This is a genomic window from Saccharopolyspora galaxeae, assembly GCF_016526145.1.
Classification (GTDB): Bacteria; Actinomycetota; Actinomycetes; order Mycobacteriales; family Pseudonocardiaceae; genus Saccharopolyspora_C; species Saccharopolyspora_C galaxeae.
In genome coordinates this window covers 283,690-341,360 of the sequence record NZ_JADDUE010000005.1, presented here as the reverse complement: position 1 = coordinate 341,360, position 57,671 = coordinate 283,690, and the positions used below count along the sequence as shown (strand labels likewise).

At 70.4% G+C, this 57,671-nt stretch carries 49 protein-coding genes (2 of these 49 only partly in view); 25 read left to right on the top strand and 24 right to left on the bottom strand.

Annotated elements, in window-relative coordinates; genetic code table 11:
• A protein-coding gene (gene dnaK, locus INP57_RS14340; RefSeq protein WP_200070686.1) for a molecular chaperone DnaK crosses the window boundary here: on the bottom strand, window positions 1-1,270 show its 5' portion. It extends 608 nt beyond the left edge of the window; only the first 1,270 of its 1,878 coding nucleotides appear in the window; the start codon lies at window positions 1,268-1,270; its stop codon lies beyond the left edge, outside the window.
• Between the two features lie 139 nt (window positions 1,271-1,409).
• Complete coding sequence (locus INP57_RS14335) at window positions 1,410-1,943, bottom strand: DUF1697 domain-containing protein (protein WP_200070685.1); 534 nt, start codon at window positions 1,941-1,943, stop codon at window positions 1,410-1,412.
• A gap of 138 nt (window positions 1,944-2,081) precedes the next feature.
• Between INP57_RS14335 and INP57_RS14330 the strand changes: the two genes are divergently transcribed.
• The 3 genes from INP57_RS14330 to INP57_RS30350 all read left to right on the top strand — a co-directional run bounded on the left by INP57_RS14330 (window position 2,082) and on the right by INP57_RS30350 (window position 4,841).
• On the top strand, window positions 2,082-3,134 hold the full coding sequence (locus tag INP57_RS14330) for an MBL fold metallo-hydrolase (RefSeq protein ID WP_307850078.1): 1,053 nt from the start codon (window positions 2,082-2,084) through the stop codon (window positions 3,132-3,134).
• A gap of 88 nt (window positions 3,135-3,222) precedes the next feature.
• Window positions 3,223-3,987 carry a crotonase/enoyl-CoA hydratase family protein gene (locus INP57_RS14325; protein WP_307850077.1) on the top strand — a complete coding sequence of 255 codons (765 nt, stop codon included), beginning with the start codon at window positions 3,223-3,225 and terminating at the stop codon, window positions 3,985-3,987.
• Window positions 3,984-4,841: a PaaI family thioesterase gene (locus tag INP57_RS30350; protein ID WP_307850076.1), complete on the top strand. Its 858-nt coding sequence runs from the start codon at window positions 3,984-3,986 to the stop codon at window positions 4,839-4,841. The genes INP57_RS14325 and INP57_RS30350 overlap by 4 nt, the downstream gene beginning before the upstream one ends.
• A 123-nt stretch (window positions 4,842-4,964) precedes the next feature.
• On the opposite strand, the gene INP57_RS14315 is transcribed toward INP57_RS30350, so the two are convergent.
• The gene (locus tag INP57_RS14315) at window positions 4,965-6,560 is read right to left on the bottom strand and encodes a long-chain-fatty-acid--CoA ligase (protein WP_200070683.1); all 1,596 of its coding nucleotides are present in this window, start codon (window positions 6,558-6,560) and stop codon (window positions 4,965-4,967) included.
• A gap of 384 nt (window positions 6,561-6,944) precedes the next feature.
• Between INP57_RS14315 and INP57_RS14310 the strand changes: the two genes are divergently transcribed.
• On the top strand, window positions 6,945-7,709 hold the full coding sequence (locus tag INP57_RS14310; RefSeq protein ID WP_200070682.1) for a 3-hydroxyacyl-CoA dehydrogenase: 765 nt from the start codon (window positions 6,945-6,947) through the stop codon (window positions 7,707-7,709).
• A 62-nt stretch (window positions 7,710-7,771) separates the two neighbouring features.
• On the opposite strand, the gene INP57_RS14305 is transcribed toward INP57_RS14310, so the two are convergent.
• Window positions 7,772-8,458, bottom strand: a complete 687-nt coding sequence (locus INP57_RS14305) for a TetR/AcrR family transcriptional regulator (RefSeq protein ID WP_200070681.1) — start codon at window positions 8,456-8,458, stop codon at window positions 7,772-7,774.
• Between the two features lie 128 nt (window positions 8,459-8,586).
• Between INP57_RS14305 and INP57_RS14300 the strand changes: the two genes are divergently transcribed.
• From INP57_RS14300 to INP57_RS14270, 7 genes are all read left to right on the top strand, one after another.
• The gene (locus INP57_RS14300; RefSeq protein ID WP_200070680.1) at window positions 8,587-10,173 is read left to right on the top strand and encodes an acyl-CoA synthetase; all 1,587 of its coding nucleotides are present in this window, start codon (window positions 8,587-8,589) and stop codon (window positions 10,171-10,173) included.
• Window positions 10,158-11,303: a thiolase family protein gene (locus tag INP57_RS14295; RefSeq protein WP_200070679.1), complete on the top strand. Its 1,146-nt coding sequence runs from the start codon at window positions 10,158-10,160 to the stop codon at window positions 11,301-11,303. Before INP57_RS14300 ends, INP57_RS14295 begins: the two co-directional genes overlap by 16 nt.
• Window positions 11,304-11,335: 32 nt before the next feature.
• Window positions 11,336-12,553, top strand: coding sequence for an acyl-CoA dehydrogenase family protein (locus tag INP57_RS14290; RefSeq protein ID WP_200070678.1), 1,218 nt, complete (start codon window positions 11,336-11,338; stop codon window positions 12,551-12,553).
• 42 nt (window positions 12,554-12,595) lie between these two features.
• Window positions 12,596-13,660, top strand: coding sequence for an acyl-CoA dehydrogenase family protein (locus INP57_RS14285; RefSeq protein WP_200070677.1), 1,065 nt, complete (start codon window positions 12,596-12,598; stop codon window positions 13,658-13,660).
• On the top strand, window positions 13,657-14,553 hold the full coding sequence (locus tag INP57_RS14280) for a crotonase/enoyl-CoA hydratase family protein (protein WP_200070676.1): 897 nt from the start codon (window positions 13,657-13,659) through the stop codon (window positions 14,551-14,553). Before INP57_RS14285 ends, INP57_RS14280 begins: the two co-directional genes overlap by 4 nt.
• A 119-nt stretch (window positions 14,554-14,672) precedes the next feature.
• Window positions 14,673-16,322, top strand: coding sequence for a class I adenylate-forming enzyme family protein (locus tag INP57_RS14275; protein ID WP_200070675.1), 1,650 nt, complete (start codon window positions 14,673-14,675; stop codon window positions 16,320-16,322).
• A gap of 75 nt (window positions 16,323-16,397) precedes the next feature.
• Complete coding sequence (locus tag INP57_RS14270; RefSeq protein ID WP_307850075.1) at window positions 16,398-17,447, top strand: MOSC domain-containing protein; 1,050 nt, start codon at window positions 16,398-16,400, stop codon at window positions 17,445-17,447.
• Window positions 17,448-17,495: 48 nt separating this feature from the next.
• Here INP57_RS14270 and INP57_RS30345 read toward each other — a convergent pair whose 3' ends face one another.
• The 8 genes from INP57_RS30345 to INP57_RS14230 form a co-directional block, all read right to left on the bottom strand.
• Window positions 17,496-18,476 carry an acyl-CoA dehydrogenase family protein gene (locus INP57_RS30345; protein ID WP_200070674.1) on the bottom strand — a complete coding sequence of 327 codons (981 nt, stop codon included), beginning with the start codon at window positions 18,474-18,476 and terminating at the stop codon, window positions 17,496-17,498.
• Window positions 18,473-19,567 carry an acyl-CoA dehydrogenase family protein gene (locus INP57_RS14260; protein ID WP_200070673.1) on the bottom strand — a complete coding sequence of 365 codons (1,095 nt, stop codon included), beginning with the start codon at window positions 19,565-19,567 and terminating at the stop codon, window positions 18,473-18,475. The genes INP57_RS30345 and INP57_RS14260 overlap by 4 nt, the downstream gene beginning before the upstream one ends.
• On the bottom strand, window positions 19,564-20,877 hold the full coding sequence (locus INP57_RS14255) for an MFS transporter (protein WP_307850074.1): 1,314 nt from the start codon (window positions 20,875-20,877) through the stop codon (window positions 19,564-19,566). The genes INP57_RS14260 and INP57_RS14255 overlap by 4 nt, the downstream gene beginning before the upstream one ends.
• A 61-nt stretch (window positions 20,878-20,938) precedes the next feature.
• Window positions 20,939-23,035, bottom strand: a complete 2,097-nt coding sequence (locus tag INP57_RS14250) for an acetate--CoA ligase family protein (protein WP_307850073.1) — start codon at window positions 23,033-23,035, stop codon at window positions 20,939-20,941.
• Window positions 23,032-23,814 carry an enoyl-CoA hydratase/isomerase family protein gene (locus INP57_RS14245; RefSeq protein WP_200070670.1) on the bottom strand — a complete coding sequence of 261 codons (783 nt, stop codon included), beginning with the start codon at window positions 23,812-23,814 and terminating at the stop codon, window positions 23,032-23,034. The genes INP57_RS14250 and INP57_RS14245 overlap by 4 nt, the downstream gene beginning before the upstream one ends.
• A 337-nt stretch (window positions 23,815-24,151) precedes the next feature.
• Window positions 24,152-24,829, bottom strand: coding sequence for a GntR family transcriptional regulator (locus INP57_RS30340; protein WP_200070669.1), 678 nt, complete (start codon window positions 24,827-24,829; stop codon window positions 24,152-24,154).
• Between the two features lie 149 nt (window positions 24,830-24,978).
• The gene (gene fdxA, locus INP57_RS14235; protein ID WP_200070668.1) at window positions 24,979-25,299 is read right to left on the bottom strand and encodes a ferredoxin; all 321 of its coding nucleotides are present in this window, start codon (window positions 25,297-25,299) and stop codon (window positions 24,979-24,981) included.
• 126 nt (window positions 25,300-25,425) lie between these two features.
• Window positions 25,426-26,805 (bottom strand): dihydrolipoyl dehydrogenase family protein, encoded by a 1,380-nt coding sequence (locus INP57_RS14230; RefSeq protein ID WP_200070667.1) that lies wholly within the window; start codon window positions 26,803-26,805, stop codon window positions 25,426-25,428.
• 171 nt (window positions 26,806-26,976) lie between these two features.
• Here INP57_RS14230 and INP57_RS14225 point away from each other — a divergent pair, with 171 nt between their 5' ends.
• From INP57_RS14225 to INP57_RS14210, 4 genes are all read left to right on the top strand, one after another.
• A complete protein-coding gene (locus tag INP57_RS14225) occupies window positions 26,977-27,213 on the top strand; it encodes a hypothetical protein (protein ID WP_233627525.1) in 237 nt (78 codons plus the stop codon).
• Window positions 27,214-27,305: 92 nt separating this feature from the next.
• Window positions 27,306-27,725, top strand: a complete 420-nt coding sequence (locus INP57_RS14220) for a CBS domain-containing protein (protein ID WP_200070665.1) — start codon at window positions 27,306-27,308, stop codon at window positions 27,723-27,725.
• A gap of 314 nt (window positions 27,726-28,039) precedes the next feature.
• Window positions 28,040-28,696, top strand: coding sequence for a response regulator (locus INP57_RS14215; RefSeq protein ID WP_200070664.1), 657 nt, complete (start codon window positions 28,040-28,042; stop codon window positions 28,694-28,696).
• Between the two features lies 1 nt (window position 28,697).
• Complete coding sequence (locus INP57_RS14210; protein WP_307850072.1) at window positions 28,698-32,606, top strand: HAMP domain-containing protein; 3,909 nt, start codon at window positions 28,698-28,700, stop codon at window positions 32,604-32,606.
• A gap of 88 nt (window positions 32,607-32,694) precedes the next feature.
• On the opposite strand, the gene INP57_RS14205 is transcribed toward INP57_RS14210, so the two are convergent.
• On the bottom strand, window positions 32,695-32,850 hold the full coding sequence (locus INP57_RS14205; RefSeq protein WP_200070663.1) for a hypothetical protein: 156 nt from the start codon (window positions 32,848-32,850) through the stop codon (window positions 32,695-32,697).
• A gap of 174 nt (window positions 32,851-33,024) precedes the next feature.
• Between INP57_RS14205 and INP57_RS14200 the strand changes: the two genes are divergently transcribed.
• Window positions 33,025-33,222, top strand: coding sequence for a hypothetical protein (locus INP57_RS14200; protein WP_200070662.1), 198 nt, complete (start codon window positions 33,025-33,027; stop codon window positions 33,220-33,222).
• A 42-nt stretch (window positions 33,223-33,264) separates the two neighbouring features.
• On the opposite strand, the gene INP57_RS14195 is transcribed toward INP57_RS14200, so the two are convergent.
• The 6 genes from INP57_RS14195 to INP57_RS14170 form a co-directional block, all read right to left on the bottom strand.
• Window positions 33,265-33,783: a hypothetical protein gene (locus INP57_RS14195; RefSeq protein WP_200070661.1), complete on the bottom strand. Its 519-nt coding sequence runs from the start codon at window positions 33,781-33,783 to the stop codon at window positions 33,265-33,267.
• A gap of 1 nt (window position 33,784) precedes the next feature.
• Complete coding sequence (locus tag INP57_RS14190) at window positions 33,785-35,299, bottom strand: Nramp family divalent metal transporter (RefSeq protein ID WP_233627524.1); 1,515 nt, start codon at window positions 35,297-35,299, stop codon at window positions 33,785-33,787.
• Between the two features lie 41 nt (window positions 35,300-35,340).
• The gene (locus tag INP57_RS14185) at window positions 35,341-37,473 is read right to left on the bottom strand and encodes an acetate--CoA ligase family protein (protein WP_200070660.1); all 2,133 of its coding nucleotides are present in this window, start codon (window positions 37,471-37,473) and stop codon (window positions 35,341-35,343) included.
• The gene (frc, locus tag INP57_RS14180; RefSeq protein WP_200070659.1) at window positions 37,473-38,699 is read right to left on the bottom strand and encodes a formyl-CoA transferase; all 1,227 of its coding nucleotides are present in this window, start codon (window positions 38,697-38,699) and stop codon (window positions 37,473-37,475) included. The genes INP57_RS14185 and frc overlap by 1 nt, the downstream gene beginning before the upstream one ends.
• 145 nt (window positions 38,700-38,844) lie before the next feature.
• The gene (locus INP57_RS14175; protein ID WP_200070658.1) at window positions 38,845-40,545 is read right to left on the bottom strand and encodes a thiamine pyrophosphate-binding protein; all 1,701 of its coding nucleotides are present in this window, start codon (window positions 40,543-40,545) and stop codon (window positions 38,845-38,847) included.
• Window positions 40,546-40,931: 386 nt separating this feature from the next.
• Window positions 40,932-41,645 carry a GntR family transcriptional regulator gene (locus INP57_RS14170; RefSeq protein ID WP_200070657.1) on the bottom strand — a complete coding sequence of 238 codons (714 nt, stop codon included), beginning with the start codon at window positions 41,643-41,645 and terminating at the stop codon, window positions 40,932-40,934.
• Window positions 41,646-41,960: 315 nt separating this feature from the next.
• Here INP57_RS14170 and INP57_RS14165 point away from each other — a divergent pair, with 315 nt between their 5' ends.
• The gene (locus INP57_RS14165; protein ID WP_200070656.1) at window positions 41,961-42,767 is read left to right on the top strand and encodes a hypothetical protein; all 807 of its coding nucleotides are present in this window, start codon (window positions 41,961-41,963) and stop codon (window positions 42,765-42,767) included.
• Here the strand turns inward: INP57_RS14165 and INP57_RS14160 are convergent.
• Window positions 42,748-43,575: a TIGR03620 family F420-dependent LLM class oxidoreductase gene (locus tag INP57_RS14160; protein ID WP_200070655.1), complete on the bottom strand. Its 828-nt coding sequence runs from the start codon at window positions 43,573-43,575 to the stop codon at window positions 42,748-42,750. The genes INP57_RS14165 and INP57_RS14160 overlap by 20 nt on opposite strands.
• A gap of 188 nt (window positions 43,576-43,763) precedes the next feature.
• Between INP57_RS14160 and INP57_RS14155 the strand changes: the two genes are divergently transcribed.
• On the top strand, window positions 43,764-45,626 hold the full coding sequence (locus tag INP57_RS14155) for a cellulase family glycosylhydrolase (RefSeq protein ID WP_200070654.1): 1,863 nt from the start codon (window positions 43,764-43,766) through the stop codon (window positions 45,624-45,626).
• A 44-nt stretch (window positions 45,627-45,670) separates the two neighbouring features.
• Window positions 45,671-46,645: a PHP domain-containing protein gene (locus INP57_RS14150; protein WP_200070653.1), complete on the top strand. Its 975-nt coding sequence runs from the start codon at window positions 45,671-45,673 to the stop codon at window positions 46,643-46,645.
• A 104-nt stretch (window positions 46,646-46,749) separates the two neighbouring features.
• Here INP57_RS14150 and INP57_RS14145 read toward each other — a convergent pair whose 3' ends face one another.
• On the bottom strand, window positions 46,750-47,529 hold the full coding sequence (locus INP57_RS14145) for a dioxygenase family protein (protein WP_200070652.1): 780 nt from the start codon (window positions 47,527-47,529) through the stop codon (window positions 46,750-46,752).
• Window positions 47,530-47,643: 114 nt separating this feature from the next.
• On the opposite strand from INP57_RS14145, the gene INP57_RS14140 reads away from it, so the two are divergent.
• Window positions 47,644-48,135, top strand: a complete 492-nt coding sequence (locus tag INP57_RS14140) for a MarR family winged helix-turn-helix transcriptional regulator (protein ID WP_200070651.1) — start codon at window positions 47,644-47,646, stop codon at window positions 48,133-48,135.
• Between the two features lie 215 nt (window positions 48,136-48,350).
• Here the strand turns inward: INP57_RS14140 and INP57_RS14135 are convergent, their stop codons facing one another.
• Window positions 48,351-50,270, bottom strand: a complete 1,920-nt coding sequence (locus tag INP57_RS14135) for an ABC transporter ATP-binding protein (RefSeq protein ID WP_200070650.1) — start codon at window positions 50,268-50,270, stop codon at window positions 48,351-48,353.
• Window positions 50,271-50,563: 293 nt separating this feature from the next.
• Between INP57_RS14135 and INP57_RS14130 the strand changes: the two genes are divergently transcribed.
• Window positions 50,564-52,039, top strand: coding sequence for an APC family permease (locus INP57_RS14130; RefSeq protein ID WP_200070649.1), 1,476 nt, complete (start codon window positions 50,564-50,566; stop codon window positions 52,037-52,039).
• 39 nt (window positions 52,040-52,078) lie between these two features.
• Here INP57_RS14130 and INP57_RS14125 read toward each other — a convergent pair whose 3' ends face one another.
• Both INP57_RS14125 and INP57_RS14120 read right to left on the bottom strand, forming a co-directional pair.
• Window positions 52,079-52,306 (bottom strand): DUF8847 domain-containing protein, encoded by a 228-nt coding sequence (locus INP57_RS14125; RefSeq protein WP_200070648.1) that lies wholly within the window; start codon window positions 52,304-52,306, stop codon window positions 52,079-52,081.
• A gap of 220 nt (window positions 52,307-52,526) precedes the next feature.
• Complete coding sequence (locus INP57_RS14120; RefSeq protein ID WP_200070647.1) at window positions 52,527-53,267, bottom strand: IclR family transcriptional regulator; 741 nt, start codon at window positions 53,265-53,267, stop codon at window positions 52,527-52,529.
• 112 nt (window positions 53,268-53,379) lie between these two features.
• Here INP57_RS14120 and INP57_RS14115 point away from each other — a divergent pair, with 112 nt between their 5' ends.
• The 4 genes in view from INP57_RS14115 to INP57_RS14100 are tightly spaced (at most 20 nt apart) and all read left to right on the top strand, a layout consistent with a single transcriptional unit that may run on beyond the window.
• A complete protein-coding gene (locus INP57_RS14115) occupies window positions 53,380-54,708 on the top strand; it encodes an MFS transporter (RefSeq protein WP_200070646.1) in 1,329 nt (442 codons plus the stop codon).
• A complete protein-coding gene (locus tag INP57_RS14110; protein WP_200070645.1) occupies window positions 54,705-55,739 on the top strand; it encodes an alcohol dehydrogenase catalytic domain-containing protein in 1,035 nt (344 codons plus the stop codon). Before INP57_RS14115 ends, INP57_RS14110 begins: the two co-directional genes overlap by 4 nt.
• Window positions 55,736-56,950 (top strand): D-mannonate dehydratase ManD, encoded by a 1,215-nt coding sequence (gene manD, locus INP57_RS14105; protein WP_200070644.1) that lies wholly within the window; start codon window positions 55,736-55,738, stop codon window positions 56,948-56,950. Before INP57_RS14110 ends, manD begins: the two co-directional genes overlap by 4 nt.
• 20 nt (window positions 56,951-56,970) lie before the next feature.
• Window positions 56,971-57,671: the 5' end (the start) of a mannitol dehydrogenase family protein gene (locus INP57_RS14100; protein ID WP_200070643.1), read on the top strand. It continues 769 nt past the right edge of the window; only the first 701 of its 1,470 coding nucleotides appear in the window; it begins with the start codon at window positions 56,971-56,973; its stop codon lies off the right edge, out of view.

Genomic DNA, 57,671 nt, shown 5'->3' with positions numbered 1-57,671 from the left:
GCGCGGCGATCTCCCGTTCCCCTTGGAAGACCTGGATCTGCACCGAGGGCTGGTTGTCGTCGGCGGTGGTGAAGGTCTCCGAGCGCTTGGTCGGGATCGTGGTGTTGCGCTCGATGAGCTTGGTCATGATCCCGCCCTTGGTCTCGATGCCCAGGGACAGCGGGGTCACGTCCAGCAGCAGCACGTCCTTGACGTCGCCGCGCAGCACACCGGCCTGCAGCGCGGCACCGACGGCCACGACCTCGTCCGGGTTGACGCCCTTGTGCGGTTCCTTGCCGCCGGTGAGTTCCCGGATCAGCTCGCCGACCGCGGGCATCCGCGTCGCCCCGCCGACCAGCACCACGTGATCGATGTCCTGCACCGAGATCCCGGCGTCGCGCACGGCGGCGTTGAACGGTGTGCGGGTGCGCTCGAGCAGGTCGGAGGTGATCCGCTGGAACTCGGCGCGGGACAGCGTCTCGTCCAGGAACAGCGGATTCTTGTCCGCGTCCACGGTGATGTAGGGCAGGTTGATCGAGGTGGTGGAGGAGCTGGACAGCTCGATCTTGGCCTTCTCCGCGGCTTCCTTGATCCGCTGCAGGGCCATCTTGTCCTTGGTCAGGTCGATGCCGTTCGAGCTCTTGAACTTCTCGACCAGCCAGTCGACGATCCGCTCGTCCCAGTCGTCCCCGCCGAGGTGGGTGTCCCCGGACGTCGCCTTCACCTCGACGAGTCCTTCGCCGACGTCGAGCAGCGACACGTCGAAGGTGCCGCCACCGAGGTCGAAGACCAGGATGGTCTGCTCCTTCTCGCCCTTGTCCAGGCCGTAGGCGAGCGCGGCCGCGGTCGGCTCGTTGATGATGCGCAGCACTTCGAGCCCGGCGATCTGCCCGGCTTCCTTGGTGGTCTGGCGCTGCGCGTCGTCGAAGTAGGCCGGCACGGTCACGACGGCGTCGGTGACCTCTTCGCCGAGGTAGTTCTCGGCGTCGCGCTTGAGCTTCATCAGCACCCGGGCGCTGATCTCCTGCGCGGTGTAGGCCTTGTCGTCGATCGTGGTCTTCCAGTCGGTGCCCATGTGCCGCTTGACCGACCGGATGGTGCGGTCGACGTTGGTCACCGCCTGGTTCTTCGCGGGCTGCCCGGTCAGCAGCTCGCCGCTGCGGGCGAAGGCCACCACCGACGGGGTCGTGCGCGAGCCCTCCGAGTTCGCGATCACCGTCGCGTCGCCGCCTTCGAGCACGGCGACGACCGAGTTCGTCGTGCCCAGATCGATGCCCACCGCTCGGCCCATCTGCGGCCCCCCTCCGGATCGGCTGCGGGCAGCACCGCTGCTCGGCGCCCGCTGGTGGCTCCGCGTCCCAGCCTCGGCGCCCCGCGCGGGTGCCGGATAGGGCAGAACGTCCTGGCACGGTGGGGAAAACGGTTGCGGGTTAACCCTCAGCGATGGCCAGCAGGCGCTCGACCGTGCTCCAGTTGCGGGAGGTCGCGGTAACCCCGAGCCGCCGCTCCAGCCAGGATTGCGAAACGCGCGTGTTGCGCACCCCGTCCGGGCACCACACGAACAGCTCGCGCTCGCCGAACCGCACGAGTTCCGGTTCCGGCGGCTCCAGCGCGGCGAACCGGTCCGGATCGGGTTTCGCGGACAGGAACGTGACGAGGTATTTGGCCGGGTCGGTCGCGATACCGGCCAGTGGATCGGCGGTGATCAGCGCGGCCATTTCGTCGCGGGTGCGCACCAGCACCGGGACCTCGATGCCGAACCGGTTCGCGATGCCCTCCGCGATGACCTGTTCGGCCGCATCCGCGGAGATCGTGGCGGAGAACACAACATTGCCGCTCTGCAGGTGCGTGGCGACCTCGCCGAACCCCAGCGCGGCCATTTCCCCGCGCAGCTCGGCCATCGGCACGCGGTTGTGTTTGCCCAGGTTGACGCCCCGCAGCAGGGCGATCTGACGCTGCCGCACGGAAACCCCCTCGCCGTCCGCGGCCGGCTCGCTCCGGAACGCGCAGTGATGATCGTCGCGGGCAGCATGCCTCCCGCCCCCGACAACGCTCTCTTAAAGTCCGGCGGAGGAACCCGCGATGCAGCGAGGAGGCCGGTCGTGGACAGCGCGGTGCAAGTGACCGGGACGCGGCAGCGCCAGGCGTGGCAGGACGGCGTGCTGCCGCCGGTGGAGAAGGTCCGCGACGGCCTCTGGTCGATCCCGGTGCCGATCCCGGACAACCCGCTGCGCTACACGCTCATCTACGCCTTCGAGCTGCCCGACGGCGTCGCGCTGGTCGACGCCGGGTGGGACGCCGAGGACTCCTGGCTGGCCCTGGTCGCCGGGCTGCGCACCGCCGGTTACGAACCCGCGGACGTGCGGGCGGTGCTGGTCACGCACATGCACCCGGACCACTTCGGGCTGGCCGGGCGGGTGCGGGAGGCATCCGGAGCCTGGATCGGGATGCACGAGGCCGACGCCGCGCAGGTGCGCCCGGACGATGCGCTCACCGACTCGATCACCCGCCGCGCAGCGGCGCAGCTGACCGACGCGGGCGCGCCCCGGGACGTGGTCGGTGAACCGCACGGCCTGTCCCGCGCCCACCTGCTCGAAGACGGCGCGGAAGTGCTCATCGCCGATCACGACCGCATCGAGCTGCCCGGCTGGGACCTGCGCGCGGTGTGGACGCCGGGGCACACGCCCGGGCACCTGTGCTTCCACGAGCGCGAGCACGGGCTGCTGCTGTCCGGTGATCACGTGCTGCCGCGGATCAGCCCGAACATCTCGCTGTACCCGGGCCAGCTCGGCGATCCGCTGGGGCGCTACCTGGACTCGCTGCGCGCGGTCGGCGAGATCGACGCCGACGAGGTGCTGCCCGCGCACGAATACCGCTTCCGCGGCCTGGACGCGCGGGTCGCTTCGCTGCTGGAGCACCACGGCGAGCGGCTCGCGGAGGTCGAACGCGCGGTGGCCGCGAACCCGGGCAGCACCGGCTGGGACGTGACGACCCGGCTGCACTGGTCGCGGCCGTTCGAGACGCTTTCGCAGTTCCTCAAGCGGCACGCGCTGCGCGAGTCGCTGGCGCACCTGGTGCTGCTGGAAACGCACGGGCGGCTGCGGGCCTCGGATGAGAAGATCACCCGATGGTTCGCCGCGAACGGTCGAACTTGACCGTTTTTTCGCGAACGGGTACCACTCGCAGCGGGGTGGTGCATCAGGTGCCGCGCCGACGACGCGGCGGCAACGGAGGGACACGCGCGTGACTGAGAGCGTCCGCACCGATTTCGGCGACGGCATCGCCGTGATCACCATCGACCGGCCGGAGGCGAAGAACGCGGTCGACAAGAGCGTCGCCGAGGGGCTCGCCGCGGCCGTCGACGAATTCGAGGCCCGCAAGGACCTCACCATCGCGATCCTCACCGGCGCGGGCGGCACGTTCTGCGCGGGCATGGACCTGAAGGGCTTCGCCCGCGGCGAGCGGCCCTCCATCCCGGGGCGCGGCTTCGGCGGCGTCACCGAGCGCCCGCCGCAGAAGCCGCTGATCGCCGCGGTCGAGGGCTGGGCGCTGGCGGGCGGCTGCGAGCTGGCGCTGTCGGCCGATTTGATCGTGGCCTCGCGGGAGGCGAAGTTCGGGCTGCCCGAGGTCAAGCGCGGGCTGGTGGCGGCCGCGGGCGGGCTGCTGCGGCTGCCGAAGGCGCTGCCGTACCAGCTGGCGATGGAGGTGGCGCTGACCGGCGACCCGCTCACCGCGGAGAAGGCGCACGCGCACGGGCTGATCAACAGCCTCACCGAGCCCGGTGGTGCGCTGGAAGCGGCCAAGGAACTCGCCGGGCGCGTGGCGGCCAACGGGCCGCTGGCGGTGCGGGCCACCAAGGAGATCGTGTCCGGCGCGCTGCGCTGGACCGATGCCGATGCCTTCCGCGAGCAGGCGGAGATCGTGGGCCCGGTGTTCAACTCCGCCGACGCCCAGGAAGGCGCCCGCGCGTTCGCCGAGAAGCGCGCCCCGGTCTGGCGCGGCGAGTGAGCCCGGTGCACGGCGAGGCGGCGCAGAGCGATCCGGTTCAGGGCGATCCGGTTCAGGGCGACCCGGTCCGGGCCGACGCAGTTCAGGGTGACGCAGCGGACCGGAACGCAGCGCAGAACGACGCCACGCAGAACCCGGGCGCCGAGGAGCCGATGCTCGGCGGCGCCCGCTACCGCCAGTCCGACGCCGAGGTGGAGCCGGAGGGCACCGTCCCGGACCACGACCGGGAGCGCGCCGACGCGGCCCGCGAACTCGGCGCCGCGCTGCGCGAACTCGTCGAGGCCGGCGTCAGCACCGAGACCGACCCGGCCACCATGCGCAAGGTCGCCGATCAAGCTCGGGAGCTGGTGGCACCGCTGACCGCGGCCACCCGCACCCGGCACGTCGCGCCGACGGTGGATCAGGCCAAGCCGGGGCGGCGGATGTACAACCCGACGGTCGGGACGGGCAACCCGATCGCCCCGCCGATGCGGGTGCGGGTCGAAGACGGCGTCGCGATCGGCACCTGCACGCTCGGGCTGGCCTACGAGGGACCGCACAGCTACACCCACGGCGGGGTCAGCGCGATGCTGATCGACCAGATCCTCGGGCACGCCAACGCCGCCGCGGGACGGCCCGGCATGACGGTGAAGCTGCAACTGCGCTACCGGAAACCGGTGCCGTTGCAGACACCGCTGGTGCTGCGGGCATGGGTCGACGACGACGCGGTCAGCGGACGGCGCACGAGTCCGGCGGCCACCATCACCACCGAGGACGACCCGGACACCGTGCTGGTGGAGGCGTTCGGCGTGTTCGTGACGCCGACCGCCGAGCAAGCTCGCCGCATCTTCGGCGACAACCCGCCGCCGGATTAGGCCGGGGAGCCGTCCGGCGGGACAGCCGCCGATGTTCCAGGGGCGATCCCTCGCCCTGCACCGCGACGATTCGCCGCCCCGCGCCTCGCACGGGGCGGCGAATTCGCTTGCACCGCGCGGAATTCAGTCCGAGTCCGGCAGCTTCCCGCCCTCCCGGTCCGAGCGCAGCTGCGTCTTGAGCACCTTGCCGCTGGGGTTGCGCGGCAGTTCCGGCACGACCGAGACGTGCCGCGGCCGCTTGTACCCCGCGAGGTGCTCGCGGCAGTACGACTCGACATCCGCCGCGGTCGGCGGATCCGCCGGATCGCTCGGGACGAGCACCGCCAGCGGGGTTTCGCCCCACCGCTCGTCGGCCACGCCGATCAGCGCCACGTCGGCGACCTTCGGGTGGCCCGACAGCGCGTCCTCCACTTCGGCGCAGTAGATGTTCTCCCCGCCCGAGATGATCATGTCCTTCTTCCGGTCGACCACGTAGTAGTAGCCGTCCTCGTCCTCGCGCACCAGATCGCCGGAGTGGAACCAGCCGCCGCGGAACACCTCGGCGGTCTCGGCCGGTTTGTTCCAGTACTCCCGCATCACCGTCGGGCCGCGGTAGACGATCTCGCCGACTTCGCCGCGCGGCACGTCGTTCATGTCGTCGTCGACCACGCGCACTTCGACGTTGAGCATCGGGGTGCCCACCGAACCGATCTTGCGCAGCGCGTCCTCGCCGCGCAGCAACGTGGTGACCGGGCTGCACTCGGTCTGCCCGAACGAGGTCGTCACCTCTGCCTGCGGGAACGTCTCGATCATCGTGCGCAGCAGCGAGGTCGCCGCGGGCGCGGCGCCCCAGGAGATCCGGTGCAGCGCGGACAGATCGCGTTCGGCGATGCCCGGCACCGCGCAGATCGCCTGCCACTGCGCGGGCACGAAGAAGCAGTCCGAGACCCGTTCCCGCTCCAAGGTGTCCACGATCTCCGCGGGGTCGAACCGTCCGGAGCGGCTGAGCACCGTTTTCCCGCCCAGCAGGATGTTCGGCAGGATCGTGGAGACCCCGGCGATGTGGAACAGCGGCGCCCCGGACATGCCCACGCGCTCGCCCGCCGGGGTGCCGAGGTGGGCCATCATGCTGAAGGCGTGCAACATCAGGTTGTAGTGGCTCAGCACCGCGCCCTTCGGCCGCCCGGTGGTGCCGGAGGTGTACATGATGAACGCGGGGGAGTGCTCGTCGACCGAGATGTCCGGCGCCGTCGCGGCCGCCTCCGCCAGGGCTTGCTCGTAGCGCTGCGCGCCCGGCCCGGCTTCGGTGACGTCGTCGCCGATGACCAGGCAGGTGGCGACTTCAGGAACCTTCTCCCGGGCTTTGCCCATGGCCGGGGCCAGCGCGGCGTCCACGATCGCGGCCACGGAGCCGCTGTCCGAGAGCGCGTAGGCGATCTCGTCGGCGACCAGCCGGAAGTTGATCGGCACGCAGATCGCGCCGAGCCGCCCGCAGGCGAGGTAGGACTCGACTACTTCGATGTCGTTGAGCCCGAGCACGGCCACCCGGTCGCCGGGGCGCGCGCCGCGCTCGATGAGCGCATCGGCCAGCCTGCTCAACCGCTCGTCCAGCTGCCGGTAGGTGAGTCCGCGTTCGCCGGAGCGCAGCGCGACCGCCTCGGGGATCTTGCGCGCGTGCCGGGCGATCTGGTCGCTGCTGGTCATGCCGCGGCCGGTGAGGGCCGGTTCCGGTGTGTGCATCGGCGATCCTCGGCGTCGAAGTGGCGGGGACGCATGAACAACGAGGAACCGGGCGTCCGCGTGGCGCCCGCTTCCCGAAACGGAGGGAACGACGCGCTCGCGAACCCGGCCGGTCCGGCGGTCCGCTCACTCGCTCCGGCTCCACCGGCCGTCACGCCCGCATGCCACTCCTCCGACGCGAGTTTTTCCGAGTGAACGGAACTTTCGTCGCACTAGATTGGTCCGACAGTCCGTTCGCTCCGCCGCCGGTCCGGCGGGATCGGGTGACGGCCGCGCGCGTCGGCACGGCGGTGAGACTGGTCTTGCGGGTGCGTTCGGCGGTGCCGTAGAAACCGGTCATCACTGACTGCGCGGGACGAAGGCGTCCCGGGAGCGGAGGAACGCATGGACATCGCAGGCGGCGTCGCTGTGATCACCGGAGGTGCGTCCGGGCTCGGCCTGGCCACCGCCCGGCGGCTGACCGAAGCGGGCGGTCACGTCGTGCTGCTGGACCTGCCGAGCTCCGACGGCGAGCAGGTCGCGGGCGAACTCGGTGCCACGGCCCGGTTCGTCGCCGCCGACGTCACCGACGAGGACCAGGTCGCCGCCGCGCTGGACGTGGCCGACTCGCTCGGCCCGATCCGCGCCGTGATCAACTGCGCGGGCACCGGCAACGCGCTGCGGGTGGTCAGCCGCAAGCGCGGCGCGTTCCCGCTGGCCGAGTTCCACAAGATCATCAACATCAACCTGGTCGGCACGTTCAACGTGCTGCGGCTGGGCGCCGAGCGGATGCTCGCGCACGAGCCGGTCGGGGAGGAACGCGGCGTCATCGTCAACACCGCGTCGGCAGCGGCCTACGACGGGCAGGTCGGCCAGGCCGCCTACTCCGCGTCCAAGGGCGGCGTCGTGGGCATGACGCTGCCGATCGCCCGCGACCTCGCCGAGCACCAGATCCGAGTGGTCACCATCGCGCCGGGGCTGTTCAACACCCCGCTGTTGGCCGGGGCGTCCGAAGAGGTCAAGAAGTCCCTGGGGGAGCAGGTGCCGCACCCTTCGCGGCTGGGCGAACCGGACGAGTTCGGCACGCTAGCCGCGCACATCGTGGCCAACCCGATGCTCAACGGCGAGGTGATCCGCCTCGACGGTGCCATCCGGATGGCACCGCGCTGAGGTCGTTCTCCGTCCACCGCGGGGAAATCTCCCGCGGTGGACGGCTCATTCCGCCACGCGGATCAGTCTGAAAGGTCCGGGTCGGCCAGCAGCCGGTGCGCGATGGACTTCCACAGCGCCAGGTGCGGATCCGTGGCGGGCGGCCGGTCCTCGAAGGCGTAGGGCATCGCCGCGCCTCGCATGCTGGTGAACAGCAATCCCCGCAGCTGCTCGTAATTCGGGTGCGCGCACACCACCGGACCCCAGATGCCGTCGGTGACTTCGCGGATCGCCGCGCGCAGCCCGCGTTCCTCCGGGCGCAGCGCCGCGGCCAGCGCGGAGTTGGTGCGCGCGGCCGTCCACAGCTCGATCGCGGCCCAGAAGTGCGGTTCCTGGAAGGTTTCCCAGAGCAGTTCGATGCAGCGCTCTACCCGCGCGGGCCCTTCCGGCTCGGCGGCGAGCTTGCTCTCGGCGCGTTCCCGCGTCTGCGCGAGCCGGGTGTTGGCCAGGTGCTGCGCGGCCGCGACCAGCAGCCCGTCCCGGGACGGGAAGTGGTGCAGCAGCCGCCCGCGCGAGACCCCCGCCTTGGCTTGGATCACCAGCGTGGAAGCCCCGGCGTAGCCGTGCTCGATCAGGCAGTCCACGGCGGCGTCGAGGATCAGCGCGCGGCTGTCGGCGCTGCGTTCCCGGCGGGTGCGCGGTGCCGCGCCGTCGGCCTTCGCCGCGGATTCTCCCGCGCCATCGGTGCGCGTCGTCTCGGACTGGACCACTCGCACACCCTACCCGGCCGCCGGCCGGTTCCGCGTCCGCGAACAGTCGGCATTGACCGCTCGTGTGCGGCGGTGCGACTCTCGAAGCGCCTGCGGGTGGATTTTCGCCGGGTTCGAGGAGGAGCCGCATGTTTCCAGGTGCCCATGCCGCGACCGATCCGCAGCGACCTGCGGTGATCATGGCCGGTTCGGGTGCTCGGCTGAGCTACGGCGAGCTGGAGGAGCGCTCGATCCGGCTGGCGCACGTGCTGCGGGAATCCGGGCTGCAGCGCGGTGACGTGGTGGCGCTGCTGACCGACAACGCGCTGCCCGCGTTCGAGGTCTACTGGGCCGCGGTGCGTTCGGGTCTCTACATCACGGCGGTGAACAACCACCTGACCGCGGACGAGATCTCCTACATCGTCAACGATTCCGGCGCGTCCGCGCTGATCGTGTCGGCGGCGCTGGCCGAGATCGCGACCGAGGTCGCCGAGCAGGTTCCCGGGGCCGAGCTGCGGCTCGCCTTCGGTGGCGAGGTCGCCGGCTACGGCGATTACGACACCGCGCTGGCCGGCGCTTCGCCGGAGCCGCCGCAGGACCAGCCGCGCGGCGCGGACATGCTCTACTCGTCCGGAACGACCGGGCGCCCCAAGGGAATCCGGCCGGACCTGCCGGACCGCCAGGTGCACGAGCCGGGCGACATCCTCGCCGACGCGATGGCCGCGCTCTACGGATTCGGCCCGGACACCACGTATCTCTCGCCCGCGCCGATCTACCACGCCGCGCCGCTGCGGTACTCCGTCTCCACGCAGGCGCTCGGCGGAACCGTGGTGATGATGGAGCGCTTCGAACCGGAGCAGGCGCTGCGCGCGATCGAGCGCTACGGCGTCACGCACAGCCAATGGGTTCCGACGATGTTCGTCCGGATGCTCAAACTGCCGCCCGAGGTGCGGGCGCGCCACGACCTCTCCAGCCAGCGGGTCGCGATCCACGCGGCGGCGCCGTGCCCGGTGGAGGTCAAGCAGAAGATGATCGAGTGGTGGGGGCCGGTGCTCTACGAGTACTACTCCTCGACCGAGGGCATCGGCATGACCTTCATCGACTCGCACAACTGGCTGCAGAAACCCGGTTCGGTCGGCGTCGGCGGGCTCGGCACCGTGCGGATCTGCGACGACGAGGGAGCCGAGCTGCCCGCGGGCGAGGTCGGCACCGTCTACTTCGAACGCGACGAGCAGCCGTTCCAGTACCTCGGCGACCCGGCCAAGACCCGCGCGGCGCGGCATCCGCGACACCAGAACTGGGCGACGGTCGGCGATGTGGGCTACGTGGACGAGGACGGTTACCTGTTCCTCACCGACCGGAAAGCCTTCATGATCATCTCCGGTGGGGTGAACATCTACCCGCAGGAGATCGAGGACCTGCTGGCGCTGCACCCGAAGATCGCCGACGTGGCGGTGATCGGCGTGCCGGACCCGGAGATGGGCGAGTCGGTGAAGGCGGTCGTGCAGCCCGCCGCAGACGCCGAACCCGGCCCGGAACTGGAGCGGGAACTGCTGGAGCACGTGCGCTCGCGCATCGCGAACTACAAGGTCCCGCGCAGCGTGGACTTCCTGGACGCGCTGCCGCGGACACCGACCGGCAAGCTCGTCAAAGGCACCCTGAAATCCCGCTATGCGGCCGAAACCGTCTCCAGCGCCGCATTTCGAACCGAGGAGGAACCGTGCGAGACGCGGTGATCGTGGAAGCAGTGCGAACCCCGGTGGGCAAGCGCAACGGGGCGCTTTCGGGCGTGCACCCGGTGGACCTCTCGGCGCGGGTGCTCGGCGCCGTGGCCGAGCGCAGCGGGGTCGACCCGGCCGAGATCGAGGACGTGGTGTGGGGCTGCGTCGGCCAGGCCGGTGAGCAGACCTTGGACATCGGCCGCAACGCGGTGCTCGCGGCCGGTTGGCCGAACTCGGTGACCGGCGTGACGGTGGACCGCCAGTGCGGTTCTTCGCAGCAGTCGGTGCACTTCGCCGCGGCCGGGCTCGTCGCGGGGCACTACGACGTGGTCGTGGCGGGCGGTGTCGAATCGATGAGCCGGGTGCCGATGGGCAGCACCACCCAGGGCGCGGACCCGTTGGGCGAACAGCTCACCGCGCGGCTCGACGGGGTGCGCCCGAACCAGGGCGTCGGTGCCGAGATGATCGCGCGGCGGTGGGGCCTGAGCCGCACCCAGGTCGACGAGTTCAGCATCGCCTCGCACGAAAAGGCCGCCGCAGCGCAGGATTCCGGCGCGTTCGACGAGCAGCTCGTGCCGATCACGCTGCCGGACGGCACCGTCGTCGGTGCGGACGAGGGCGTGCGCCGCGGTGGCACTGTGGACAAGCTCGCCGGGCTGAAGAACGCGTTCGACGAGCACGGTGTGATCACCGCGGGCAACAGCTCGCAGATCAGCGACGGTTCCGCCGCGCTGCTGATGACCACCAGCGAGAAGGCCGCCGAACTCGGTTTGCGGCCGCTGGCGCGGGTGCACACCGCGACGCTGGCGGGCGACGATCCGGTCATCATGCTCACCGCGCCGATCCCGGCGACGAAGAAAGCCTTGCGGCGCAGCGGATTGCCGGTCGACCGGATCGGGGTCTACGAGGTCAACGAGGCGTTCGCGCCCGTTCCGCTGGCGTGGCAGGCCGAGATCGGCGCCGACTGGAAGACGCTCAACCCGCTGGGCGGAGCGATCGCGCTCGGCCACCCGCTCGGTGCCAGCGGGGCGCGGATCATGACCACGCTGGTGCACCACATGCGGGACGCCGGAGTCGAATACGGGTTGCAGACCATGTGCGAAGGCGGCGGACAAGCCAACGCGACCATCCTGGAGCGGTTGTAGGGCGTCGAACGGAGTTCGGAGAGGTGGCGCAGATGGCGGTGTCCGAATCGGACGATGCGGAAATCCGGCGGCGTGCCGAGGACTTCCTGCGAGGCGAAGTTCCCGCGGGATGGCCCGAACTCGCTCCGGACGAGCTGATCCCGGTGGCCAAGCGGTTCCAGGCCGCGCTGCACGACGCGGGCTTGGCGGGCATCACCTGGCCCGCGGAGTACGGCGGGCAGGGCGGAACGGCCGCGCAGGAGCGGGCTTTCCGCGAGCAGACTGCCGGGTACGAGCTGCCCACCGGGCCGTTCGTGATCGGCATGGGCATGTGCGGGCCGACGCTGCTGGACCTGGGCACCGAGGTGCAGAAGAACCGCTACGTCCGCCCGTTGCTGCGCGGCGAGGAGATCTGGTGCCAGCTGTTCTCCGAACCCGGCGCCGGGTCGGACGTGGCGAGCCTGCAGACCAGAGCGGTGCGCGACGGCGGCGAATGGGTCATCAGCGGGCAGAAGGTGTGGACTTCCGGGGCGCAGCACGCGGATTTCGGCGCGGTGCTGGCGAGGACCGATCCGGACGTGCCGAAGCACGCCGGGCTGACCATGTTCGTCATCGACATGCACGCCGCCGGTGTTGCGGTGCGGCCGTTGCGGGACATGACCGGCGGTGCCCCGTTCAACGAGGTCTACTTCGACGAGGTCCGGTTGCCCGCCGATGCGGTGCTGGGAGAGGTGGGCCAGGGCTGGGCCGCTGCGGTGACGATGCTCGGGCACGAGCGGGTGTCGCTGGGCGGCTCGGTCCGCCGCCGGGACGAACCGCTCGGCTCGGCGAACCTCGCCGGAATCGCCCGGGCGAAGGGGATTTCCGCGGACCCGTCGGTCCGCGCCGGGCTCGCCGCGCTGCACGCGAAGGAACGGGCGCTGGCGCTGTTCAACACGCGGCTGAGCCAGGAGGCGGCGGCAGGCGCACCGCCGGGTGCGCGCGGCTCGGTGGCCAAGCTCGCTGGCGCGACCCTGCTGTGGGATGCGCTGCACGCGGCCGGGGAGATCGCCGGAACCGACGCAGTGGCCTGGGATCCGGAGGACGCGGCGGCCGAGGAGCTGAGCACCGCGATCAACTCGGTGCCCGCCTCCAGCATCGCGGGCGGCACCAACCAGGTGCAGCGCAACATCATCGGTGACCGGCTGCTCGGGTTGCCGAAGGAACCGCAGGTGGACAAGGACGTGCCGTTCCGCGAACTCCGCGTCGGAACCCAGCGCGAGACTTCCTGACCACATCGGACCACTTTCAACACACCGCCTAGGAGGGTGGCCGTGGAACTGACGCTCGACAGCCAGCAGCGCGACCTGCGGGACGGGGTCGGGAAGTTCCTCGCCGACCACGCCGGTTCCGCGCAGGTGCGTGCGGCGATGGAGACCGGTGCGGGATTCGACCGGGACCTGTGGCGGCGGATGGGGCGCGATCTGGGGGTGCTCGGCCTGGTCGTCGCCGACGAGCACGGCGGTGCGGGAGCCGGGCACGTGGAGCGGTCCATCGTGTCCGAAGAACTGGGCAGAACGCTGCTGCCGTCGCCGTTCCTGGCTTCGGCGGTGCTCGCGGTCGACGTGCTCGACGCGCTCGATGACCAGCAGGCGCAACGGGAATTGTTGCCGCAACTGGCTTCCGGCGAACTCATCGGAACCGTCGCGGAAGGTGCGCGGGCGGTATCCCGCGACGGCGGATGGGTGCTCGACGGGCGTCTGACCCCCGTGCTGTCCGGCGATGTGGCCGACATCGTGCTGGTGCGCGCCGATTCCGGCTGGTTCTTGGTCCGCACCGCGGATTCCGGAGTGCAGCGCACGACGTTGCGCACGCTCGATCCCACTCGGCGGATGGCGCGGCTGGACCTGCAGGGCGCTCCGGCCCGTGCGCTGTCCACGAAGGACTCTTCTGCGGTCAAGTCGCAGGCGGACGATCTGGCGGCGGTCGCGCTGGCGGCGGAGCAGGTCGGCGGGATGCGCAGCGTGCTGGACATGACCGTGGAGTACGCGAAATCCCGGGTGCAATTCGGGCGGCTCATCGGCTCGTACCAGGCCGTCAAGCACGCCTGCGCGGACATGTACAGCGCGAAGGAGCAGGCGGTGTCCCTGGTCCGGTACGCGGCGTGGGCCGCTGACCACGACCCCGCCGAACTACCGATGGCCGCCGCGCTGGCACAGGTCTATTGCTCGCCCGCCGCTTTCGACGCGGCCGCCAACGGGGTCGTGCTGCACGGCGGGATCGGATATACGTGGGAGCACGACGCGCACCTGTTCTACAAGCGCGCCAAGACATCCGAGGTCCTGTTCGGATCGGACCGCGCCCGGCGGCTGCGGCTGGCCGACCTGATGGGGGCATGAGGCGGGAAGGAATTCCGTTGGAATACCAGCAGATCACGTACCAGGTGGACGAGCGGATCGCCACGATCACGCTCAACCGCCCGGACCGGCTCAACGCGTTCACGGATCGGATGCGCCGGGAACTGATCGACGCGTTCGACCGCACCGATGCCGACGACGACGTGCGGGTCGTGCTGCTCACGGGCGCGGGCCGCGGGTTCTGCGCGGGCGCCGACCTCAGCGAAGGCGCGGACACGTTCAACTACGAAACGGGGTCGCGCAAGGACATCCCGGACATCGACACGATCGACGGCGTTCCCCGCGACGGCGGCGGAACCTGCGCGCTCCGGTTCGCCGCCTCCAAGAAGCCGGTGATCGCCGCGGTCAACGGCGCCGCGGTCGGCGTCGGCTCGACGATGCTGCTGCCAACCGACATCCGCATCGCGGCCACCTCGGCGCGGTTCGGGTTCGTGTTCGCCCGCCGCGGTCTCGTTCCCGAAGCCGGTTCGACCTGGTTCCTGCCGCGGTTGGTCGGGATCTCGCAGGCGATGGAGTGGGTCTCCACCGGCCGGATCTTCGACGCGGCCGAGGCGAAGCAAGGCGGGCTCGTCTCGCGGGTCGTCGAGGACGCCGAATTGCTCAGCACCGCAAGGGGAATCGCGCAGGAGATCGTGGAGAACACCTCCGCCATCTCGGTCGCGGCGTCGCGGCAGATGTTGTGGAGCATGTTGGGCGCGGACAGCCCGATGGAGGCGCACAAGCTGGACTCGCGCGCGATCTACGACCTCGGCAAGAGCCCGGACGCCGCCGAAGGTGTGGCTTCGTTCCTGGAGAAGCGACCGGCCCGGTTCCCCGGCAAAGTGAGCACCGACTACCCGTCGTTCATCCCGCCGTGGCCGGGAAGTCCGGAATGAGCGGTCCGGCGGGCGGAGGTTCGCGCGGCTGCGAGCCGTCGCCCCGCGGGGTGGTCAACCGGCCGGTGATGGGCGCAGACTGAGGCGCGCAGCGCGAACCTTGCGAGAGGAGCCGGGACGTGGCAGATCGGGACCGCCTGCTGGCCGAGTTCACCGCCCCTGACGGGGAGTTCGCGCTCGAAGACCGCGAGGTCCGCGGTGTCCCGATGCGGGTCTTCCGCACCGGCCCGCAGACGCTCCGGGACGTGCTGCTGGCTTCGCGGATGCACGGCGATGCGGAATTCACCGTGTACGGCGGGGATCGGCGTACGTTCGACGAGCACTTCCGCCTCGCCGCGGGGCTCGCGCACCGGCTGCTGGGAGAACTCGGCCTGGCTCCGGGAGATCGTGTCGCGGTGGCGATGCGCAACTATCCCGAGTGGGCACCGATCTTCTGGGCCACCCAAGCCGCCGGGCTGATCGCGGTGCCGCTGAACGCCTGGTGGACCGAGCCGGAACTGCGCTACGGGCTGGAGGATTCGGGCGCCCGGATCCTGTTCGCCGACGAGGAACGAGTCGCCGCGTTAGCCCCTGACTTCGGCGACCGCAGCGTCGTGCAGGTGCGCGGTGGTGCTCCGCCGGAGGGCGTGCGCACTTGGGAGTCACTGATCGCGGAGCTGGATCCGAGTGCGGAACTTCCGGATGTGGCGGTGCATCCGGACGACGACGCGACGATCCTCTACACCTCCGGCACGACCGGGAAACCGAAAGGAGCGGTCGGCAGCCACCGCAACCACTGCACCAACATCTGGAACATGGTGCTGGGCCGGCGGATCGGAGCCGCGCTGACCGGCGAGCAGGAGCAAGCGGCCCGACCAGGGGTGCTGCTGACGTTCCCGATCTTCCACATCGCCGGGCTTTCCGGGCTGTGCTTCGCGACGCTGGCAGGCGCGAAGACCGTCACGATGTACCGCTGGGACGCGGCGGAAGCCGCGCGCTTGGTGCGCGATGAGCAGCTGAACTCGATCGCAGGGGTTCCCACGGTGTTGCGGGACCTGGTGGATTCCGAACCCGGCGAATTGTCCACGTTGGACGGTGCGAGCATGGGTGGTGCGCCGATCCCGCCGGATCTGGTCGGGCGGGTGCACCGGACGCTCGCGGCGAACGTGGCTCCGGCCAACGGTTACGGCCTCACCGAAACCACCTCGGCGGTGGTGAGCAACTCCGGCGACGAGTACGTCGGGCACCCCGACAGCGTCGGTCGCCCGGTTCCGGGCTCGCAATTGCGCATCGTAGATCCCGCGACCGGAGACGATCTCGGTGCCGGTGAGGTCGGGGAATTGTGGTTCCGCGGCCCGCAGATCGTGCGCGGCTACTGGAACAACCCCGGCGCGACCGCGGAGGCGTTCGGCGACGGCTGGTTCCGCACCGGAGACCTGGGCCGGGTCGACGACGGCTGGGTTTACGTGGTGGACCGGATGAAGGACGTCGTGATCCGCGGCGGCGAGAACGTCTACTGCGCCGAAGTGGAAGCGGCGCTGTTCGAGCATCCGGACGTGGCCGACGCCGCCGTGCTCGGCCTGCCGGACGCCGCGCTCGGCGAACGGGTCGCCGCCGTGGTGCGGCTGCACGACGGCGCGTCCGCCGACGCCGAGGACCTGCGCGCGCACGTGCGCGAACGCCTGGCATCGTTCAAGATTCCGGACCACATCGTGTTCCGCACCGAGCTGCTTCCCCGCACCGCCACCGGCAAAGTGCTCAAACGCGACCTCCGCGAGGAACTCGGCTGAGACCGGTGCTTCGATCGCCACGGCACACCGCACGAAACGGGGCGCAATGGTTCGTCGACGGAGTCGCGCTCACCGGTGATCGGCCCGCAAACGTCCTGCAGCGCGTATGCTTTGCCCGGCACGATGACGTGTCGCCGGGTTGAGAAGCGCTGCAACGGATCATGTCCGCCACGCTCAACCGGGAACCGGACGAAAGCGAGATCAGGAAGGGCGCTTCACACGAAGGAGCCTCCTGTGCTTTCCGAATCCTCCGTTGCCGATTCCTCCACCGCGAGCCGGCACGAGCGCCATGACCCGGCGTTTCGGGTGGCGGCGCTGTACTGCTACCCGCTCAAGGGATGCGCCCCGGTCGTGCTGACCGAAGCCGTGCTGACCAGAGCAGGACTCCGCCAGGACCGCAGCTTCATGGTCACCGATGACCGAGGCCGTTGCCGCACGCAGCGCGCGCATCCGCAGCTGGCGCTGATCCAGCCGGAGATCAGCGCCGACGGCACCCGGCTCGTCCTGCACTTCCCGGAATCCGCCTCGATCGACATCGACGTCGACAACACCGGCCCACGCGGGGATGTGAACCTGTTCGGCGCCTCGTACCGGGGCATCGACCAGGGCGACGAGGTGGCGCAGCGGCTGTCGCAGGCGCTGGGAACGGCGAGCAGATTGGTGCGTGTGCCGCCCGAACACCATCGCATCACCGACGGGCACACCCCCGGCACATCCGGCTACGCCGACAGCTGCCCGATACACCTCCTGTCGGAGGCGTCCTTGCAAGGACTCAACCGCACACTGCGCGCCAAGGATTCCCCGGCGCTGCCGATGAGCCGTTTCCGCCCCAACATCGTCATCACCGGCGGGGACGGGCCGCACGCGGAGGACACGCTGCGCCGGATCCGGATCGGCCGGGCCGAGCTCGGATATGCCAAACCGGCGATCCGGTGCGTCGTCACCACAGTCGACCAGGCTCTCGGCGCCAAGTCCGGACCGGAGCCGCTTGCGACGCTGGCCACCTACCGGCGGGCCGCCTGCGGTGGTATCGCGTTCGGCACCAAGTTCGCAGTCACCAGCACCGGGACGCTCGCGATCGGTGACCCGGTGACGGTCGCAGCACGAGGCCCATCGGAGGTGTGATCCCGGCCGCTCGGTCGAAGGACCCCGCGAGCTGGGTTCGCAGGCGGCTCACACTCCGGCGGTCAGATCCGTCCACAGTGCATCTTCGCCGAGCGCGCGGGCTTCCCGCCCGAGCCAGATGGCCCAGCTGCGTTCGCTGCCGTGCTCGTCACGCCACGCCCACAGCTTCCGGGTCACGTGGTGCAATGAGTGCTCCTGCGTCACGCCCATCGCGCCGTGCAGCTGGTGGGCGTTGCGTGCGATGGAGGTCGCCGCGCGTGCGGCACGGATCTTGGCGGTGGCGGTACCGGCCAGCAACGTCTCGGCATCGTCGCGTTCGTGCGCCTCGCGGGCGCGGCCGAGCGCGGCTTCCGCCGAGACCAGATCCGTCCGCATCGTGGCGAGCGCGCTGGCCACCGATTTCACCGCGATCAACGGACGTCCGAACTGGTGGCGCTGCGTGACGTGCGCGCGGGTGATCTCGTGCGCCCCGCGTGCCGCGCCGACGATTCCGGCCGCGTTCAGCAGTGCGGCTCTGGCCAGCATTTCCGGCCGGGAAGGCGCCTGCGGCAATGCGACTCCACCGGACTCGGGAAGGACGACCGTGTCGCGCGGTTCACCGGCCAGGTTCGTGCTGCGTTCGATCCGGGACTCCGCCAGGTCGACGAGCAATGGTGCGCTTTGTTCCCGCCACACCACCAAGTGCTGCGCGTGCCGGGCCCACGGGACATCGTGCAGCGCGCCTTCGGCATCGGCGGACGCGGGCACGACCAGGCCCGCCGGGTCGTGCCCGCTGTCGACGAGTGCCCAGCGGGCGACTGCGGCCTCGGCCAGCGGAAGCGAAATGCCGCTCTCGGCGACCGCGGAGATCAGCGTGAGCAGATCGTCCAAAGTTCCGCCCGCTCCGCCGGAATCCTCGTCGATGGAGACGAGGGGCCAGTCCAGTTCGACCACTGTGGACCAGAGCGCGGGAAGCGCTTCGTCGGCCGGTTCCGGGGAAGCGGACCCGAGAACGTCCGCGGCGACCTCGGCGATCAACGGGTTGTTCACTGCGCCTCCTGCTTGGCGAGAATGGACAGCAGAACCTCGGAGGAGCCACCGCGGATGCTGAAACCGGGCGCGGCCATGATCGCCTCACCGAGCGGGCTGTCCGGTGGCACCACGCCGGAACCCGTTGCCCTGCGGGCGAATTCCAGCACTTCGCGCTCGAAGTCGGTGCCGAGGTACTTCAACGTCGCTGCCGCGCGCATCGGCGCCTCGCCCGCGTCGAGCGCGCCGGCGATCTGTGCGCACAGGCTGCGCAGCGTGGCCAACCGCGACACCAGCTCGCCGAGTTCGGCGAGCAGTCCGTCATCCTGGTCCACGCCGCCGGAAAGCAGCTGCTCCAGCACCGGGTACGTCGACAACACCCGCTCCGGTCCGCCGCGTTCGTAGGCGAGCTGCTCGGTCACCTGCCGCCAGCCGTTGCCCTCCACGCCGATCACCCTGCGCGCGGGCACGAACACGTCATCGAAGACCACCTCGTTGAAGTGGTGCGAACCGGCCATGTCGACGATCGGCGTCACGCTCACGCCGTCGGCGGTCATGTCCACGACGAACTCGGTGAGCCCCTCGTGCTTCTTCTCGGTCTTGTCGGTGCGCGCTAACAGGTAGGAGTGCGTGGCGTGATGCGCGTGGCTGGTCCAGATCTTCCTGCCGTTGACCCGGAAACCGCCGTCGACGCGTTGCGCGGTGGTGCGCACGGCAGCCAGGTCAGAGCCCGCCTCCGGCTCGCTCATGCCCAGGCACAGCACGTGCTCGCCGGAAGCGATCCCCGGCAGGATCTCGTCTTGGAGCTCTGCCGTTCCGTGCCGCAGGATCGACGGTCCGATCTGCCGATCGCCGATCCAGTGCGCGGCTACCGGCGCGCCCGCGCGCAGCAGTTCCTCGGTCACCACCAGCCGGTCCATATTGGACCGCTCGCCGCCGCCGACGCGTTCCGGCCAGGTCATGCCGATCCAGCCGTGCTCGGCCAATTCCTTGCTGAACGCGGGATCGTAGGAGCGCAGCCAGGCGTCCGGGCGCGGCCGGTAGCGCCCGTCGGCACGCCACCGGCGGCACACCTCGCGCACTTCGCGGCGCAGTTCGGCGAGCTCGGTCATGACACCGTTTCCTTTCCCGCACCGGGTTCGCGGCCCGCTTCGGCGACCGCGTCCCGCTCGGAGCGACTGAGGGCGACCGCGCGGGTCTCCGGCATGGCGAGGTAGACGATCAGCGAGAACAACGCGCAACCGGAGACGTAGAAGAAGAAGTAGTGCTCGTGCCCGGCATTGCGGAACGCCAGCGCGATGTATTCCGCGGTGCCGCCGAAGATCGCCTGCGCCAGCGAGTACGGCACGGCGACACCGACCGTGCGGACCGAAGTGGGGAACAACTCCGCTTTCACGCAGGCGTTGACCGACGAATAGCCGCAAACGATGGTCAGCGCCAGCACCGCGAGCGCGAGCGCCGCACCGAACGAGGGCCAGCGCTGGATCGCGGTCATGATCGGGTAGGTGCCCAATGTCGTTCCCACGCCGAAGAACATGAGCACCGGGCGGCGTCCGATGCGGTCCGACAGCGCCCCACCAACTGGCAGCAGCACGGCGAACACGCACAGCGCCAGGAACATCACCGAGGTGGCGGTGCCCTTGCTCAAACCGGCCGAGTTCACCAGGTATTTCGTTAGATACGTGGTGTAGGTGTAGAAGGCGACGCTGCCGCCGATGGTCAGGGCGAACACCAGCAGCGCCGCGCGCCTGTTGCGCCAGACTTCGGCCAGCGTGCCGCGCCGTCCGGAGTCGTTCGCCGTTTCCTCCTGGTACGCCGCGGTTTCCGGCAGCCGGCGCCGCAGGTAGAACACCACCACCGCGGCGATGGCGCCGATGACGAAGGGAATCCGCCAACCCCAAGCGGAAAGCTGCTGCGGAGTCAGCAGGCTCTGCAGCACCATGAGCACGGCCAGCCCGAACAGTTGCCCCAACGTCACCGAGACGTACTGGAAGCTGGACCCGAGTCCGCGGTGCCCGCGCTGGGAAGTCTCGGTCAGGTAGGAAGCGCTGGCCGCGTACTCCCCGCCGACGCTGAGTCCCTGCATGATCCGGGCGACCAGCAGGATCGCCGCGCCGAGGTAGCCGGCCTGGTCGTGGGTCGGAGCCACCGCGATCAACAGCGCGCTGACCGACATCATCGTGACCGACAGCGTGAGCCCGAACTTCCGGCCCCGCCGGTCGGCGACCCGGCCGAGCAGCCAGCCGCCCAGCGGCCGGGCGAGGAAGCCGACCGCGAACACCGCCGCGGTGTTCATCAACTGCGCCGTGGGACTGCCTTCGGGGAAGAACCTTTCCGCGAAGTACAGCGCGAAGCTGGCGTAGACGAACCAGTCGTACCACTCCACGAGGTTGCCGATCGAACCGCCGATGACGGCCCGCACGTACGATCCGCCCCGCTGTTGCGACCGCGCCGTCGACCCGCTGTGCACCGCGATTCTCCGCTCAGTCGCCGGGAACGCCTTTCAGCAGCAGGTCCGCCGCAGTCGCACCGCGGCCTTCCGGATGCACGATCAGCGGGTTCACCTCGAGCTCCACCAGCCGTTCGCCGAGCTGCGCGGCCAGCTGCGACAGCGCGGCGATGGCCTGCGCCGCACCGTCCACATCAGACCGTTCGCTGCCGCGGAATCCGTCCAGCAGCGGCCACCCGCGAAGGCGCCGCAGCATGTCGTGAGCTCCCTTGACGTCCACAGGGGCCAGTTCCGCGACCACATCCCCGTAGATCTCCGTGGTGACTCCGCCCATGCCCACCGTGAGCACCGGCGGGTATCCGTCCCTCGACCCCTGAACGCCCACGAGGAGTTCGACCCCGGCGGGAACGAGTTCCTGCACGAGCACGCCGCTGACCCGCGCGTCGGGAACGTTCTCCTTGACGGCGTCGAGGATTCGCTGCGCCGCGTGGTCCGCGCCGGTCGCTGATACACCGACGTGCACGCCGCCTGCGTCGCTCTTGTGCGGCACGTCCGGCGACTGGATCTTCAACACCAGCTCACCGCCCAGCTCGCGGGCGATGATCCCGGCTTCGGCCGGATCGGCCGCGAGTCGCCCGCGTGGCCGGGCCACGCCGATCGCGTCGAGCACGCCCGCCCCGGCCGACTCCGTGAGCTCACCGGCCGGAACGTCCGGCCACGACAGCTCGGCCACCTCCGCGGCCGGTGCGGGCCGCGCGACCAATCGGGACAGCAGCGTCAGCGCCGCACTCGTCGAAGGCAGCACCGGGATGCCCGCTCGCCGCAGCATCGCGGCCGGTTCCGCGATCTCGGCGTGCGAGTACTGCCAAGCCACCGCATACGGTTTCGCCGTGGCGCGCGAGGCACGCAGCAGCGACTCGGCGATCTGCTCGGCGGTGCGTCCGCCGAGCGTGGTCAGCAGCACCAGCACCGCATCCACGCCGCCGTCTTCGGCCACCGCCTCGCAGACCTGCCCGAGCTGCCCGGCATCGTTGATGACCTGCGCGGTCACGTCGACCGGATTGACCAGGCTGCCGAACGGAGGGATCAGCGGTGCCAGCGCGTCCTGCGTGGCCGGGCCGAGCTCGGGAATGCCCAGCCCGCGCGGCTCGGCCTGATCCGCGGCCAAGCTGCCCGCGCCACCGGAACTGGTGACCACGCCCAGCCGCGCGCCCGCGGGCCGCGGCCCGCCGAGCGCGATCGCGGTGTCGATCAGTTCGTCCACATCGTCCACCAGCACCGCCCCGGACCGCTCGGTGACCAGGTCGAACGCCGCACCGGAGCGCACCAGTGCGCCGGTGTGCGAGGCGGCGGCGCGCCGACCGGTGTCCGACCGCCCGGATCGCAGCACCACGACGTGCTTGCCCAGTTCTGCGGCCCGCGCGGTCAGCCGGGACCACTGCGCACCGCGGGGAAGCTGCTCGAAATAGCAGGCCAGCACGCGGATTTCGGGATCTTCCAACAGCAGCGCGGCGGACTCCGCTGCGGTCAGATCGGCCTGGTTGCCGACGCTGACCCACGCCGTGAGCCCGACGCCCCGGTCGGCGGCCATGCCCAGCACGCTGCCGCCGAGCGCGCCGCTCTGTCCGATGTAGGCGATGCCGCCGGTTTCGCTCGGCGGTGCGGAACCGATTCCCGCGCCGGAGCTGAACGATGCGGTCACCGCCCCCGGCCGGTAGATGAAGCCTTGGCAGTTCGGCCCGAGCACGCGGATTCCGCTGCTGCGGGCCAGTTCGGTCAGCTGCGCCTGCAACGCCGCGCCCGCGTCGTCGACTTCGGCGAACCCCGACGAGAGCACCACAGCCAGGCTCGCGCCCGCATGGGCGGACTGCGCCACCACGTCGAGCACCCGCTCGGCAGGCACCATGACCAGCACCAGGTCGATCGGTCCCGGCAACTGATCCACGGACGGGTAGCAGGGCAGGCCGTGCAGTTCCCGGTACCGCGGGTTCACCGGGTGGACCGTGCCGGTGAACCCGTCGCGCACCAGGAAGTCCGTCAGCCGCGCGGCCATCGCAGAGCGTTCCGAGGCGCCGACCACCGCGACCGCGCGCGGCCGGAACAATGCGTCCACATCGGACACTGTGCTCACCGGCCCTGGAAGTTCGGCCTGCGCTTCTCGCGGAACGCCGCCAGCGCCTCCGCGGAGTCCTCGGTGGACTGCACGATCGCCTGGTGCGAGGAGATCAGGTCCAGCGAGGTCCGCAGGTCGGTGCGCGCCGACTGGTACACCGCGCGCTTGATCGCCCGGATCGCCACCGGTGGCCCTGCGGCCAGCTTGCGGGCGAATTCGTAGGTCTTCTCGGAGAGTTCGTCGTCGGGATGGCGGTAGCTGGCGATGCCGAGCTCGACCGCCGTGGCGGAGTCGATGAAGTCACCGGTCCACAGCAGCTCCAGCGCCTTGGCCGTACCGACCAGCCGTGGCAGGAAGTAGCAACCGCCGTCGCCGGGCACCAGCCCCACCCGCACGTAGCCCTCGGAGAACCGCGCGGACTCGCCGACCAGCCGGATGTCGCACATCAGCGCCATGTCCATGCCCGCGCCCACGGCCACGCCGTTGACCGCGGCGATCACCGGTTTGTCCATGTCCTCCAGGGCGAGCGCGACCTGGTGCACCCGGTCGGTGAGCACGGTCTTGTCCTGCAGCACGGACTTGTCCTCGCCGGTGAAGTCGTCCAGGTCGACCCCGGAGCAGAACGCGTCCCCGGCGCCGGTGACGACCAGGACGCGCACCTGCGGGTCGGCCTGCGCCCGGCGGATCGCCGCGGCCCACTCGTCGACCATGTCCAGGGTGAACGCGTTCTTCTTGGCCGGGCGGTTGAGCAGGATCGTGCCCACGCCTTCGGAGACTCGGTACTCCAGGTCCGCCATGCTGTGCGCCTCCCTGCCGCTGCGCCGCGTTGCGCACCCGGGAGTAAAGCACCTCACAGCGGGGGAAGTCCATGCAAAATTGAATGCAATCCAGCCTCGCTCGCCGCTGCCCGAACCGGAGCGCAGCACCCCGCCCGACACGCCCGACCGTCACCGCCCCCAGCGATCTCGGAGAGGAGTGAACGGCCTGTTCGTCCCACTAGATTGGTCAAACGGTCCGTTCGCTCGAGAGTCGGGAAGCACGTGCGCGCGCCGCCAGCTCTGGGGACTCACGACGGAGCGAACAGGTGGTCCCGCCAGACGGGACGAAAGGACCGCTGGTGGCGGAAGTCGGCTGTCAGGACCGCGGCGCGGGGGACAAGGCCGGGCCCAGGTGGGTGCGGGTGGCCTCCCGATGGGCGTCCATCAGCTCGATGGCGCGTTCATTGTTGCCGCGGCGCAGCGCGGTGATCAGCTGCCGGTGCTCGCGGACGATGCGCCGCCGCGCCGCCTCGTCGTAGACGTAGACGGTGCGGTACGCCTCGGTGCGCTTCCAGACCCGCTCGATCTCGTCGACGACCAGGTCCAGCCCGGAGCAGCGGAACACCGCGAAGTGGAACTCGTGGTTGAGCTCCATGATCCGCGGCACGTCCGGACCCGCTCCCGCCTCGGCGATCCGGTCGTTGATCTCGGAGAGCCGGGCGAGCTGCTCGGCGCCGAGCCGGGGCAGTTCCCGCAACACCACCGCCTCCAACGCAGCGCGCATCAGGTACGCCTGGCGCAGCTCCTCGGCGGAAAGGCGGGTCACCGTGTAGCCGACGTTGCGCTCGTGCCGCAGCACGCCTTCGGCCTCCAGCGCCTGCAACGCTTCGCGCACCGGTACGCGGCTGACACCGAGGCGTTCGGCCAACGCCTCCTGCCGCAACGCCTGGCCGGGCAGCAGTTCCTGGTCGCGCAGCATCCGGCGGATCTCGTCGACCGCGCGGTGCACCGAACTCCGCGCCCGCGCGGAGCCGTCACTCGCCGAATCGCTCACTGACCCCGTCGTGCCCACTGCGCCCACTGTTCCCGCTCGCCTGACCACGGGCCGGCCCGGCCCGATCCGCGCGCATCATCGTACGGGGCTCGACCGCGCACTCCGGTGCAACCGAGCGCGGACCGGGCGGGCGTGACCGGGCCGCCGGCTCACTCGGCCTGCGGCGGCAGTTCGGTGACCGGCGGGACGTCGCGGTCGACCTTGCCGACCTCGGCAGCGCCGCCGGGGGAGCCGAGTTCGCTGAAGAACTCGGCGTTCGCCTGCGTGTACGGCTCGTACTCGGTGGGCACGTCGTCTTCGAAGTAGATCGCGTCCACCGGGCACACCGGCTCGCACGCCGCGCAGTCGATGCATTCGTCGGGGTGGATGTAGAGCATCCGCCCGCCTTCGTAGATGCAATCCACCGGGCACTCGTCCACGCACGCGCGGTCGAGCACGTCCACGCAGGGCTCGGTGATCACGTAGGTCACGGTGCCCTCCTAGTCGCATGTGGTCGGCGCGGCGCACCGCGAACGGCCTCCGCCGCGCACGCAGCAATCAGTTCGGAGCCCGGGACTTCCCAGCAGCAGGCGGAGCCGAAACGAGCCGGTGACGCCTCACACCTCAAGCTCCTCCAGCGCGGCGCTGATCGCGCGGTGGAAAGTGGGGTAGCCGTAGATCATCCGCCGCAGGCTCGCCACCGGCACTTCCGCGTGCACCGCCACGGCGAGCGCGCCGACCACCTCGCCGCCGTAGGGCGCGACCACGGTCGCACCGACCAGCACCCCGCGGTCGGCGTCGGCGACGAGCTTGATCAGGCCCTCGTTGCCCTCCTTGTGGATCCAGCCGCGCGGCGACGACGGGATCTCGGTGCTGGCAGTGCGCACCCGGACGCCCTGTTCGGCGGCGGCGGACTCGGTCCGCCCGACGGTGGCGACCTCCGGGTCGGTGAACGTGACCGCCGGAACCGCCCGGTAGTCCGCGGGCGAACCGTCCTGCCCCAGGATGTCCGCCGCGGCGATCGGAGCCTGGTACACCGAAGTGTGCGTGAACGCGCCGTGCCCGGTCACGTCCCCGATCGCCCACACCCCGTCCGCGGCCCGCAGCCGCTCGTCGACGGGGATCGTGCGCGCCCGCTCGTCGAGGCCGACCGCGCCGACGCCCAGACCGGCCAGGTCGGTGCGGCGGCCGGTCGCCACCAGCAGGCGCTGCACCCGCAGTTGCGCACCGGAATCGAGCTCGGCGTGGAACACCGAACCGTCATGCGACACCCGGCTCAAGCCGGTGCCGGTGCGCACGTCGATCCCTTCGCCGCGCAGCACGCCCTCCAGGCTCCGGGAAGCCTCGGGTTCGCCGGAAGCGAGGATGCGCTCACCGGCCTCGGCCACCGTCACCGCGCTGCCGAACCGGGCGAAGACCTGCGCGAACTCCAGCCCGACCGGGCCGGCGCCGAGCACCAGCACCGACTCCGGCGCCTCCCGGGCCTGCACCGCGTCGCGGTTGGTCCAGTACGGCGTGTCCGCCAGGCCGTCGATCGGCGGCACCGCGGGCTCGGTGCCCGGATTGAGCACGATCGCGCGGCGGGCACGCAGCACTCGCTGACCACCGCCGGTGAGCGACACGGTCACCTCACCGGGGCCGGTGATCCGGCCGCGGCCGCGGATCAGCTTGCCGCCGGTGGACTCGAAGCGCTTCACGGCCGGTCCGTCGTCCCAGCCGGAGGTGGCCTCGTCGCGGATGCGGTCGGCGACCTCGGTGTAGTCCGGGCGCACCTGCGACGAGCCCGCCAGCGCGGGCACCCGGCGGGCCTCGGCCAGCGATTCGGCCGCGCGCACCATCATCTTCGTCGGGATGCAGGCGTAGTACGGGCATTCCCCGCCGACCAGCCGCTCCTCGACCGCGACCACGTCCAGCCCGGCGGCGGCCAGCCTGCCCGCCGCGTCCTCCCCGCCGGGGCCCATGCCGATCACGACCGCGTCGACGTCTTCCGCTGCCATTCGCGCTCCTCGCTCGCTGCTGGACTTCGGCCAAGGGGTGCCCGCGCGCGGCGGGCGTCCACACCTGACCCGTGCACAACCTCTGATCCTCGACGTTCCCGCAGCAACATCGGCGCACCCCTGTCACCGCGAGTGCTGCGGCCCACCGGACGAGTGACTACAACTGGAAGCATGTCCGATACCGACACTTCCGCACTCGTACCGGGGCAGAGCACGGCGCGGGACAACGGTGAGCGGATCGGCCGTTCGCAGGCCGGGCACCTGGTGCTGATGCGCCGCCGGGTCGTCGAACCGGGTTTCGTCGTCACCGTGGACTCCCCGCAGCGCCCGGAGCTGCCCAGCGAGGTGATCACCACCGGCTGGGCGCACGCCAACGCCGCTTTCGACCGCCTGATGCGGGAGGGCTGATCCCGCGCGGGTGGTCGCGGCAGACCGGGAGGACCAGCGGACAGGCGCCCCGGCCCGTAAGGGAGAAGGCCGGGGCCCGAAGGGAGAAGGCCATGACCACCGCACGCGAGATCATGCACAGCGGAGCCCGCTGCGTCGGCGAGGACGAGACCTTGCAGACCGCCGCGCAGATGATGCGGGACCTGCGGGTCGGTTCGCTGCCGATCTGCGGCCGCGACGACCGCCTGCACGGGATGCTCACCGACCGCGACATCGTGCTGCACTGCTGCGCCGAAGGCCGCGACGCCGCCGAGGTCACCGCAGGCGAGGTGGCCGCGGGCACGCCGCACTGGGTCGCCGCCGACGCCGACATGTCCGAGGTGCTGGCGCTGATGGAGCGCTACCAGATCCGGCGCATCCCGGTCATCCACGACCACCGGCTGGCCGGGATGATCAGCGAGGCCGATCTGGCCCGCGGCATCACCGACGAGCAACTGGCGCACTTCGTGGAGCGGGTTTACCAGATGAGCTGAGCCGCAACCCTGATGCAACGCGGGCGATGTGCAATGGCGGGCGCCGCTGTCGAACGACACGCAAAGGCGGTGTCGGCCATGCCGATCTGCGCGAGTTGCCGTCAACCGATCCCACCGGCCGGACCTTCCGAGGACTTCTGCGGCGAGCAGTGCCAGCGGTACTGGCACTCCCGGAGGGTCAACACCGACGCGGGGCGCCGCGAAGACGACCGCCCGCTGCCCGCCCGCCGCCACCGCGCCGCCAGCGCATAACCCGTTGGGGTGTTTATGCTCGTCAGTGCCTTGTCTTCCAGCTTGCAGGGGGCCGGCGAGCGATGGCGACACGAGTGTTCGTGGTCGACGACCACGAGGTGATCCGGCGCGGCGTGGCCGTGCTGATGAAGTCCGATCCCGAACTGGACCTGGTCGGTGAGGCCGCCTCGTTCGCCGAGGCGGTCGCCCTGGCCCAGCGGGCCGAACCGGACGTGGCCGTGCTGGACGTGCGGCTGCCCGACGGCAACGGGGTCGAGTTGTGCCGCGAGCTGCGGTCGCAGCACCCGCAGCTGCGGTGCCTGATGCTGACGTCCTTCGACGACCACGAGGCGTTGATGGACGCGATCCTGGCCGGTGCTTCCGGCTTCGTGCTCAAAGGCGTGGTCAGCGAGGAGCTGCTCAGCGCGTTGCGCACGGTCGGCGCGGGCAAGTCGCTGCTGAGCCCGCGCAAGACCGAGGCGATGCTGGCCTGGCTGCGCAAGGAGCAGGAACGCGCCGATCCGCTGCGGGAGCTGACGGCGCGCGAGCGCGAGGTGCTGGAGCTGATCGGGGAGGGGCTGACCAACCGCGAGATCTCCGGGCGGATGTACCTCGCCGAGAAGACGATCAAGAACTACGTCTCGCAGCTGCTGGCGAAGCTGGCCATGCGGCACCGCAGCGAGGCCGCGGTGCTGGCCACCGAGCTGCGCCTGGACCGGGGCGGCCGGAGCAAGGACTGACGTGGCCGCCGAGGACCCCGGGCGGGCGCGGCTGCTCGCCGGGTTGCGGGACCTGCGCGACGGCAACTTCCGCCGCAGGTTGCCGGTGGCCGGGCCGGACGCCGAAATCGCCGCGGTGTGCAACGAGCTCGCCGAGCGGGACCAGCGCTTGGTCGCCGAGTTGTCCCGGCTGACCGAGCAGGCCGTGCGCGGCGAGTGGCCGGTCGATCCTGCCGAGGTCGGCGGCGGGGGCGGCTGGCAGCAGGCCGAGCGGGCGATGAACGAGCTGACCGACGCGTTGCTGCGACCGGCCGGCGAGCTCGTGCGGGTGCTCGGCGCGGTCGCCGAGGGCGACCTGACGCAACGGATGTCCCGGCGGGCCGGTGATCGCGCCCCTGGCAGGCTCGGCGACCTCGCCGGCACCGTGAACAACCTGCTCGACCAGCTCTCGATGTTCGCCTCCGAGGTCGGCAGGCTGGCCGCGGAGATCGGCACCGAAGGCAGGCTGGGCGGGCAGGCGCAGGTGCCCGGCCTGCTCGGGACCTGGCGGGACCTTTCCGACTCGGTGAACCGGATGGCGGCCGACCTCACCGGCCAGGTGCGGGACATCTCGCAGGTCGCCGCCGCGGTCGCCCGCGGGGACCTGAGCCGCCGCATCGTGGTGCCGGTCTCCGGGGAGATGGGCGAGCTCAAGAGCACCATCAACACGATGGTCGATCAGCTCTCGGAGTTCGCCGACGAGGTCACGCGGGTGGCCCGCGAGGTCGGCAGCGAGGGCAGGCTGGGCGGGCAGGCGCAGGTGCCGGGAGCCGCCGGGACCTGGCGCGGGCTGACCGACTCGGTGAACCTGATGGCCGACAACCTCACGGCGCAGGTCCGCAACATCTCGCAGATCGCCACCGCCGTGGCTCGCGGCGACCTGAGCCGCAAGATCGACGTGGACGCCCGCGGCGAGATCCTGGCGTTGAAGGACACGTTGAACACGATGGTCGATCAGCTCTCCGCGTTCGCCGACGAGGTCACGCGGGTGGCCCGCGAGGTCGGCACCGAGGGCAAGCTGGGCGGGCAGGCGCGGGCCGCCGGGGTCGCGGGAACCTGGAAGGACCTCACCGACAACGTGAACCTGATGGCCGACAACCTGACCGCGCAGGTGCGCAACATTTCCGCGGTCGCCGCGGCGGTCGCGGGCGGCGACCTGACCAAGAAGATCACCGTGGAGACCAAGGGCGAGGTCGCGGAGCTGGCCGCGACCATCAACGGGATGGTCGAGACGCTCGGCGCGTTCGCGGACCAGGTCACCGTGGTCGCCCGCGAGGTCGGCACCGAAGGCATCCTCGGCGGGCAGGCGCGGGTTCCGGGCGTGGCCGGGACCTGGAAGGACCTCACCGACAACGTGAACCTGATGGCGCGCAACCTCACCAACCAGGTGCGCAACATCGCCCAGGTGACGACCGCGGTCGCCGAGGGCGACCTGTCCAAGAAGATCGACGCGGCCGCGCAGGGCGAGATCCTGGAGCTCAAGACCACCATCAACACCATGGTCGACCGGCTGTCCGGGTTCGCCGCCGAGGTGACGCGGGTGGCCCGCGAGGTCGGTACCGAGGGCAGGCTCGGCGGCCAGGCCGAGGTCACCGACGTCTCCGGCACCTGGCAGCAGCTCACCGACAGCGTCAACCGGCTCGCGGGGAACCTGACCACCCAGGTGCGCGCGATCGCGTCGGTGGCCAACGCGGTCACCACCGGCGACCTGACGCGGCAGATCACCTTGGAAGCCCGCGGGGAGGTCGCCGAGCTCACCGAGGACGTCAACGCGATGATCTCGAACCTGGCGGCCACCACCCGCGCCAACGAGGACACCGACTGGCTCAAGACGCACCTGGCGCGGATGTCCGGGCTGGTGCGCGGGCTGGGTGAGCTCTCCGCGCTGGCCTCGCTGACCATGCGCGAGCTGGTGCCGCTGGTTTCCGCGCAGTGCGGCGCGTTCTACCTGGCCCGGACCGGCGACGACGTGCCCGGTGGGGTGGTGCTGGAGCGCGCCGGTTCCTACGGCTTGCCGTCCGATGGTGTGCCGGAGCGGTTCGAGCTGGGCGAGTCGCTGGTGGGCCAGGCGGCGATCGATGGCCGCACGATCGTGGTGCGCGGCGCGCCGCCGGAGTACCTGCGGATCAGCTCCGGGCTCGGCGAGGCCGCGCCCGCGGCGGTGGCCGTGGTGCCGGTGCTGTTCGAGAACCAGGTGCTCGCGGTGCTGGAACTGGCCTCGGTGCACGAGTTCAGCGAACTGCACCTGGATCTGTTGCAGCGGTTGCAGGAGACGCTGGGCGTCGAGGTGAACACGATCGTCTCCAACACGCGCACCGAGGAGCTGCTGAGCGAATCCCAGCACCTGGCCAGCGAACTGCAGGCCCGCTCCGAACAACTGGAGCAGCAGCAGGAGGAGCTGCGCCGCTCCAACACCGAGCTGGAGGAGAACGCCGCGCAGCTGGCCGCGCGCAACCGGGACATCGAGATCAAGAACAGCGAGATCGAGCAGGCCCGCCAGCAGCTGGAGGAACGCGCGGGCGAGCTTTCCCAGGCGTCGGCCTACAAGTCGGACTTCCTGGCGAACATGTCGCACGAGCTGCGCACGCCGCTGAACAGTTCGCTGATGCTGGCCAGGCTGCTGGCCGACAACGTCGACGGCAATCTCACCGAGCAGCAGGTGGACCTGGCCCGGACCATGCACGGCGCGCTCACCGATCTGCTCGGCTTGATCAACGACGTGCTCGATCTGTCCAAAGTGGAAGCCGGACACATGGCGGTGCTGCCCGCGGACACCGAAATCGCCGCGCTGGCCGGGCATCTGGAGTCGTTGTACCGGCCGCTGGCCGAGGAGCAGGGGCTCCAGTTCGCGGTCGAACTCGCCGACGAGCTGCCCGGCACGCTGCACACCGACCAGAGCAGGCTGGAGCAGATCCTGCGCAACCTGCTGTCGAACGCGCTGAAGTTCACCGAGCAGGGTTCGGTGCGGCTGCGGATCGCCCCGGCAGGGCCGGGCGCGCCCGGATCGCTGCACGGAGTTCCCGGTGTGCTGGCCTTTTCCGTGCGCGACACCGGAATCGGCGTGCCCGAGGGAAAACTGGAGCGGATCTTCGAAGCGTTCCAGCAGGGCGACGGGACCATCGTGCGCCGCTACGGCGGAACCGGGCTGGGGCTGTCGATCAGCCGGGAGCTGACGGCGCTGCTGGGCGGGGAACTGCGCGTCAGCAGCGAATCCGGAGCCGGCAGCGAGTTCACGCTCTACCTGCCGCCGGAAACCCCGGAAGGCGGTGCGCAGGAGCCGCGGGACGTGCCGGAACAGCGCGGTCCGGTCCCGGTACCGGACCGGTCGGCGGCGCCGACCAGCGCCGAGGTCAACTACGACGTGACCGCGGAAGGCATCGACCCGCCGATGCTGGATTGGGAACCGGGCGCGTTCGGTGCGGGCGAAGACGCCGATGCCGCCGACGGCGACGCACCGCCGGAAACCGCCGTGCAGCGGCCGCTGTTGCGCTTCCAAGGGCAGAAGGTGCTGGTCGTCGACGACGATCCGCGCAGCGTCTACGCGCTGAGCGCGCTGCTGGAGCAGCACGGGCTGCGCGTGGTCTACGTCGACAGCGGCATCGCCGGGCTCAACGCCCTGCAGGAGCACGACGACGTGGCGGTGGTGCTGATGGACGTGATGATGCCGGAACTGGACGGCAATTCCACGATCCGCACCATCCGGCAGATGCCGCGGCACCAGCAGTTGCCGATCATCGCGGTGACCGCGAAGGCGATGAAGGGCGACCGGGAGCAGAGCCTGTCCTGCGGCGCGACCGAATGCGTCACGAAGCCCGTCGATTCCGGCTTCCTGCTGGACCTGCTCGCCGCGCATCTGGTGGCCGAAACGGTCCCCGAACCGGGGGCCGAGTGAGTCCGGCGGGCGGCGTCAGGTCAGAAATAGTTGCCACGGCGTGGGGGTCGCCGTGGCCGCAACCGCCGAAGCTCGCTGCACGAACTCGTCAGCCGTCGCGCGGTTCGTCGGTGCTCGGGAGTTCGGCGAGCTGTTCGCGCAGGCGCTGGAACCAGTGCAGGTCACGGGCGAACGTCGCGTCGTAGTGGTCCACACCGTGCGGGGAATCCCGCTGCGGCTCGGGGAACCCGGGTTGTCGTGCCATCGAAAAGGTCCTGTGGTCGGGAGTCCGGCCTCGCTCGGGGGACAGACGAGGCCGGAATTCCCCAGTCTACTGGCGTGCGCAGCGTTGCTCCGTCCGGTGTCGGTCGACTCACAAGCGGTGTGGATCGCGATGGTTTAGCATACTGTATGCACTGTCGGGAGGAGGCGAACCACCATGCGAAGACTGCGGGATCTGTTGCGCGCCGTCGCCGAGCTGCCGCGCGGGCACGGCGCCGACGGGCGGATGCTCGGGATGCTCACCGCCACGGCGATCGAATCGAGCCGCCGCAGGCGGCACGATCGGCCCGTCGGCCTGCCGGTGCACCCGGACCCGGCGTTGCCCCGGCAGCGCCAGGGAGCGGGTGAGCGGTGACGACGGCGGGTTCGGCGCACATCCGCCGAACCCGCCGCCGCATCAGCGCTTGCGAACCCGTTCGGCCTGCTGGACGTACTGCTGCAGCAGCGACCGCGCGAGTTCGTTGCGCGCGGCGATCCGCAGGAACCAGTGCGGCGCCAGCCGTTCGTGCAGCCACAGGAACCCGATCGCGAACCCGGTCCCGAGCAGCGCCTGGTAGAGCAGGAAACCCAGCGGTGCCTCCGGCAATCCCGGGGAACCGCCCAACACCCAGCGCGTCGCCACCTCGTGCACCAAGCGGGCCAGCGGGAAACCGGCGAGCCAGTACAGCGCTACCGGTGCGAACATCCCGGGCCGCGCCAGCCCGGTCACCAGCAGCACGCCGTGCCCGCCGCCGAGCACGCCCAGCGGCAGCATCAGCGCCAGCGTCGTCACCACCGTCCACATCGGAGGTTGCTGCGCCATCGCCGCGAGCGGCCCTGCGAAACCACCGGCAAGCACCCCGATCAACGCTCCAGGCACCGCGATCTCGGCCGTGCGCCCGATCCGCGCGGCTCGGTTCGTTCCGGCGTCGCTCATCTCAGCTCACGACCACGCCGAAGCGGAACAGGCTGTAGAACAGCATGCCGAGGTAGAACACCGCGCCGAACCCGATGATCAGGTTGCTCCACCACCGCGGCCGGATCGGCCGCGGTAGCAACCGGTTGTTCACCAGCAGCAGCACCACGCAGTACGCGCCCATCGCGAACGTCGACAGGAATGCCAGCACGTCGAGCACCGCGGCAGGCCCGTCCGCGGGCCCGAACAGCAGGACCAGGATGCCGAAGGCGATCACGCCCCACAGGAATCCGGCGTAGAGGTGCGAAATCCGGAACCTGCGTGCGCCCGGCACGAAGTGGTGGGTCATGTCCGCCTGCCCGCGGGAGAACGAGTCGAACAGCCCGAGCGTGGCGTTGAGCCCGATCAGCGCGATGAATCCGAGGAACACCGAGCCCATCCAGGATCCGCCCGCCGCGGAGAACGAGTCGGCCATGGCACCCAGCGCGGCGTCCCGGTCACCGGACTCGATCAGCTCGGCGACGTTCGGGTTGCGCCGCGCCGCGGACTGGGCGAGCACCGTGAACGCGATCGTCACCAGCATGGTCACGCCCCAGAACAGCAGCAACGCGTCGAAGGTGACCCACCGCCGCCAGCCCTTCCACTTGCGCATCTCGGCGGGGTCGCCGGTGTCGAACATGAACCCGCGCGAGGGCATCGTCTCTTCCTCGTCGGCGTGCCGCAGACCGCGGATCCGGGGGATGTGCGCGCCCATTCCGGCGCCCTTGTCCCGCAGGTGCAGGGTGTACCACATCTGCTGCATTCCGGACGGTCCCGCGAACGCGACGGAGCCGACCACGATGGGGAACCAGGTCGCCGACATCGCCTCCGGCGGGAAGTAGCCGAAGTGCAGCATCCCGGTCAGCGTGCTGGACAGGTCGCTGAGGTTGCCCGCCATCGCGGCCACCACGGTGGTGCCGACCACCAGCAGTCCGATGAGGACGCTGAGCACGTTCTCCAGCAGCGAGTAGATCACCTTCGCCAGGCTGAACACCACGCCCACCAGGATCAGCCCGGCACAGGCCGAAACCACCCACGGCAGCCCGGTGATCTTCTCCAGTGCCGCGGCACCGGCCGAGAGATGCCCCGGCCAGATGTAGACGGCGATCGCGGTGACGAAGAAGAACCACATCAGCGGTTTCGCCAACCGGGCCGCTCCGGTGAAGATGCTCTCGCCGGTGGCCATCGCCCACCGCGCCATCTCCAGCATCACCACGGCCTGCAAGGTGACGCCGATCAGGAACAGCCAGCGGATCTCCGGGCCGAACACCAGCACCAGGCGCGGCCACATGTAGGACTCGCCCATGCCGACGCCCAGTGCCACCAGAAACACGGTGGGTCCGAGCAGGTGGATCGACGGCGGTGCGTCCGGCAGCGGCCGGATCGGCATCGCCTCCAGCTTCCCGGCCCGCCACACCCCGGGCCGGGCACGCGCCGAGGGCGCTAAGTCGGGCTCCTGTTCCGCTTCGCCGTACGACGCGGATTTGTCGGCTTCCATTCCGGGTCGCCTCCTTGTCAGCTCAGAGTTCCTACCGGGCCTCAGCCGAGCAGCCCGGCGGAGCGCGCCCACCGGTACTTGGCTCCCAGCACCGCCACCGGTTTCTCCGTCGTGTAAGGGAAAGCGGCGATCCCGTGGTCGAAGAGGTGCTCGGCGGCCTGTTCCACTTCGGTGTCACCGGCCAGCGAGGCGACCACCGGTTTGTCGATGCCCTGTTCGCGGGCCTCGGCCACCACGCGGGCGGTGAGTTCGGCGAAGACCATCGGCGGCGTGACGATGGTGTGCCAGTAGCCGAGGATCAGCGCGTGCACCCGCGGATCCCGCAACCCGAGCCGGATCGTGTCCTCGTAGGTGCTCGGCGGCTCGCCGCCGGTGATGTCGATCGGGTTGCCCGCCGCGCCGAAAGGCGGGATGTAGTGCCGGAATTGCTCGTCCAAATCGGACGGTATGTCCATCAGGCGCAGCCCGTTGGCCACGCACGCGTCCGAGAGCAGCACTCCCGAACCGCCCGCGCCGGTGATGATCACGACGTTCTCGCCTTTCGGCGTCGGAAGCACCGGCAGACCGCGGGCGTATTCGAGCATGTCGTTGAGGCCGGGAGCACGGACGACTCCCGACTGCCGGAGGATGTCGTCGTAGACCTTGTCATCGCCCGCGAGCGCGCCGGTGTGCGAGCCGGCCGCTCGTGCGCCGAGCGCGGTCCGGCCCGCTTTGAGCACCACCACCGGCTTCTTCGCCGTGATGCGGCGCGCAGCCTCCACGAACGCGCGGCCGTCCTTGAGGTCTTCCAGGTGCATGGCCACGCACTTGGTGTTGTCGTCCTGCTCGAAGAACGTGAGCAGGTCGTCCTCGTCCACATCGGACTTGTTGCCGAGCCCGACGATGGCCGACACCCCGGTCCTGGTGGTGCGGCTGAACCCGAGGATGGCCATCCCGATCCCACCGCTCTGCGACGTCAGCGCGACGCCGCCGCGCACGTCGTAAGGCGTGCAGAACGTCGCGCACAGGTCGTGCGGGGTGTAGTAGTAGCCGTAGATGTTCGGGCCGAGCAGCCGGATCCCGTGCTTGCGCGCGATCTCGACGACCTCGTCCTGCAATTCGGCGTTGCCGGTCTCGGCGAACCCGGACGGGATCAGCACGGCCGCGGCCACGCCCTTGGCGCCGCATTCCTCCAGCGCGGCGGGGACGAACTTCGCGGGAACGGTGAACACCGCGACGTCCACCTCGCCGGGAACGTCCTGCACGCTGCGGTATGCCTTGCGCCCGAGCACTTCGTCGGCCTTCGGGTTCACCGGCAGGATCTCGCCGCCGTAGCCACCGGCCGTGAGGTTGCGCATCACCGAGTTGCCGATTTTGCCGTCCTCATTGGACGCACCGATGACGGCGACGCTGCGCGGCCGCATCAGCCGATTCATCGCGTGCAGGATGTCCTGCCGGGAATGGCGGTGCGGCTGCGCGGTGCCGTCCGGATCGAGCAGCACCCGGACGTCGGCCGCCACCGCGCCGCCTGCCGAGGCGAACACCGGGTTGAGGTCGAACTCGCTGATCTCCGGAAAATCGGTGACCAGTTCGGACAGCGCTTGCACGACGCCGGCGAGCGCATCGGCGTCGGCCACTTCCGCGCCCCGAGCTCCGCGCAGCACATCGGCCGCGGCGATGTCGTCGAGCATTCCGCGCGCTTCGAACTTCTCCAGCGGGGCCATCCGGAACGTCACGTCTCTGAGCGCCTCGACGAGCACGCCGCCGAGTCCGAAGGCGACGACCTTGCCGAACGTGGGATCGGTGGTCGCGCCCACGATCACTTCGTGCCCGCCGGTGAGCATCTGCTGCACCTGAACGCCGTCGATTTCCGCGTCGGCATCGTGTTCCCGCGCATTGGCCAGAATCCGCGCATAACCCTCGCGAACCTGCGCAGCACCCCGCACATCGGTGAGCACGCAACCTGCGTCCGTCTTGTGCAGGATGTCCGGCGAGACGATCTTCAGCGCTACCGGGCCGCCGAGTTCCGCCGCCAGCGCCACCGCCTCTTCGGCGGAGTCGGCCACGGCTTCGGCGGCGGTCGGGATGCCGTAGGCACCGCACAGCGCTCTGCCCTCCGGCGCGGTCAGTGCGATGCGCCCTTCTCCGAGCGCGGCGTCCAGGACTCGCCGCACGGTCTGCTCGTCGTGGCCCATCAGATCACTCCGTCCGTCTTCAACTCGGCGAGTTCTTCCGCGCCAACGCCCAATTCCCGGTAGACCTGCTCGTTGTGCTCGCCCAGCAGCGGCGATCTGGTGACGTCGGCGGGCGAGTCGGACAGCTTGATCGGGCAGCCGACGGTGCGGAACGGGCCGCGCTCCGGGTGTTCGACGGTGACGATCATGCCGTTGTCGGCCAGCGAAGCGTCCTCGACGAGCTCGCGGGTGGACAGGATCGGACCGCACGGGATGCCCCGCTCGGTCAGCCGCGCCAGCACTTCCCACTTGCCGTGCTGCCTGGTCCACTGCTCGATCAGGCCGAACATCTTGTCCAACTTGGACAGCCGGGCTTCCGGTGTGGACCAGTCCGGATCCGCGGCCAGCTCCGGACGTCCGATCAGCTCCGCTATCGGCGCCCAGCCCGCGGGCTGGACGATGACGTAGACGTAGTCGTTCGGGCCGCCGGGGTCGCACCGCAGCGCGGAGCCGGGCTGCCCGCCGCCGGAAGCGTTGCCGGAGCGAGGTACCTCGGTGCCGAACTGCTCGTTCGGGTACTCGCGCAGCGGGCCGTGCGCGAGCCGCTGCTGATCGCGCAGCTTCACCCGGCACAGGTTGAGCACGGCGTGCTGCATCGCCACCGAAACCCGCTGGCCCTGCCCGGTGCGCTGGCGTTGCAGCAGCGCGGCGAGAATGCCCGCGACGGTGTGGATACCGGTACCGGAGTCACCGATCTGCGCACCGGTCGCGGTCGGCGGCCCGTCCTCGAACCCGGTGGTGGACATCGATCCGCCCATCGCCTGCGCCACGACCTCGTAGGCTTTGAAGTGGGTGTAGGGGCCGTCTCCGAAGCCCTTGATCGAGGCGTAGATCAGTTGCGGGTTCAGGCCGCGCAGCCGGTCCCAGTCGAACCCCATCCGGTCCACCGTGCCGGGGCCGAAGTTCTCCACCAGCACGTCGCAACCGCGCACCAGATCGGAGAAGATCTCTTTGCCCCGGGTGCTTTTCATGTTCAGCGTGATGCTGCGCTTGTTGCAGTTCAGCATCGTGAAGTAGAGGCTGTCGGCGTCCGGGACGTCGCGCAGCTGCGTTCGGGTGATGTCGCCGGTCGGCGATTCCAGCTTGACGACTTCGGCGCCCAGCCAGGCCAGGATCTGGGTCGCCGAAGGTCCGGATTGGACGTGGGTCATGTCCAGCACCCGGACACCTTCCAGTGCGGTGCTCATGCTCGAATTCCCTTCCGCGCAGGGACGATGGAATCCACAACGGACTGAATAGCGCGTTCGGCGGCTGCTGCGCAGCGGTTCCGCTCGCGGAACCTCGGCGGCTCGGCGCGCTGCGCGATCGGCGCGCCCCCTGCGCAGGCAGCCGCTACTTGTACATCGTCTGGTTCATCGTTCCCGGCGCGTAGACGTCCGGGTCGATCCACACGTTGATCAGCGACGGCTTGCCGGAGTCGCGGGCGCGCCGCAGCGCGGGGCCGATCTGGTCCGGCTCGCGGACCTCTTCGCCGTGTCCGCCGAGCATTCTCGCGAACTCGCTGAAGGGCACGTCGCCGAGCGTGTTGCCGATCCGATCCCGTTCGGCGCCGTACTTCTGCGCCTGCCCGTAGCGGATCTGGTTCATGGACGAGTTGTTTCCCACGATGCCGACGAACGGCAGCCCGAACCGCACCATCGTCTCGAAATCCCATCCGGTGAGGCTGAACGCGCCGTCCCCGAACAAGCACACCACTTCCTTGTCCGGGCGGGCGTGCTTGGCGGCCATCGCGAACGGCACCCCGACGCCGAGCGTGCCGAGCGGGCCCGGGTCCATCCAGTGCCCCGGCGACTTGGGCTGGACCACCTGCCCGGAGAAGGTGACGATGTCGCCACCGTCGCCGATGTAGATCGAGTCCGCGGTGAGGAATTCGTTGATCTCGTGCACCAGCCGGTACGGATCGATGGGGGATGCGGTGGACAGCTGGCGCGGCAACCGCTTGTCGTAGGCGGCCTGCTCGACTTCGCGCAGCTCGCGCAACCATTCCTTGCGCGCGCTGCTGCCGTTGTCGATGCGGCCGGTGGCGGCTTGCGCGACGGCGGACAGCACCGCATCCGCATCGCCGACGATGCCCAGGTCGACGTCCCGGTTGCGGCCCACCGTCCGGTAATCCAGGTCGATCTGCACGACGGTCGCCTGCTGCGACAACCGCCGTCCGTAACCCATCCGGAAGTCGAACGGGGTGCCGACGATGACGATCAGGTCCGCGTTGGCGAAGGCGTGCCTGCGGGCGAGCTGGAAGTGCAGCGGGTCGTCCGGGGCGAGGGTGCCGCGGCCGGCGCCGTTCATGAACGCGGGCACGTCCAGCGACCGCACCAGTTCCACCGCCGAGTCGGTGGCCCGGCAGGTCCAGACCTGGTTGCCCAGCAGGATGCACGGTTTTTCCGCGTGTGCCAGCAGATCCGCCAGCCGCTCGATCGATTCCGGGTCTCCTGCCGAGCGGGTGGAGGCGCGGTAGCGGGCCGGCACCCGGGCGGACTCGACCGGCACGCTGGCGTCGAGCACGTCGCGGGGGATCTCCAGGAACGACGGTCCGGGGGCGCCGTGGTGCGACTCGCGGAACGCCATCGAGACCATGTCGGCGGCCCGTTCGGTGCGCGGCACGGTCGCGGCGAACTTGGTGATCGGCGACATCATGTCCACGTGCGGGAGGTCCTGCAGCGAGCCCATCTTGTGCTGCGAAAGCGCGCCTTGGCCGCCGATCAGCAGCATCGGGCTCTCCGCGCGGAACGCGTTCGCCACGCCGGTCACCGCGTCGGTGGTGCCGGGGCCTGCGGTGACCACGGCGCAGCCGGGGCGTCCGGTGATCCGGGCGTAGCCGTCAGCTGCGTGTGCGGCCACCTGCTCGTGGCGCACGTCCAGGACGTCGATGCCTTCGTCGGCGCAGCCGTCGTAGATGTCGATGATGTGCCCGCCGCACAGGGTGAAAACGGTGTCCACGCCTTCGGCGCGCAGTGCTTTGGCGACCAGGTGGCCGCCGGAGATCGTGCGGTGCTCGTCGGGTAACGGAGAGTTGGAAGCGGAGTCGGCCATCGCTGTTCTCCTCCCCGCGCGCCCTGCGGTGCGGAGCCGGTCGGCACGCGGACTCGTAAGCGCAGCTCCATACTGCATACCGTATGAGGTAGCAGTACTCCTGAGTCCGCGTGCTGTCCAGAGCCGGCCCGGGCATTACCCCTCGATGGCGGTGTCCCGGCCCCCGGCGAGCGCAAGATCCACATTGGCGCCGCGCGGATTTCCGCTCAGTGAACGGAAAGGCTGGATCGGTCGCGCGACGGCGAGACCCTGGTTCCGGCAGAACCCGTTGTGCAGCAACGAAACCCAAAAACAGTCAATTCGGACAAACGGCTCCACAATGCAGTCAGCGCGCGTTCCGCTTGCCGCGCGCAGGAGTTCGCGCGCCCGGTGGAGCCGCGCGCCGATCAGGACTTCTTGCGCCGCCGCTTGGGAGTTCCGTCCTGCTCGCCGTGGCCGAGGTAGGTCAGGCGGGTGTGCTCGGTGTGCTCGCGCATCAACCGCTCCGCGCGTTTGCCGTCGCCCCGCTCGATCGCGTCGATCAGCGCGGCGTGCTCCTGCCAGGACTGCTCACCCCGCGAGCGCGCGACCGGAGTGTGGTACCAGCGCACTCGGCGAGCGACCTGGCCGGCGAGTTCTTGCAGCACGCGGTTCTCGGAAAGCTGCGTGATCCGGGCGTGCAGCCGGGCGTTGGTGGCGACGACGGTGTCGATGTCGTCGGAGTCCAGTGCGCGCACGCCCTCGTCGTGGATCTCCCGCAGCGCGGCCACACCGTCCGCGGTGCGGTTGGCGGCTGCCAGCTTCGCGGACTCGGCTTCCAGCAGGGTGCGCACGCTCAGCAGCTGGTCGGCCTCCTCGTCGGTGGGGGAGTGCACGAACGCGCCGTAGCCCGGCCGCAGGTCGACCCACTCCTCCTTCTGCAGCGATTGCAGCGCTTCCCGGACCGGCTGGCGGGACACCCCGAGCAGTTCGGCGAGTTCCTTCTCCACCAGGTGCCTGCCCGGTTCGAGCTCGCCGGTGACGATCATCTCCAGGATCGCCTCGTACACGGTCTCGCGCAGCGGCACCGGTCGCGCCACCTGGCGCCCGGAGTTCGCGGCGGATGTGGAGGGCTCGGACATGACGGCTCCGCGCTCCGGAACGCCCGGCGTTCCGGCAGGTCAGGGACAGATCATCGGCAGCATACAGTATCCGGAAGACCGTCCGGCGCGGTTTCGGTTCGCGCGCCGGTGCACGCGACGCCGGTCGCCCCGGGTGCGACTGCTCTACTGTGGACGGTCCGGGTGTCGTCGGCGGGAGCCGTCCTAGGCCGATCGGCTGGATCACCGCCGGGTGGCTGGACTCGGCTCTCCCGCGGGATTACAACCGGATGCTGAGTTCCGGCACGACCGCGCCGCCCGCGCGGCCGAATCGGCGCGAAGCTCCCGGAGGCGACGATGGATCCGGCCATTCCACTGCGGGTCGCGCTGTCCGCACTCGCACTGCTCGCATTCGCCGGCGATGTCCTGATCGGACCGGGACTGCGCGGCGCGCGGTGGTTCTCCGGGCACGTGTTGTGCGCGGTCGCCCTCGCGCTGGTCTTCGCGATGAGCGGGGGAGCGGGACAGAGCGCGGAGTTCGCCCTTGGCTGGGTGGTCGGCTGGTCGGTGTGCCTGGACCTGGTGATCGCACTGGCTGCGCTGTCCAGGGCGGTGGTCGTACCCCATGCCGCAACGGTCGCCGTCGGCGCCGCATTGCTCGCGCGCTCGGTGCTGTCGTTCACCGGGCCGGGCGCGGCCGGGCGAGCGGCCGCGGTGATCTTGGGTGCCGCGCTCGTCGGGGCGGGCGGCTGGTGGGCGCACCGCCGCGAGCGTCCACCGTTCCCAGCCGTCCCCGCACCGGTGCGCAACGGATTGCTGTTCGGTGCCGCGGCTACCGGAGTCCTGTTCGCCTGCAGCGCAGCCACGGTTCCAGGTGCGCAACAGCCCGCCGCGTTCGCTGCGAGCCTGCTGGCGCTGCTCGGCGCACCTCGGGTGTTCGGCTTGGTCGATCGTGCGGTCGCGCGGGCGACTCGACCGCAGGTCGCGTTATCGGTGCTGCTGGCCTTCGCGGGCGTCAAGACCGGACTCAGCGCGCTTGTCGGTGCCACGTCCGGAGAAACGTTCGCGCTGGCAATCGGATCTTTCGGCGTCCTGGCCGCGGTGATCGCGCTCAGCGCGGTGACCGCGGTGCTGAGCCCGGACGTCAGCGGAGCTCGGGGCTGATCAGGACCTCGGCGAGCCGGCGCCATTGCCTGAGCGGCGCGCGTCCGTCCGCCTCGGTCGCAAGCACGGTCACCGCGACCTGATCGGCCCCGGCGTCGAGGTGTTGTCCCACCCGTACGGCGATGCTGTCGGGGTCGCCCCAGCTCACCAACGCGTCCACGATCCGATCCGATCCCGTTCCGTCCTCCTCGGTGAACCCCATCCGGTGGAAATGCGCCCGATAACCGGTGACTCCGGCCAATTGGTCGAGCAGCCAACGTCCCGCCGCACGCGCGCGGGCAGCATCGGTATCGACGACCACTGGATGCTGCACCACCAGGGTCGGTTGCGGCCCCAAGCGTGCACGTGCCCGGGCGGTGTATTCCGGTGTGGCCAGCAGCGGGAAAGCGCCGGCGGTGCGCTCACCGGCGAGCGTGAGCATCCGGGGTCCGAGTGCTGCCAGGAGACATCTGTCGGCGGGCACGGCCGGTTCGATGCGGTTCAGGTAATCGCTCAACGTCTGCCGAGGGTTCGGCCCGTGCGCCCCGCCGAGACCGACGAGGAATCGGCCCGGGTGATCCGCCTCGATCTCGGTGTAGGCCGTGGCCACGGAATCCGAGGAGAACACGTCGACCGGAATGATCCCCGTCCCGACGGGCACGTGCCGTGTGGCCCGCAAGGTCGCGGCGACGCGGCTCAAGTCGTCGAGCCGGCCACCGGATATCCAGATCGCGGCATAGCCCAGTTGTTCCAATTCGGGCGCCGCTGCCAGCGATTCCCGCCAATCCCCGAAGCTCAACGTGACTCCGATCCGGCCTCGCAGCGTCATCCCGGCTCCCGATCCCGTCCCCGTGGCGTGCCTTTCCGCTACCGGAGGTTGCTACTTCGACCGAGGTCGAGGTCAATCGGTGCGGCGCGATGATGAACGGTTGCGGCACTGCGCCGAACGAGTGAAACGTAAACGCCGTTCACGTTTGCTGTTGTCCGGGTCGTGCTCGGGTTCGTAGCTTGTCGTCCATGATCCGCTTCTTCGGCGCCGGGCTCGCCCTGCTGCTCGTCCCGCTGTCCCTGGTGCCCGCCGAGCCCGCGGCGGCGGCGAGCGAGCCCTGGTTCGACGATGCGGCGAGCCGCTCGCTCGACCTCGCCGGTTCCGGCGCCGGAGTGTCCTATCGGGACGGTCACGGCCGGGAGGTGGTGTTGCGCGGCTTCAACGTCTCCGGCGAGGTGAAGCTGGGCGAGAACGGCAACCTGCCGTTCGCCACGACCGCCGAAGCCCGCGAATCCGCCGCCGCGATGCGGGAATCCACCGGTGCGAACACCGTGCGGTTCCTGCTTTCCTGGGAGCGGGTGCAGCCCGCGCCGGACCGGATCGACCGGGAGTACCTGCGGCGCGTGACCGAGCAGATGGCCGCGTTCGCCGACGCCGGATTCTGGGTGCTGCCGGACTACCACCAGGACCTATACTCGCGGCACCTGTTCCGCCCGGACAGCTGGTACACCGGCGACGGCGCGCCGCGCTGGGTGGTCGAAGGCGGTGACTACCCGCCGGAGAACTGCGGGGTCTGCTTCCACTGGGGACAGAACATGATGAACAACGAGGCGGTCAAGCAGGCGAAGGCCGACTTCTGGAACAACCGGCGGATTCCGACCGCGGCCGGTGAGGTCGGCATCCAGGACGCCTTCCTGGCGCAGGCCGAAGCCGCGCTCGGCTACTTCGCCGAGCACCTCACTCCGGCGCAGTTCCAGCGGATGATCGGCTTCGACCCGTTCAACGAACCGTCGGCGGGCGACTACGACGAGGGCCAGGACGGTGCGAGCTGGGAACGTGGCGAGCTCTGGCCGTTCTTCGAACGGTTCCGGTCCATCATGGACAGGGCGGGCTGGCGGGACAAGCCCGCTTACGTCGAACCCACGGTGTTCTGGAACAACAACGTGCCGTTCGTGCGGGAACCGGGCGGCTTCCCCGAGCTGGCACACCTCGGCGACCGCTTCGTGTTCAACGCGCACTTCTACCACGCGCTCGCGCAGTCCGGGCTCTACGGCAAGGCGAAGGACGGTGAGAACGTCGCCGATTTCGCCCAGATCCGCGATCGTGCGGCCGAACTCGGCACGACCGGCTTCGTCTCCGAGTTCGGGCATCCGCTCGGCGGGTCCACGGCGGACAAGTATCCGACCGTGCTGAAGGGCCTGTACCAGGCCATGGATTCCCGGTTGTCCGGCGCGGACTGGTGGCGCGGCGCGGCGCACTCCGGCTCGGTGCTGTCCGGAACCCAGTGGCAGTGGGACATCTACCACGATCGGCACCACGAGCCGATGAACGGCAACCCGGACAAGGTCGAGACCGAAGGTGACGCCTGGAACGGCGAGGACCATTCCGTGGTGAGCCGCGACGAGACCGGAAAGCTCCGGCTGCGCGCGGACCCGCGCGTGCTGGACCGGTTGTATCCCCGCGCGGTCGACGGCGAGACCGCGGCGTTCACCTACGAGGACCGATCCCGCGACGGCGACAAGACGTTGACGTGGAACGAGATTCCCGCCGACATGCCCGCCGTGCGGGAACTCGTCGGCGAAGGACAGTACGGAGTCCTCGCGTGGCGCGGAGGCGCATCGGACGCGCCCACCGAGCTGCACTTGCCGGAAACCTTCGGCGATACCAACACCACGGTCGTCTCCGACATCGGCAGCGTGCACGGGATCCCGAATTACGAGCCAGGAAAAGCGATTTCCTCCACAAAGGACTCAAGGCTCGTGCTCGAGGTTGCGGGCGAACCCGGCACGATGCACTACGCGCTCGTCGCCAACGGTCCGGAGTCCCCTTCGCCGCAACAGCTCTCCGCTGCCCAGGCCGAATTGGACCGGTGGTCGGGCTCGCTGCGGTGACGCCCGGACGTGCGCGCCGACGCGCGCGGGGTTACCAACGCTGCATGGACTCTGCGCGGGCTTTGCGGGAGATCGCGTTCTGGTTGGAACGCGCGGGCGAACCGACCTACCGGGTGCGGGCGTTCCGGCGGGCGGCGCAGGTCGCGGACTCGCACGACGACCTCGCCGACCGCGCCGCGGCCGGGCGGCTGACCGACCTGGCGGGCATCGGCAAGACCACCGCGCGCGTGATCGAGCAGGCCGAGCGCGGCGCGACACCGGACTACCTGGCCCGGCTTCGGGAAGAAGGCGCGGAGCGGGCCGGGCCGTTGCGCGCGGCGTTGCGCGGTGACTGCCACACCCACTCCGACTGGTCCGACGGCGGCAGCCCGATCGAGGAAATGGCCGCCACGGCGCGGGAACTCGGGCACGAGTGGATGGTGCTGACCGATCACTCACCGCGGCTGACCGTGGCGCGGGGGCTCAGCACCGAGCGGCTGCACCACCAGCTCGAACTGGTCGCCGAGCTCAACTCGGCGATGCGCCCGTTCCGGGTGCTGACCGGCATCGAGGTGGACATCCTCGACGACGGCTCGCTGGACCAGGACCCCGAGGTGCTGGCCGGGCTCGAGTTCGTGGTGGCCAGCGTGCATTCCAAGCTGCGGATGGATTCGGCGGCGATGACCCGGCGGATGCTGGCGGCGGTGGCGAACCCGCGGGTCGACGTGCTCGGGCACTGCACCGGGCGGTTGCGGTCGAGCCGCCCGCCGTCCGAGTTCGACGCCGACGAGGTGTTCGCGGCCTGCCGGGAGCACGGCGTCGCGGTCGAGATCAACTCGCGTCCCGAGCGGCTGGATCCGCCGCGGGCGCTGCTGCGGCGCGCGTTCGAGCTGGGCTGCGAGTTCGCCATCGATTCCGACGCGCACGCCCCCGGCCAGCTCGCCTGGCAGTCCCACGGCTGCGCGCGGGCCGAGGAATGCGGCATCCCGCCGCAGCGGGTGATCAACACACGCGGCGCAGAGATGCTGCTCAGCCGCTGAGCGGTGTCGGCACTGCGGCCCGAGGACGCGGCAGGACCCCGCTGCCATCCCGGCACGCCGCGGTAGGGACCGCGTGCGACCGGCCGCCCGAGAGTCGCAGCCGCTCACCCCACCTGGAACGACCGCTTCGCCAGCCCCATCCAATAGCCGTCGATGAGCTGGTCCGGCGCAGTTCCCGGATCGCGTGCCGCGCCGAGGGTGACGAACATCGGCGCGAAGTGCTCGGCCGTCGGGTGCGCGTAGGGCATCCCGGGCGCGCGATCGGCGTAGGCGGCGAGTTCGTCCACGTCCCCGCGCCCCAGCGTTTCTCCTGCCCACGCGTCGAACTCGCGGGACCAGCCGGGAGCCGCGGCGTTCGGGCGCATGTCGCTGAGGAACGGCAGGCCGTGCGTGGTGAAACCGGAGCCGATGATCAGCACGCCTTCGTCCCGCAACGGCCGCAGCCGCCGCCCGAGCTGCAGCAACCGCTCCGGATCCAACGTCGGCATCGACACCTGCAGCACCGGCACGTCCGCGTCCGGGTACATCACGGTCAACGGCACGTAGGCACCGTGGTCGAGCCCGCGGTCCGGCTGGTGGGCCACCGGTTCGTCGTCCGGCATCAGCGCGGCGACCTTCGCGGCCAGCTCGGGAGCACCAGGACTCGGGTAGACGGTTTCGTAGTAGCGCGGCGCGAAACCCCAGAAGTCGTAGGTCAGCGGCACGCCGTCCGCGGTCGCCCCGAGCGTGCAAGGCGCGGATTCCCAGTGCGCCGAGACCACCAGAATCGCCTTCGGCCGCGGCAGGTTCCCCGCCCAGTCCGCGAGCTGGCCGGTCCACAGCGCGTCGTCGACCAGCGGTGGCGCTCCGTGGCTGAGGTAGATCGCGGGCATCGACTGCGACATCGCCGGCCTCCACTTGATTGAAGCTTCAATTAACAGCGTAGGCCGTGGCAGGACCGGGTTCAAGGCGCCCCGGCGATCGGCGAGGGGGCGCAGGACGGCGGTTAGACTCGCCGGATGGACGAGCTGCAGCGGTCGAGCGACCCCCCGTGGTTGAGCGACGACGAGCAGCACGCCTGGCGCAAGCTCGCGATGCTCATGACGCTGCTGCCCGCCGCGCTGGACACCCAGTTGCAACGGGACTCGGATCTGACGCACTTCGGCTACTGGGTGCTGGCGATGCTGTCCGAACGCCCGGACCGCACGCTGCGGATGAGCGATCTCGCCGCGCAGGCCGCCGCTTCGCCATCCCGCGTCTCGCACGTGGTGGCGCGGCTGGAGAACAACGGGTGGGTGCGGCGCGCCAAGTCCACTTGCGACGGTCGCAGCAACCTCGCCGAACTCACCGAAGCCGGCTACCGCAAGGTCGTCGAATCCGCTCCCGGCCACGTGGAACGGGTGCGGTCGCTGGTGTTCGACGCCCTCACCGGCACCCAGGTCCAGCAACTCGGCGAGATCTGCGGTGCGATGCTCCGCCGCATCGACCCGGACGGACGGCTCGGCACGTAGCCGGTTCACCACGGGTGGGCGGACCGTTGGTCCGGCTGGATCGGTCGAACAGTCCGTTCGCTCGGAACGGGAGGACCGTCCTGCGCTTCGCTCCCCGGCGCTGGATCGGCTTGTGGGCCGCATCGCCGGGGAGCGCTATGCGCGTCAGGCGTGACCGTTCCCTGTTTCACCAGTGAACGGACCGTTCGTCCGACTCGATTGGTTCAACAGGCCGTTCACTCGGAAACAAGGCTCGGGAGGTGGCCGTTGCCGGCCGGCGGTGCGGTTTCCTGCTGGGCGAACTGGGTGCGGTACAGCTCCGAGTAGAGCCCGCCGCGGGCGAGCAGGTCGGCGTGCGTGCCCTGTTCGGCGATGTGGCCGCCGGAGATCACCAGGATCTTGTCCGCTTCCCGGATGGTCGCCAGCCGGTGCGCGATGACCAGCGCCGTCCGGCCCGACAGCGCGGTGGACAGCGCTTGCTGCACCGCGGCCTCCGACTCCGAGTCCAGGTGCGCGGTCGCCTCGTCCAGCACCACCACCGGCGGAGCCTTCAGCAGCAGCCGGGCGATGGCCAGCCGCTGCTTCTCCCCGCCGGAGAGCCGGTAGCCGCGGTCGCCGACGACGGTGTCCAAGCCCTCCGGCAGTTCGTCGATCAGCTCGTGCAGCTGGGCGGTGCGCAGCGCCTCGAACAGCTCGTCGTCGGAAGCACCGGGCCGGGCGTAGGCGAGGTTGGCGCGGATCGAATCGTGGAACAGGTGCGGGTCTTGCGTGACCACGCCGACCGTCGCGTACAGCGACTTCAGCGTCACGTCCCGCACGTCGTGCCCGGCCACCCGCACGGTTCCGGAGTCGACGTCGTAGAGCCGTCCCGCGAGGTTGGTGAGCGTGGTCTTGCCCGCGCCGGAATGCCCGACCAGCGCAACGGTCTGCCCGGGTTCGGCCCGGAAGCTGATGTCGCGCAGCACCTCGTGCGCCGGTGCCTGCTCGCTGCGGGCGACCGACTCCAGCGAGGCCAGCGAGATCTCGCTGGAGGCCGGGTAGCGGAACGACACGTGCTCGAACTCGACGTCGGCGCTGCCGGAGCGGACCTGCAGGCGCACGGCGTCCGGCTTCTCCTCGATCATCGGCTTGAGGTCGAGCACCTCGAAGACCCGGTCGAAGCTCACCAGCGCCGTCATCACGTCCACGTGCACGTTCGACAGCGCGGTCAACGGCCCGTACAGGCGGCTCAGCAGGGTCGCCAGCGCCACCAGCGTGCCCAGCTGGAACGCCCCGGAGATCACCAGCGAACCGCCGAGCCCGTAGACCACGGCCGTGGCCAGCGCCGCCAGCAGCGTCAGCGCCACGAAGAACACCCTGCTGTACATCGCCGATACGACGCCCAGGTCGCGCACCCGCGCCGCGCGCGAGGAGAACATGCCCGCCTCGTCCTCGGTGCGGCCGTAGAGCTTCGCCAGCATCGCGCCGCCGACCCCGAAACGTTCGGTCATCAGCGAGCTCAGCTGCGCGTCGGTCTTCATCTGCTCGCGGGTGACGGTCTGCAGCTTGCGGCCGACCCAGCGCACCGGCAGCAGGAACAGCGGCAGCAGCGCCAGCGCGATCAGCGTGATCTGCCAGGACAGCGTGAACATCGTGGCCAGCACCAGCACCAGGCTCAGCACGTTCGACACCACCGAGGACAGCGTGCTGGTCAGCGCCCGCTGCGCCCCGATCACGTCGCTGTTGAGCCTGCTGACCAGCGAACCGGTCTGCGCGCGCACGAAGAACGCCACCGGCATCCGCTGCACGTGGTCGAACACCTCGGACCGCAGGTCGTAGATGAGCCCTTCGCCCAGCTTCGCCGAGTACCAGCGCTGCGCCAGCGACAGCACCGCCTCCAGCACCGCGACCAGCGCGACCAGCCCGGCGAGCCATGCCACCACGTGCAGGTTCCGCGGCACGATGCCGTTGTCGATGATCGCCTTGAACAGCAGCGGCGTCACGATCCCGATCACCGCGGACGCGGCGACCAGCAGCAGGAACGGGACGATGTCGCGGGCGTAGGGGCGGGCGTAACGGGTGATCCGCCGCGCGAGGCCGGGGGCCAGGCGTTGCCGGGTCACCGACTGGTCACCGGCGAAGGAGCGCATCGTCTCCCAGCTGACGCCAGAGGTCATCGTGGTGGTCCTCTCGTGTCGAGTTCGTCCGCGCCCGCCCGGTTCGGGTCGGCCGGGTCGCGGAGCAGCCGCGCGGTGGTGTCGCGCGCCGAAGCCGATGCTGCGACTTCGGGTTAACTCGAAGTCAAACACGAACGAAGCGGCCGGTGTTCCCTTCGGAAGTCGAGCGCGCTCGGCCGCCAAGATCGCGCTTCTGGAGGATCTTCCCGCGGCTGGCGAGCCGTTACCTTGTCCGGCGGTGCATGAGGCGCTCGCGCAGGTGGCGTCTTCGGCCGCGACGATCCGGGGTGGAGATGTCGTCGAACGGGAGCGCGGAGACCGGTTCGCTGGCCGGATCCCGGCTGGGCGTGCCCGCGATCGTGTTCTTCACCGTGGCCGCCGCGGCGCCGGAAACGGTCGTCGCCGGGGGAGCGGTCAGCGGTTTCGCCGTCTCCGGGGTCAACGGCATCCCCGTCGGCTACCTGGCGATCGCGCTGGTGCTGGGCCTGTTCGCGATCGGTTACGTGACGATGGCCCGCCAGGTCGAGAACGCGGGCGCCTTCTACGCCTACATCGCCAAAGGTCTCGGCCGGGTTTCCGGCACCGCTGCGGGCGGGGTGGCGTTGCTGGCCTACAACGTGCTCCAGGTCAGCCTCCTCGGCGGTTTCGGAGTGGGCGCCGCCGACCTGGTCCGCGGGCTCGGCGGCGGCGCCCACCCCTGGTGGCTCTACGCCGGGATCGGGCTGGCGGGCGTGGCGGTGCTGGGCGTGCTGCGCATCGACATCAACGGGCGGGTGCTCGGCGTGCTGCTGGCCGCCGAGGTGCTGGTGATCCTGGTCTACGACGCAGCGTTCGTGGCCCGGCCCGCCGCCGCGGGCGTCGTTGCGGACACGCTGAACCCGGCGCAACTGCTGACCGGCACCGCCGGGGTGATCCTGGTGATCGCCTTCACCGGGTTCATCGGGTTCGAGAATTCCACCGTGCTGACCGAGGAAGCGCGGGGCAGGCGCACCGTGGTGATCGCGACCTACTCGTCGCTGGTGCTGATCGGTGCGCTCTACGGGTTCTCCACCTGGGCGATGACCGTGGCGACCGGGCCGGAGCGGATCGTCGCGCGGGCCGAGGAGCACTCCACCGAGCTGCTGTTCGTGCTCGCCGCCGAACGGCTGCCCGCCGCGGTGGTCACGATCGGCTCCGCGCTGTACGTCACGAGCCTGTTCGCGGCGATGCTCTCGTTCCACCACGTCTGCGCCCGCTACTTCTTCGCGCTCGGGCGGGAAGGCGTCGGGCCGCGATGGTGGGCGCGCACCAGCCCGCGCACCTCGGCGCCGACCGCCGGATCGGCGACGCAGAGCGCGATCGCGCTGCTGCTCGTGGTGGTCTTCGCGATCGGCGGGTGGGATCCGATCGTCTACCTGTTCTTCTGGGGCGCCTCGGTCGGAGCGCTCGGCGTGCTGCTGCTGGTGACCGCGACCTCGCTGGCCGTGGTCGGCTACTTCCTGCGCAACGGTCCGGGCGGGCACAGCAGGTGGCGCACCTTGTTCGCGCCCGCGGCGGCGGTGGTGCTGCTCGGGCTGATCCTGGTGCTGACGCTGAGCTCGTTCGGCACCGTGCTGGGAGTCGCGCCCGGCGATCCGGCGGCCTGGTCGCTGCCGCTGCTGTACCTGGTGGTCGCGCTCGGCGGTGGCGCGTGGGGCCTTCGGTTGCGCCGCAGCCGTCCCCGGACTTACGCCCGGATCGGGATGGGTGCGCACCCGGGGGCGGTCGACGATCGGAAGCAGCGGGTCTGAAAGCGGCCCACCGCCCGGTGAAGCCAGTCCGGGAGGACGCTAGGTCTGCGACTGCGCGCCCACGTAGTCGAACTCCCAGGTGTCGGCCCGGCCCGGCTCGGCGCGTTCGTAGATCAACAGCGGCGGAGCGGCCGCCGCGCGCGGCGGCTCCGGGCCGCGGACGGGCACGGTGATGCGCGGAACGGGATGCCCGGACGTGTCGGCGGGGACGGTGATCTCGCGGCCGTCCTCCGGTCCGCCGCGCAGCCGGACGCGAATCTGATCCACTGGTGGGTCTCCCTTCGCCGGTTCGCGGGGTCGGACTCCGCGGGCCGCCGTCCGGTTCCGTCGCTCACCGGATCGAGTGGTGCGCCACGAACCGGTTCCGTCGCTGCTGGCGTGGTGTCCAGGAAGGACGGTGGAAGGAGCCGCCCGCTGGGAGCACGCTGCTCGCAGACTCGATCACCGAGCGTACTCCCGGCGGATCACCGCCGAGCGGCGTTCGGCCTCACGTGTAGTGCGGAGCCAGCAGCCCGGCGGTTTCGATCAGCCGGGCGGAGTGCGCCAGCAGCTCGTCGCGGCTGAGCTGGAACGTGATCGTCGAGATGCTCACCCCGCCCACCGGACGTCCGGTGCCGTCCAGCAGCGGCGCGGCCAGGCACCGGATGGTCTCCTCGTTCTCCTCGTCGTCGATCGCGCAGCCCGCGGCGCGGATCCGCTCGAGTTCGCCTTCCAGTTCCGCGGTGCCGGTGATGGTGCGGTCGGTCTGCGCGGGCAGTCCGGCGGCCAGCGCGGCGGAACGCTCCTCGGCGGGCAGGTTCGCCAGGATCGCCTTGCCGATCGCGGTGCAGTGCAGCGGCAGCACGCCACCGATCCGCGAAGCCATCCGGTACGGCCCGGCGCTGTCCACCTTGCGCACGTAGATCGCGTGGTCGCCGCTGAGCAGCGCGACGTGCACGGTCTGGCCCACTTCGGCCTGGAACCGCTCCAGCAGCGTCTCGCCGCCGGAGCCCGCGGCCGCGGAGATCGTCGCCGACATCGCGTAGGCGCGCGGCCCGAGCGAGTAGCCGCCGTCGCCGTCGCTGACCGCGTAGCCGGCCGCGGTCAGCCCGCTCAGCAGCCGGTGCGTGCTGGGTTTGGCGATGCCGGTGGCCTTGGCGATCTCGCCGAGCCGGTGCGGGCCGCCCGGGTCGGCGACCGCTTCCAGGACGCGCAGCGTGCGCAGCGCGCTGCCTTCCGAGGCGCTCATCGTCCCCGCTCCCCCCGCTTCATTGCTTCCGGCCCGGTCCCGATCTACGCTACCGTTCGCTCTAACAAAACGGTATTCCGTATTTCGGAACGTGGTGGCTCAAGGAGGAGCGATGACCACGCAGACCCCGCCGGAACGCCCGGCGCGTCCGCGAGGCCGGGCGAACAACCTGCGCTGGGGCATGGCGCTGCTGTGCTTCGTCGGGTTGTCGGTGAACTACATCGACCGCTCCGCGCTTTCCGTGGCGCTGCCTTCGATGAACCACGACCTCGGCTTCGACCCGAGCGTGCAGGGCCTGATCCTGGGCACGTTCTTCCTCGCCTACGCGGTGTTCCAGCTGCCCGCGGGCGTGCTGATCGACCGGATCGGGGTGAAGAAGTCCTTCGCGCTGGGCGCGCTGGTGTGGGGCCTGGCCACGATGCTCACCGGGTTGGTGACCGGGCTGATCGCGTTGCTGGCGTTCCGGTTCCTGCTCGGCGTCGGCGAATCCACCGGCTACCCGGGCTCGGCGAAGGTCGTCTCGCGCTGGTTCCCGCGCCACGAGCGGGCTTTCGCGAACAGCATCTGGGACAACGGCGCCCGCGCGGGCACCGCGATCGCGCTGCCGGTGGTGACCGCGATCATCGCCTGGGAGGGCTGGCGCGCGGCCTTCCTGGTCGTCGGCGTGCTCGCGCTGCTGTGGGTGGCGTGGTGGTGGTTCGCCTACCGCGAGCCGGAGGAGCATCCGAAGGTCACCGAGCAGGAACTCGCCTACATCGACGAAGGCGGCGCGCGGGGGGAGTCCACATCGGACGAAAGCCCGAAGGTGCGCTGGCGGGACCTGTTCCGCTACCGCACGGTGTGGGCGATGATGCTCGGCTTCTTCTGCCTGAACTACATCATCTACTTCTTCATCACCTGGTTCCCCAGCTACCTGGTGCAGGCGCGCGGGTTCGACCTGCTGGAGCTGGGCACGGTCGGCGCGCTGCCCGGCATCGTGGCGATCGGCGGCAGCCTGCTCGGCGGCTGGGTGTCCGACTCGCTGGTGCGGCGCGGGTGGAGCCTGACGCGGGCGCGCAAGATCTGCCTGATTCCGGGAATGCTGCTGAGCTCGGTGATCGCGCTCGCGGTGGTCGTGCCGAACGCGGCGAGCGCGGTGGTGCTGCTGTCGATCTCCTACGCCAGCCTGTCGTTCAGCGCCGCCTCGGTGGCTTCGCTGCCCGCCGACGTCGCCCCGCAGCCCGGGCAGGTCTCCTCGCTGGCGGGTATCCAGAACTGCGCGTCGAACCTCGCCGGGTTCATCGGGCCGATCGTCACCGGTGTGCTGCAGACCGTCAGCGGCGGGTCGTTCGTGGCGCCGCTGGTGCTTTCCGGCGCGCTCGGGCTGCTCGGCGCGTTCTCCTACGGGGTGCTGATCAAGCGGGTCGAGCCGCTGCCGGTGCGGGAACCAGTGGCGGCATGAGTCGAGGAGGAACGTTGGAACGGGCCGCGGTGCTGCACGCGCCGGAGGACGTGCGCGTGCAAGAGGTCGAGCCGGAGCCGTTGCGCCCCGGCGCGGTGCGGATCGCGGTGGCCGCGACCGGCTTGTGCGGCAGCGACCTGCACTACTACGCCGACGGCCGGAACGGGCCGAACGTGCTGCGCACGCCGACGGTGCTCGGGCACGAGTCGGCCGGGTCGATCACCGAGATCGGCGACGGCGTGGACCCGGACCTGCTCGGCCGTCTCGTGGCAGCCGAGCCGGCGCGGCCATGCCGTCGCTGCGAAACCTGCGCCTCCGGCCGGTACAACCTCTGCCCGGCCGGGCGCTGCTTCGGCTCGCCGCCCACGCACGGCACGATCCGTTCCAGCGTGGTCGTGGATGCGGAGCTGGCCCACGCGGTGCCGCAGAACGTCGATCCCGCCGAAGCCGCGCTGGTCGAGCCGCTGGCCGTGGCGTGCTGGGCCGCGCGCCGTGCCGGCATCGTCAGTGGATCGTCGGTGCTGGTCACCGGCGCCGGGCCGATCGGGCAGCTGGCGGTGGCCGCGGCTCGTGCGGCGGGTGCGGCGCGGATCGTGCTCACCGACGTGGACCCGCGGCGGCTGGCGTCGGCCGCCGGTGCCGGGGCGGATGAGGTGCTCGACACCAGCGCCGATCAGCTGCCGACCGGCTTCGATCACCAACTCGAGTGCTCCGGCGCGCCGGAGGCGTTGGCGCCGGCCGCGCTCGTGCCGGGTGGTGTGCTGGCGCTGGTCGGCGTGCCCGCGGGTCGCGCGCCGTCGCCGGAATTGCTCGCCGCCGCGCAGCGCTGGGAGATCGACGTGCGCGGCTGCTTCCGCTACGGGCCGGGCGCGTTCCGGGCCGCTGTCGGCATGGTCCGCGCCGGCCGGGTCGACCTCGCCCGGATGGTCACGGGCCGGTTCCCGCTGGAGCAGACCGGGTTGGCGTTGCACACCGCGCTCACCGACCGCGACCACCTGAAGATCGCCGTACTGTCCGAGGAGGACGCATGAGGATCACCGCCGCCGATGTCATCGTGACCTGCCCGGGGCGCAACTACGTCACGCTGAAGATCACTACCGCGGACGGGGTCACCGGGCTCGGCGACGCCACCCTCAACGGCCGCGAGCTGGCCGTGGCCGCGTACCTGCGCGAGCACGTCTGTCCACTGTTGATCGGACGGGATGCCGGGCACATCAACGACATCTGGCAGTACCTTTACCGGGGTGCGTACTGGCGTCGCGGGCCGGTGACGATGACCTCGATCGCGGCCGTGGACTGCGCGCTGTGGGACATCCTGGGCAAGGAGACCGGAAAACCGGTGCACCAGCTGCTCGGCGGAGCCGCCCGCGACGGCGTCACGATCTACGGCCACGCCAGCGGACGGAGCATCGACGAACTCCTCGACGACGTGGCGACGTTCCACGAGCGCGGCTACAAGGCGATCCGGGTGCAAGCGGCGATCCCCGGACTGGACAGCACCTACGGGCTGCACCACCCGGGAACCGGTGAAACGTACGAACCGGCCGACGCCGCGATGCCGTCCGACAACGTCTGGCACACACCGGCCTATTTGGACTTCGCGCCGGAGATGATGCGGGCGGTGCGGGAACGCTTCGGATACGACTTCCACCTGCTGCACGACGTGCACCACCGGCTCTCGCCGCTGGAGGCGGCGCAACTGGGCAAGTCGTTGGAGCCGTACCGGATGTTCTGGATCGAGGACCCGACTCCGGCCGAGGACCAGGAGGCGTTCCGCACGATCCGGCAGCACACCACCACGCCGATCGCGGTCGGCGAGGTGTTCAACTCCATCTGGGACTGCCAGCACCTGATCACCGAGCGGCTGATCGACTACATCCGCGCATCGGTCTCGCACGCCGGTGGGATCACGCACCTGCGCAGGATTTTCGACCTGGCGGCGCTGTACGGGGTGCGCACCGGTTCGCACGGTGCCGGAGACCTCTCGCCGGTGTCGTTCGCCGCCGCGCTGCACCTCGACCTGACGGTGCCGAACTTCGGAATTCAGGAGTACATGGGTCATCTCGACCCGGCCGGTGAGGTGTTCAAGACGAACTACTCCTTCGAGGACGGGCTCATGCACCCTGGTACGGCGCCCGGTCTCGGCGTGGAGATCGACGAGGAGGCCGCCGCGAAATACCCGTACGAGCCGAAGTACCTGCCGGTGAACCGGTTGCGCGACGGCTCGATGCACGACTGGTGACCTGCTGGAAGGAGCATCCCGTGACCGAGCCACGGCTCAACGCCTCCCGGCTGGATCGGTTGCCCGCAGCCGCGCGGCCCGGCGCCCGCGGCCAGGGTCCGCCCGGTATCGTCCACATCGGACTCGGTGCGTTCCACCGCGCGCACCAGGCCGTCCACACCCAGGACGCGGGTGACTGGGGAATTCTCGCGGTGAGTCCGCGATCCACCGACGTGCTGGAGTCGCTGCGCGCGCAGGACCACTACTACGCCGTGCTGTCGAAGGAAGGATCGCACCGCTCTTCCCGCGTCATGAGTTCCATCGTGGACACCGCTCATCTGCCCACGCAGCAGGAGAAGGTGCTCGATGCCCTGGCTTCTCCGGCGACTCGGGCGGTGACGCTGACGGTCACCGAGAAGGGATACCGGCTGGGTCCGGAAGGTCGGCTGCTGGTCGACGACGAACTGCGCGCGGAAGCCGCCGGCGGCACCCCGCGCACGATCATCGGCGCCCTGGTGCGCGGTTTGCAGCGCCGCATCGCCGCCGATGCCGGGCCGATCGCGCTCGCGAGCTGCGACAACCTGCCGGGCAACGGTGCCGCGCTGCGTTCGGTGCTGCACGATTTCTGCTCGCTCATGCCGGGTGGCGAGGCGCGCCCGCTCGTGGAGTTCCTGGAAAGCGAAGCCGGATTCCCATCCTCGGTGGTCGACCGCATCGTGCCCGCCACGACCGAGGAAGACCT

Excerpts from the sequence above, each read along its gene's own strand:
- INP57_RS14150 (WP_200070653.1), top strand. The coding sequence starts at position 45,671 with ATGGACTCTGCGCGGGCTTTGCGGGAGATCGCGTTCTGGTTGGAACGC.
- INP57_RS14225 (WP_233627525.1), top strand. The coding sequence starts at position 26,977 with ATGTCCGATACCGACACTTCCGCACTCGTACCGGGGCAGAGCACGGCG.
- INP57_RS14260 (WP_200070673.1), bottom strand. The coding sequence starts at position 19,567 with ATGACCGAGCTCGCCGAACTGCGCCGCGAAGTGCGCGAGGTGTGCCGC.
- INP57_RS14115 (WP_200070646.1), top strand. The coding sequence starts at position 53,380 with ATGACCACGCAGACCCCGCCGGAACGCCCGGCGCGTCCGCGAGGCCGG.
- INP57_RS14160 (WP_200070655.1), bottom strand. The coding sequence starts at position 43,575 with ATGACGCTGCGAGGCCGGATCGGAGTCACGTTGAGCTTCGGGGATTGG.
- INP57_RS14155 (WP_200070654.1), top strand. The coding sequence starts at position 43,764 with ATGATCCGCTTCTTCGGCGCCGGGCTCGCCCTGCTGCTCGTCCCGCTG.
- INP57_RS14135 (WP_200070650.1), bottom strand. The coding sequence starts at position 50,270 with ATGACCTCTGGCGTCAGCTGGGAGACGATGCGCTCCTTCGCCGGTGAC.
- INP57_RS14215 (WP_200070664.1), top strand. The coding sequence starts at position 28,040 with ATGGCGACACGAGTGTTCGTGGTCGACGACCACGAGGTGATCCGGCGC.
- INP57_RS14220 (WP_200070665.1), top strand. The coding sequence starts at position 27,306 with ATGACCACCGCACGCGAGATCATGCACAGCGGAGCCCGCTGCGTCGGC.
- INP57_RS14165 (WP_200070656.1), top strand. The coding sequence starts at position 41,961 with ATGGATCCGGCCATTCCACTGCGGGTCGCGCTGTCCGCACTCGCACTG.
- INP57_RS14185 (WP_200070660.1), bottom strand. The coding sequence starts at position 37,473 with ATGGGCCACGACGAGCAGACCGTGCGGCGAGTCCTGGACGCCGCGCTC.
- INP57_RS14245 (WP_200070670.1), bottom strand. The coding sequence starts at position 23,814 with ATGGCGGACCTGGAGTACCGAGTCTCCGAAGGCGTGGGCACGATCCTG.
- INP57_RS14200 (WP_200070662.1), top strand. The coding sequence starts at position 33,025 with ATGCGAAGACTGCGGGATCTGTTGCGCGCCGTCGCCGAGCTGCCGCGC.
- INP57_RS14195 (WP_200070661.1), bottom strand. The coding sequence starts at position 33,783 with ATGAGCGACGCCGGAACGAACCGAGCCGCGCGGATCGGGCGCACGGCC.
- INP57_RS14290 (WP_200070678.1), top strand. The coding sequence starts at position 11,336 with ATGGCGGTGTCCGAATCGGACGATGCGGAAATCCGGCGGCGTGCCGAG.
- INP57_RS14300 (WP_200070680.1), top strand. The coding sequence starts at position 8,587 with ATGTTTCCAGGTGCCCATGCCGCGACCGATCCGCAGCGACCTGCGGTG.
- INP57_RS14205 (WP_200070663.1), bottom strand. The coding sequence starts at position 32,850 with ATGGCACGACAACCCGGGTTCCCCGAGCCGCAGCGGGATTCCCCGCAC.
- INP57_RS14280 (WP_200070676.1), top strand. The coding sequence starts at position 13,657 with ATGAGGCGGGAAGGAATTCCGTTGGAATACCAGCAGATCACGTACCAG.
- INP57_RS14140 (WP_200070651.1), top strand. The coding sequence starts at position 47,644 with ATGGACGAGCTGCAGCGGTCGAGCGACCCCCCGTGGTTGAGCGACGAC.
- INP57_RS14190 (WP_233627524.1), bottom strand. The coding sequence starts at position 35,299 with ATGGAAGCCGACAAATCCGCGTCGTACGGCGAAGCGGAACAGGAGCCC.
- INP57_RS14230 (WP_200070667.1), bottom strand. The coding sequence starts at position 26,805 with ATGGCAGCGGAAGACGTCGACGCGGTCGTGATCGGCATGGGCCCCGGC.
- INP57_RS14130 (WP_200070649.1), top strand. The coding sequence starts at position 50,564 with ATGTCGTCGAACGGGAGCGCGGAGACCGGTTCGCTGGCCGGATCCCGG.
- frc (WP_200070659.1), bottom strand. The coding sequence starts at position 38,699 with ATGAGCACCGCACTGGAAGGTGTCCGGGTGCTGGACATGACCCACGTC.
- INP57_RS14175 (WP_200070658.1), bottom strand. The coding sequence starts at position 40,545 with ATGGCCGACTCCGCTTCCAACTCTCCGTTACCCGACGAGCACCGCACG.
- INP57_RS14170 (WP_200070657.1), bottom strand. The coding sequence starts at position 41,645 with ATGTCCGAGCCCTCCACATCCGCCGCGAACTCCGGGCGCCAGGTGGCG.
- INP57_RS14120 (WP_200070647.1), bottom strand. The coding sequence starts at position 53,267 with ATGAGCGCCTCGGAAGGCAGCGCGCTGCGCACGCTGCGCGTCCTGGAA.
- INP57_RS14110 (WP_200070645.1), top strand. The coding sequence starts at position 54,705 with ATGAGTCGAGGAGGAACGTTGGAACGGGCCGCGGTGCTGCACGCGCCG.
- INP57_RS14310 (WP_200070682.1), top strand. The coding sequence starts at position 6,945 with ATGGACATCGCAGGCGGCGTCGCTGTGATCACCGGAGGTGCGTCCGGG.
- INP57_RS14315 (WP_200070683.1), bottom strand. The coding sequence starts at position 6,560 with ATGCACACACCGGAACCGGCCCTCACCGGCCGCGGCATGACCAGCAGC.
- INP57_RS14145 (WP_200070652.1), bottom strand. The coding sequence starts at position 47,529 with ATGTCGCAGTCGATGCCCGCGATCTACCTCAGCCACGGAGCGCCACCG.
- manD (WP_200070644.1), top strand. The coding sequence starts at position 55,736 with ATGAGGATCACCGCCGCCGATGTCATCGTGACCTGCCCGGGGCGCAAC.